Origin of the sequence: Crocosphaera sp., assembly GCF_030064895.1 — a bacterium.
Classification (GTDB): Bacteria; Cyanobacteriota; Cyanobacteriia; order Cyanobacteriales; family Microcystaceae; genus Crocosphaera.
Genome location: NZ_JASJEB010000006.1, coordinates 1 through 57,671 on the forward strand (window position 1 = coordinate 1; position 57,671 = coordinate 57,671).

A 57,671-nucleotide genomic window follows, 5' to 3' on the forward strand; every position below is an offset into this window, starting at 1 on the left:
AGCCAAATTTCTGACCTGGCTTCCCCACTATTAATTTTCCTCCATTCTTAAAAACTAATAAACTTCTCATAGGTTTATTAGGGATGATTTTTTAAAAAAGTCTTTTCATTTTCTTTTTACAAACAGTCTCTAATGATATTTCATCTCATTGTAATGGAATTAGAGCTAAAGTATTGCTATAATAACCTAAATATTAAATTATTGTCCTTTTAAAATTAGAGTGTATTTTGTTATGAAAGCTTACGAATTAACCGCAACTGTAACTGATAATGGACAAATTCAATTACCTGATTTTCGTTTAGCTTCTACTTCCTCCCAACCCTCAACGGTTAAAGTAATTATCTTAGTAGATGAAATTGAAGAAAATCAGAATGAATTAGATAGTTCTGATGAAAATTTTTCCGAGGAAAGCTTTAAAAAATCTTGGCAACAAGCAATAACAGGAGATACTGTACCCTTATCTGAATTATGGGAGGAGACAGATATTGTTTGAAGTAATAGCAACTCGTGAATTTCAAAAATTTGCCATGAGTATGAAATTGTTGCCAAGAAAACTCAGGTAAATGGACTAAAAATAGTTGATCTTCTTCTGACCATTGAATGACCATACTATAATGATATTTCATGATTCACCTTTCATTTTTGCTTGTTTGTCTAGTGCGGTAACTAAGACATATTATAGAAGACAAGATATAATGTTTATAACTGGTCACTGATAACTGATATGACAGACGAAGAATTATTACAGGTTATTGAAGAAGCAGCAAGGGATAAAATAGAATCCTTGGATCTTTGGAATGAGAACTTAAATTCTTTACCCCCTGAAATTGGTCAATTAACTAATCTCACTTCACTTTCTCTGTCGAATAACCAACTAACAAACCTTCCCTCTGAAATTTGTAAACTAACTAATCTCACTTCACTTTCTCTGTGGAATAACCAACTAACAAACCTTCCCTCTGAAATTTGTAAACTAACTAATCTCACTTCACTTTCTCTGTGGAATAACCAACTAACAAATATTCCTGCTGAAATTGGTCAACTAACTAATCTCACTTCACTTTCTCTGTCGAATAACCAACTAACAAATATTCCTGCTGAAATTGGTCAACTAACTAATCTCACTTCACTTTATCTGTCGAATAACCAACTAACAAATATTCCTGCTGAAATTGGTCAACTGACTAATTTACAAGTTCTTTCTTTGTTAAATAATCAATTAATAAATCTTCCTCCTGAAATTAGTAGATTAACTAATCTATATAGATTATCTGTAGGTTTATCTCAATCAAATAGTTTATCCAGTGATCTTAATATAATAATTGACCTAACTAATACAAATAAAATTGATAGACTTTCTATATCATTTAAAAAACTCATTAATATTCCTTATGATATTTTCAAAATAACTCAATTAACTGCACTTGATTTATCTAACAACCAACTAAATACTATTCCCTCTGAAATTGGTCAACTATCTAATTTAGAAATTCTCGATCTTAGCAAAAATAAATTAAATACATTACCAAAAGAAATTAGTAAATTATATAACTTAAGAAATTTAGCATTACGAGATAATCAATTTACAAAGCTTCCTGCTGAAATTGGACTATTGGCATTACAAAGATTAACCTATGGAAATAATCCCTTACAATCTCCTCCAACTTCAATTAGAAAAAAAGGGGTTGCAGCAATAAGAAACTATTTAAAACAACAATTAGAACAAAAAATTGAGCATCTTTATGAAGCAAAATTATTAATTGTTGGAGAACCAGGTGCAGGAAAAACTACCTTAGCGCAAAAAATAAAAAATAATAATTATCAACTCAAAACCTATGAAGAATCTACGGAAGGAATAGATGTCATTCAATGGTCTTTTCCCCTAGATAACGGGAAAAACTTTAGAGTTAATATTTGGGACTTTGGGGGACAAGAAATTTATAAAGAAACCCATCAATTTTTTCTCACCGAAAGATCACTTTATACATTAGTTGCTGATACTCGTAAAGAAAACACAGACTTTTATTACTGGTTAAACGTGGTTGAATTATTGAGTAATAGTAGTCCTATTTTAGTCATTAAAAATGAAAAGCAAGAACGCAAAAGAGACATTAACGAACGACAATTAAGAGGAGAATTTACTAATTTTAAAGAAACTTTAGCCACTAACTTCGCAACTAATAGAGGTTTACCTGAAATTTTAAATAAGATTCAACACTATATCAGTAACTTACCTCATATTGGTGAAGAATTACCGGCATATTGGGTCAAAGTTCGAGAAGTTTTAGAACAAGATACCCGTGATTATATTACTTTTGAAGAATATTTAAACATCTGTAAAGACAAAGGATTTAAAGAGTTAGAAGATATGTTAGTTTTAAGCGGTTATTTTCATGACTTAGGGGTATTTCTACACTTTCAAAATGATGATCTTTTACAGAAAACTATTATTCTTAATACTGCTTGGGGAACTGATGCAGTTTATAAAGTCTTAGATAATGAAAATGTTAGGGCAAATTTAGGTAAATTTAATAAAAATGATTTAAACAATATCTGGAATGAGGAAAAATATATTACCATGCGTAGCGAACTTTTAAAGTTAATGATGAACTTTAAACTATGTTATGAAATACCTAGTCAACCAGGAAATTATATTACACCTCAATTATTAAATGCAGAACAACCAGAGTATGATTGGTATGAAGAAAATAACCTACTTTTGCGCTATGAATATGAATTTATGCCTAAAGGAATTTTAACCCGTTTTATTGTAGAAACCCATGCTATCATTGAGAATGAAACTTGTGTTTGGAAAGAAGGAGTGGTCTTAACTAAAGATGGTGCAAGAGCAGAAATTATTGAACGTTATCGCTATCATAAAGGAGAAATTCGTATACGAGTCTCAGGAACCCGTAAACGAGATTTATTAACCACTATTAGATATGAATTAGACAAAATTCATAATTCTTATGAACGTCTTAAATATAAAACATTAGTCCCCTGTAACTGTTCAAAATGTAAAGGTAGTCAGTCACCCCATTTTTATCCTTGGGATGTGCTTAATAAATTTATTGATGATAAACAACCTACAATTCAATGTCCAATTAGTTATGATATGGTGAATGTACAGGGTTTAGTCAATGATATTATTTCACCCGACCGAACTCCATCTATAAATAACGAGGAAAGTGAAATATCAAACCAATATATAAATAACACAATTAATGTAAATGGTTCCGCTCAAATTCATCAACAAAATCAAGGTGAAGGACAATTCAATATCGATCCTTCTTAATCGACTTTATTAAAAAATAACGAGGAAAATGAAATGTCAAATAAAACCATAAATAATACTTTTCATATTAACGGTTCTACTCAAATTCATCAACAAAACGAAGGTGAAGCAAACTTTAATAACTATGCTTCCCATGCGTCTATCAACAATGCAATAGATGAAATTAAAAATATCCTAAATAAATTAAATAATAAATATTCCAATGTTAGCGAAACAACAGCAACAGAAATTATTAATGCAGAGTTTACACATATTCAAAATAACCAACCCGAAAAATGGGCAATTATCAAACATATATTTGATGGAAAACGCTGGTTAAATGGAGGGAAAACAGCATTTATAAAAGTCGGTGAACATTACAGCGAAAATAACGTATTTTGTAAAGCAGTAGTGGGTTTTGGTGAAGGGTTTAGCGACAGTTAATTATTAATATCCCACATTTGTAGAGACGTTTCATGAAACATCTCTACAGGAAATCAGTTTATTTATTGTATAATTAGGTTAAAGACAAATTAATAACAATGGCTTCAATTTCCACAGATTATAAACACATTCACCTGAATGAACAAGGTACAGCAATAATTATAGGTTCAACCCTCAAAGTCATTGATCTTGTAATAGCAAAAATGGCTTATGGTTGGACACCTGAAGAAATACAGGTTAATCATCGTCATTTAACCATGAGTCAAATTCATTCCGCATTCGCTTATTATTGGGAATATAAAGAACAATTAGATCAAGAAATTCAACAAGAGGTTGAATACGTTAAAAAGTTGCGTTCCCAAGCAGGAGACTCTCCCTTTGTAACCCGACTCAAAGCTGAAGGAGTTCTCTAATTGACTTTACCCCTTTATATGGATGAAAATGTACATGGTGCAATTACCATAGGCTTACGTTTGCGAGAAATCGATGTTTTAACTGTTCAAGAAGATGGTTATTCTGGTGTAGATGATATCATAATTTTAGACCGTGCAACTACCCTAAAAAGACTTATTTTTAGTCAAGATAAAGACTTTTTAATAGAAGCGAATAATCGTCAAGTACAAGGTATGGAATTTGTCGGAGTTATTTATGGTCATCAACTAATGATATCTATCGGTGATTGTATTCGAGATTTAGAGTTAATTGCCAAGTTAGGAAAGTTAGAAGAATTTGCCAATAAAGTACAATATTTACCTCTTTAATTGTCAAATATCATTCGTATTGTACAATCTTTGACGAATAAGAAAATTAAAGTAAGGTGGGCATTGCCCACCCTACAATGTGTTAGTCTTCTTTATAAGCGTCCATTCCGTCGCAAGGACAAATTGAAGGAGTGAAGTTTCTGTCACCATAAGCGTTATCAATACGTCCTACGGTTGGCCAGAACTTATGTTCTTTACTCCAAGAAGCCGGATAAGCTGCCTTTTCACGGGAATAAGGACGATCCCACTCTTGACAAATTACCGTTTCTGCGGTATGGGGCGCATTTTTCAAAGGATTGTTTTTAGGATCAATTGTACCATCTGCGATCGCTTGAGCCTCTTGGTGGATAGTTATCATCGCATCACAGAAACGATCTAACTCCGCTAAGTCTTCGCTTTCCGTGGGTTCAACCATCATGGTCCCACCAACAGGCCAAGATACGGTAGGTGCATGGAAACCAAAGTCCATCAACCGTTTAGCAATATCATCCACCCCTACCTCTGCTTGGTTTTTCAGGGGACGCAGATCAATGATACATTCATGAGCGACACAACCGGATGCACCTTTGAACAAGATGGGATAATAGTCAGCTAAACGAGAGGCCATATAGTTGGCGTTGAGGATAGCCACTTTTGTCGCCTCAGTCAGCCCTTTTTCCCCCATCATAGCGATGTACATCCAAGAAATGACCAGGATACTAGCACTACCCCAAGGGGCTGCGGAAATGGCTCCTATGGATGTGTCTACTTTACCATTACTGTTGGGGTTGGTGAATTTATCCAGGTTGGTTGTGGGTAAGAAGGGGATCAAATGTTCTTTAACACCGATGGGACCCATTCCCGGACCACCACCACCGTGAGGGATACAGAAGGTTTTGTGCAGGTTGAGGTGACAAACATCGGCCCCAAAGTCAGCGGGACGACATACCCCTACTTGGGCGTTCATATTAGCCCCATCCATATATACTTGTCCACCGTGACGATGAACGATATCACAGATGTTAATAATTTCTTCTTCAAATACACCGTGAGTGGAAGGATATGTTACCATTAACGCTCCTAAATTTTCGGAGTGTTTTTCGACTTTTGTCTGCAAGTCTGCAATGTCAATGTTACCCTCTTTATCACATTTCACGGGAACCACTTTCATCCCACACATGACTGCACTAGCAGGGTTTGTGCCGTGTGCAGATGTGGGAATTAAGCAGATATTTCGGTTAGTTTCGCCACGATTTTCATGATATTGACGAATTACTTGTAAACCTGCATATTCACCTTGAGAACCAGCGTTAGGTTGTAAAGAAATACCATCAAATCCTGTTATCTCGCCTAACCATACTTCTAACTGTTGGAAAAGAATTTGATAACCTTCGGTTTGGGATAAGGGGGCAAAAGGATGGAGTTTACCAAACTCTGGCCAAGTTACTGGCATCATTTCGGCTGATGCGTTCAATTTCATAGTACATGATCCCAAGGGAATCATGGAAGTATTCAAAGCTAAGTCTTTGCTTTCTAACTGGTGTAAATAACGCAGTAATTTACTTTCAGAATGATACTGATTGAAAACAGGATAAGTTAAATATTCTGAAGTACGTTTAAAAAAGATAGGGAATTCAAAATTAACTTGTTCTGCTATCTCTTCAACGGTGAAAGGTAAATCATCTTTAGCTGCAAAAATTTGCCACAACTCAACCACATCATGAACTGTAGTAGTTTCATCTAAGCTAATACATAAGACACCTTCTTCGTATAACCTGATATTAATTTTCCGTTCTGCTGCTGCTGCAATCACAGCTTTTACACTGGCATCACCTACCCCAACTTTAACCGTGTCAAAGAAGGGTTCCTCATTAACTGTGTAGCTTAAAGTTTGTAATCCTTTAGCTAAAATTACCGTTAATTGATGTATTCTCTGAGCAATATTTTTAATACCCTCTGGACCATGATACACACCATACATTCCGGCAATAACTGCTAGTAATACCTGCGCTGTACAGATGTTACTGGTAGCTTTGTCTCTACGGATATGTTGTTCTCTGGTTTGCAGTGCTAATCTTAAAGCAGGGTTTCCTTGTGCATCCTTAGATACTCCCACAATACGGCCTGGAATCTTCCGTTGATAGGCTTCTCGGGTGGCGAAATAGGCTGCATGAGGTCCACCATACCCCAAGGGTACACCAAAGCGTTGAGTGCTGCCTACGGCGATATCTGCGCCAAATTCTCCGGGGGGTGTTAATAGTGCTAAGCTCAAGGGGTCAGCCGCAACGGTAACTAATGCACCCTTACTATGTGCGCTTTCGATAAAGGTGCGATAGTCGTAGATAGTGCCATCGGTAGCAGGATATTGTAATAATGCGCCAAAAATTTCTTTATCAAACTCAAAGAAGCGATGATCGGCAATAATTAACTCAATACCTAATGGATACGCCCTTGTTTTAATGACTTCAATGGTTTGGGGGTGACAATGGGAGTCCACAAAGAAAGCATTAGCATTTTTATTCTTACATAAACCATAACTCATGCTCATGGCTTCTGCTGCTGCTGTACCTTCATCAAGTAAGGAAGAGTTAGCAATTTCGAGTCCAGTTAACTCTACTATCATAGTTTGATAGTTTAACAGTGCTTCTAGTCTTCCTTGAGCAATTTCTGCCTGATATGGGGTGTAAGCAGTATACCAACCTGGATTTTCTAGGATGTTGCGTTGAATGACTGGGGGAGTGATACAGTCATGATAACCCATGCCGATATAGGAGCGAAATATCTCATTTTTGGAAGCAATAGACTTTAATTGAGCTAATGCACCGTATTCGCTCTGTGCTTCGGGTAAATTCAGTGGTTTACTGAGGCGGATGGCTTGGGGTACTGTAGCATCAATGAGTTGATCTAGGGTGGAAAATCCTAGCACCTTGAGCATTTTATCAACTTCTTGGCTATTGGGCCCAATGTGTCGATTGATAAAGCTATCAGTAGGAGCAAGCTTATTTTCAAGATTATAAGTTTTATTGTCGTTTGTTTTGGTTTGATTAGCAGTAATATCCAGGTTAGGCATATCAATGATGATGGTTTTCTTATGTTAGAGTGTCACAAATGAGCGTCCTGGATACTTATTGTAATCTTTTGTAACATTAATCTGCAATGTTTATTCAATATTTTGATTAAGATTATTTTTTTGTCTATAAAAAATAGAAGGTTAGCAAGATAAAAATGAGCAAATAATTATTAATATTGATGCTCCTTTGCCCACCTCAAAAATATCATACTTTTTATTGTTATTAGCTAGTCAAGTTATTGATTTTCTGCCATAATTTGAACAATCCCATCTAACATTTGACCAACAGTAAAACTATATATTTCCGTCTGTTGGCCATATAAACTTATAACGCCTCTTCTATCAAAAAAATCATCTGGAACTTCAATATTAAAATGTTCTTCGATTTCCATTATAAGCTCAACCGAATCCAAAGAATCTGCTCCTAAATCTTCAATATTACTGTCTATGGTAATTTTATCCAATTCAATTTCTAATTGCTCACTAACTATATACTGAACTTGAGAAAAAATATAGGCTACATTTTCACTTCGTTCTGATTAGTTTAATTTTTTTGATAAATCACTTAATCGTGATTCATCAATCTGTTTTATGAGAGATTTTTTAGCAGCATATTTGGTTTTTTCTTCATAGATTTTTCTTTTTTTTCAGCGTTAATCTTAGCAAAATGTCTATTTAAAGTTTCAATTCGTTCATTGATGACATTACAAATAATTGATAATTCAATTTTATATCCACTTTCAGTATAAATTTTTGATGCTATTTTATAAACTAGATCATCACATTGATCAACAAGCATATTTAACCCTATTTCATTGTTAGGTATATTGTCATCTAAATAAGATGAGATAACTTTTTTGATAATCTTTAAAGTGTATGCTTGATCATCAGTCATTTTTATAGATACTCCTAAATAAGTCTAGTTATAATATTCCCAAAATTGACAATTAAGTGATCATCTATCATTGATCTTTTTTTAATCTAGACTAAGCAATATATTACAAGTTTGGGCATAATAATATTATGCCCCTACGAATACATTATTGTAGGGGTTTAACAGTGTTAAACCCAGAAAGCTAATTTTCTAATAACCGAAACCTGATTATTATCTAATTTAACCATGAAGAATGTTTTATTATCTAATCCCCATGCAGGTGAAATTTTGAAATATGAATTTCTAGATGAATTAAATATGAGTAACGATGACTTAGCAAAAGTTATTCATGTTTCTAATTTAATCATCAACAAAATTATTAATGCTGAAACTCCTGTTACTGCTGAAATTGACTTACGGTTATGTCGCTATTTTAATTTATCAGACGGTTATTTTTTAAGACTCCAGAATGATTATGAAATCATGGAAGCAAAAAGAACATTAGGAGAAACTTTAAACAACATTATTCCTCTCAATCAATAATTTGGGCATAATAGTATTATGCCCCTACAATATATAATAAATGTAGAGGTTTACTTGAGGTTACTTATGAATCAAGTTGTATCAATTACTAAATCAATCAATAGTTATGAAGATGTTCATCAAAAGTTCAATCTGAAAAGAACTGAAAAAGAACAATTTTTTTTAGAATGGTTTGAAAATATACCAGAATTAACCGAGTATGAAAAATCAACTTTAGACAAAATCAGACAGAGATATATTAATCATAGGGAAAAAGGACTACTAACAGAATCAACTGTAATTATTTTAGTGATTGCACCTCTATTAGAATTAGCTGGTTTTTATGATCCACCCTTTATGATTAAAGCAGAGGAATCTCTAGAAATTGAATTACAAAACCAAGAAGAAATTTTAAGAGGGTGTATCGATGTTTTAGTAATTAAAGATAAGTTATGGATATTAATAGTTGAAGCAAAAAATACACAATTAACTGCTGAATTAGCTATTCCTCAATGTTTAGCTTATATGATGGGTCATTCTAATATTGAAAAACCTATTTTTGGATTAGTTAGCAATGGAGGAGAATTTATATTATTAAAACTGAGTAAACAAGAAACAGCAGAATATGATATTTCTAGAATCTTCTCTTTATTACCTCGTCAAAATTAATTGTATAATGTTTTTAGTTTTCTGAAACAGATTAAAAATTAACTTAAAAATACCTATGATAGCAGTACAATTACAACAAATTTCTATTCCCCCAGGACAACATATTGTCTTAAAAAATATCAATTGGCAAAAATTTGAGAACATTCTTCTAGAATTAGGAGAAAGTCGATCATCTCGAATATATTATTATCAAGAAACTTTAGAACTTATGACACCATTACCAGAACATGAACGAATAAAAGTTATTTTATCAGACTTAATTAAAGTCTTATTAGATGAATTAAACATGAACTGGGAATCACTGGGATCAACAACTTTTAAACGAGAAGATATGCAAGCAGGAGTTGAACCTGATGACTGTTTTTATATTCAAAATTATGAACAAGTAATCGGTAAAAATAGAATTGATTTAACTATTGATTCACCTCCAGATTTAGTATTAGAAATTGATCTAACATCCAAAACTCAAATTAACGCTTATCAATCTCTAAAAGTTCCTGAGATTTGGATATATGACGAAAGTAAACTTGAAATTTATTGTTTACAAAATGAACAATATATACTTTCTCAAAATAGTATAATTTTTCCTGATTTTCCTATACAAGAAGCTATGATAAGGTTTTTAAAAATGAGTCAAAGCATAGGAACAACCCAAACTTTAAAACAGTTTCGTAACTGGATAAGATCAGCTATTAATTAAAAACCAATAATTGATAACTGATAACTGATAACTGTTCACTGTTCACTAAAAATATGTTAAGCTATAAAAAAAATTATTTTAAAACATCATGGTTTATCATATTATTTACGACGGAAACTGCAATCTTTGTGTAACATTTACCCAACTTTTAGCACAGTTTGATCAAGGAAATATTTTTGATTATATTCCCATGCAAGATCAAACAACATTACAACAGTTTAATATCACTCCAAAAGATTGCGAAATGGGGATGATTTTAATAGATGATAATAACACAAAAAAACGTTGGCAAGGGAGTAATGCAGCAGAAGAAATCGTTAATTTATTGCCATTAGGACAAGCATTTATCCTCGCTTATCGTGCTTTACCAGGAATGAAATGGTTAGGGGATAAAACCTATGAACAAGTGAGAGATAACCGTTATAATTGGTTTGGAAAAAGAGACAATACTTATCAGTCTCCTTATCCCTTTGGTTGTCATGAAAACGATAATTGTTCTGTTTCTAATTAATTAAAACATCAACGAAATAGCCTTAATTAATTGTTCAATTTCATCTGGTAAAGTAAAGTAATGAACACAAGCACGGATACTGTCAGGATCACGCAGTTTTCTTAATAAAAATCCTTGCTTTTCTAACTTCTGAACAATAGTTTGATGACTCATATTACTATCAACCGTAAACGAAACCAAGCCAGATTCTGGAGGAGAATTTTTTAAACAGTTAATAGCAGAAATATTGGATAAACCTTGCCATAGATATTCACTCAATCGACAAATTTGTTGATAACGTTGTTCTGAATTTCCCCAATTATTATGAACAGAAATAGCCGCCCTTAAACCTTCATATTGAGGATATGATGATGTAGCAACCTCAAACTTTTCTCCATTACTTTTAAAATCAATAGGTTGACCTTTTTCATCAATATTAATGCTTCGCCAACCAATAAAAGTAGGACTAACTAAATCAAAAATTTCTGGACGGATATAAAGTCCCCCAACACCAGCCGGTCCACAGAACCATTTATGACCAGTAAAAGCATAAAAATCAACCTCAGTTTCTGCTAATTTTAAAGGTAAAGAACCAGCAGATTGCGCAGCATCAGCTAAAACTAAAATAGGGCGATCGCTCCCCGAATAATTATGACAAAGAGAGCTAATTTCTTTCAATGGCAAAATCTGTCCAGTATTCCATAATAAATGACTAAAAACCAACAGTTTTGTTTGTGGTTTTAAGTATTGTTTAATAACCTCAACTGGATCACCTTCATTTAAAGTATTTAAAATAGGACAAACATCAATTTCTACCCCAAACCTTTTAGATATTTCTTGCGCTGTAGCAATGATTCCATGATGTTCACAATCAGTCATTAAAATGCGATCACCCTGCTGCCAATCAAGTCCCCAAAGAGCAATATTACAGCCATAAGTAACATTTTCTGTTAAAGTAATTGTTGAAGGTTCAACACTTAACTCTTGAGCGATCGCTGCTCGTAATAATTCCGTTTTTTGTGTAATCCAATCATAAACTTTTAAAGAAAAAGGACCCTGTTGTTGTAGAAAATTATGAGCATCAATAATCGCTTCTAAACCGGCACGAGGTAAAGTACCTTGTCCCCCAAAATTAAAATAAACTTTATTATTTAGTCCAGGAAACTCTTGTCTTTGTTGTTGGACTTCAGAAAGAAAAGCTTGGGGATAAATCATACAGTAAGTAATCGAAATTAGCTAAAAAATAAGTAGAGGATAAAAATTATCCTTATTTTAGTCTATGAGCGATCCCTAATTTTAGCAATAGAACTTATATTACTTTTCGGTTGAGTGAGTGTGGGGAGTTTGGGAGGGGTGGGGAGGGGTGGGAAGTGTGGGGACTATTGAGATTTTAATGTTTAATCTATGCAAATGAAAGCAATTGACGCTCTCCTGGCTGAAGCGCAGGAGATTCATAACGAATCCCTGTCGGGATGGTTATTTTCTTGATTGAATAGACTTAATTGAAAAGCATATTCTTTCAAGTTCCCAGGCTCATTACGTTTGCCATTGCTGGCGTAATGATATTTCCTTTTACCCGTTGTTAGTTCAACGGTGGGCGTTTGAAACAAATTTAATTGTTTCGGTTCCGGCAAGTCCCTCCGTACCTTTTGGCTAAACTTTTTAACTATGTTTAAGCTATAGTGATTAATTGCCTTATTCTTGATATTAATACTCGCTTGAAAATTGGCATCATCAACATGACCACAGTTAGTACAAAGGAATTTTTCTCCTTCTCTATTATCGGGATCTATATGATGACAAACCGAACATTCTTGCGAAGTATGGCGGGGATTAACCCTTAAAACAATCTTTCCTGACTTAGCAGCCATGTACTCAATTTTTTGGGTCAATGAATACCACGAAGCATCAGCAATTAATCTGTTTAAAGCCCTTTTAGCACTTTGTCCATTTTTCAGAAACCTTCCTGTGTTTTGATCATATTTAGGTTTGCACCTCTTAATCATGTTAGAAATCTGCAAATCCTCTACCGCTATGCCATCAGATTTTGAGACAATTTTTTTAGCTGTTTGCCATTGATAAGATTCTCGCTTAACAGCAATTCGATGTTGAAACCGAGAAAGTCTTCTCCCCACTTTTTGCCTATTATTAGATCGTTTCTTTTTGCGACTAACTCTCCTTTGACGAATTTTATGTAATCTTTTAGTTGTCTTATTTGTGGCAAATCTAGGATTGTCAATAGCTGAATAGTCTGAACAATAAATCAACTTACCTAAACCCATATCTAACCCCGTTACTGTTGTAATCTCTTCTAGGTTTTTTACAGGGAAAGTAGGGACTGATTTATCTTCTATTCTGACTGAAATGTAATAACCGTTACTCTTTTTTCTAACTGTAACTGACTTAATCTTAAACCCATCAGGCATAGGACGAGAATTGTAAAATTTTACCCATCCCAATTTAGGTAAATAGATTTTATTTCCCTTTATTTTTACTCCAGTGGCATAAGTAAAAGAACGATATTTACTCTTGTTCTTAAATTTAGGAAATCCTTTTTTCTGCTGAAAAAAGTTGTTATAGGCTTTATCTAACCGTCTGAGATTTTGTTGTAGGACAGTAGAATCTATTTCGTCATACCAAGGTCTTGCTTGTTTTAGATTAGGTAGTTCGGTTATTTGTATATTAACTGGGCTTCTTTTCTTACCTTTGTTAGACCAAGGATTCCCCGTTGCCCCTCCTAATAAACAAGTTAAAGGAGTAATAATGACTTTTGTTCTTAAATCGCAATAGTCTCCACAAATATATCTTTGATAATAGGTATCTATGCGATCTGCTAAAGACCAATTATAGTTAGCTCTAAGCATATCTATCCATCGGTCAATCTTGTCTGACTGACTTATATTTGGACGCAGCTTATAGCAATACCCTAAAATCAATGTAGTTAGCTGAATTGTGGACTATACTATACTTATCTACATCATTCTAACATTATATTTTCTAGATGTCACAACAAGCGGTGCGACCCCGGCGATTCGTAATCGCCTAGGGAACGCGCACCAAGACAACAGAAAAACTTCACATACTGTTTCACTGATTAATTATCATTTTGTCTGGATACCTAAACGGAGGAAAAAAGTCTTAGTTGGTGACGTGGAGAAAAGATTACGTCAGATTATTTGGGAAGTTTGCCAAGAGAATGATTGGATTATTATAGCTTTAGAAATCATGCCAGACCATGTACACTTATTGGTTAATGTTTTACCAACTATTCCTCCTCATAAAATCGTCAAAGCTATTAAGGGAAGAAGTTCTCCATATCTACGCCAAGAATTTCCCCATTTGATGAAAATTCCTAGTCTTTGGACACATTCTTATTTCGTCTCAACTGCTGGTAATGTTTCCTCTGAAACTATTCGTAGATATATCGAAGAACAACGACATCATGATACCACTTAATGCTTTTCCATAAGTCGATGTTCACGGCTAATAAATTAGCCGAGTCGTGCTTCATCTCCTACTTAAAAGATAGGAGTTTTTGCACTCCCGTGTTTTGTTATAAAATTTGGCGACCTGTTAAGATACCTCTAACTTCTAACATAGCGGAGTAGGTGGGGACAATGTGTAAAGTTTCTTCTTCTTTTGTCAGGTTTAAGGCTGTTTCTATGGCTTCTTTTAAATCTTCTTTCACCACCAGTTTAACACAACTATTTTTTTCTGGTTGGGTCTCCTGACTATATTTGAGACGTAAGGCCATGTCATAAGTGCGATCACCACTAACTACTAAGTTCCCACCTAATTTGACTAAAGGTTCTGTATCTACATCCCAGATCCAAGAAACATCTGTTCCATCGGGAATTCTATCATTTAATACTAATAATGTAGTAGAAGATTTACCTGTTTTTTTAATATCATTAACCGCCCTAATAGTTTCATTCATCCCCACTGGGTTTTTAGATAATAAAATACGAACGTGTTTACCATTAATTGTTAATTCTTCTGCTCTACCAAAGGCGGCTTTAAAGTTCTTAACTGTCTGAAAAATTGCAGGTTTTTCAATGTTTAATTCTTGCGCAATCAACCCAGCAGCTAAAGTGTTATATTTATTATAAACTCCGATCAAAATTTGTGGCCAGTCTTGACTATCTAAGGCGAGTTTACTTTTTTTGAATCCACATTTTTCGCAATTATAATCCCCTAAATGAGATAAATAAACCCCTTGATAGGTTAAAGGATGACCACAACTAGGACAGTAAATTGAATCAACAGCATGGGGAATTTCTTCTAAATACAAATTCGGTTCAGAAAGGCCAAAATAACTAATTTTTTGGTTTAACTGTTGTCCTAAATAAGAAAGAGTGGGATCATCAGCATTTAAAATAATAACCGTATTAGGAGAAAGAGGCGCTATAGCTTTTTGCCAGCGTTGACTAATAGCATCAACTTCACCGTAACGATCTAATTGATCTCTAAATAGATTCAGTCCTAAAATAACTCTAGGTTGACAGTCCTTTAATAGAAGCGGCACAATGTTTTCGTCCACTTCCAAAATAGCATAATCTGCCGTTAATGTACCAACTAAGTTAGTATTTCCTAATAAAGCTGTGACCAAGCCATTAATTAAGTTAGCACCGGTTTCATTATGGGCAACTTTATAATTTTGGTCTTCTAAAATACTTCTTAATAGTAGAGAAGTGGTAGTTTTCCCATTGGTTCCTACTACTAAGATAACCCCTTGTTTCACTTGTTCACAGAGTAAGGATAAGAGTCTAGGATGAAAACGACGAGAAATAGCCCCAGGCAACACACTAGCAGCCCCTAAACCAAAGAAACGAACCGTAGCAGTGACAGTTTTTGCTACAACTACAGCTAACCCTAAACGAACACGATCAACTACATTCATAGTTTAGATAGTTTATCCTAGATAACCTTTAAATTATTTAGAATAACACGATTAACTTATTTTTGTTAACTTCCATAACCGAAAAAACTGTCACTGATGACTGTCCAGAAATAACAATTAACATATATCATCTTTTTTTTACCATAAATTAACTCAGACCAAATGAGGTGTAGCAAAAATTTATAAACAGCTTGTAGTAGCTTTTAAGCTTCAACTAAAGGGTAATTATTTTAGGATACCAATGTTCAATTAAATAACTTGTTGTTCCTTAAAAAAATAATTTATTAGGCATTTTTTTCTTGATTATAATAACGAATCATGGCTTGAGTTCCCTGTTCTTTTCCCTCACCATTATCCAGATTAGCTACTACTTTTAAAAAGTTTTCTGCTAAGGTAACTCCTGGTAATTTACCATCTGATTGTGCCATGATTTCTTGAACTAATCGTAAATCTTTTAATAGATGTTTAATAGCAAAACCTGGTTCTAAATCTGAGTCTATAATTTTGGGGCCCAAGTTAGCTAAAGCCCAGGAACCAGCAGCCCCTGTACGACAAACTTCTATCATTAAATTGGGATCAATATCTTGTTTTTCTGCCATTTTTAGTGCTTCACACAAGGCAATCATGTGAACCGCACATAAGGCTTGATTACACATTTTAACAGCTTGTCCATTGCCTGTAGAACCGCAATATATAATATTTTTTCCCATCGCTTCAAAATAGGGCAAACATTGCTCAAAATCTTTTTTTTCTCCCCCAACCATGATAGTTAGAGTTCCTTGTTTAGCACCAATATCTCCCCCAGAAATTGGGGCATCTAAAAAACGAAAATTTTGCGCTTTTAATTGATTACCAATATCACGGGCAGCTTGGGTACCAATGGTGCTAAAATCAACAATTAGTGAGCCAGGTTTAGCATAGTTAATAATACCATTTTCTTGAAAGATAATATCATTAACATCAGGCACATCTCCGACACAAGTAAAAATAACTTCAGCCTCTCTAACAGCCGCTTCAATGGAAGGGCAAATAGTCGCACCTGCTTCCTGTGCTATGGTAATGCCAGGACGGTTCGGGGTACGATTCCAAGCGTTGACAGCAAACCCTTTTTTGGCTAAATTTGCTACCATAAACCCTCCCATTAAACCAAGTCCAATAAATGCTAGTTTTTTTGTCATGAGTAATTCAATAAATTGTTTTTTGTAATGGTTAATACTATTTTATAATAAAGAGAAATTATAATAAAAATTTTAGTGAAACTTAACGATTGACGATTCAAGAATTAAGATGTTTGTTAGAAAGGAATTAAGCAAATACAACAGTGCGATTTCCATAGACTAACACTCTATGTTGTAAGTGTAAACGAACTGCTCTCGCTAAGACAACTCTTTCTAAATCTTTTCCTTTACGAATTAAGTCAGCAATTTCTATATTCTAACTAAAATTTCTCAAAAACTCTATTAACTGTTCAGTGAAAATCAATCTTTGATAATTTCTCAGTGAACATTAATCTAAATTATCTCTTTGTGAAGCTAGATATTAGGTTTAATTTTGTTTAATTTATTAATATTTTGAATTCTTTAATAAGATTTCTTGAATTTTTAATAAAACTAAAAAAAGTATTAATTTTGATTGTTGATTCAAGGTTTCAACTTTAGAATATTATATGCGAATCTAAGGGTAAATTTTAATGATTATCAAGACTCGAACAATAAGGTCTCTTTTTTTAACAATGCTTTTAACCTTGCTTTGTTTAGTGAGTCTTCATTTTTGGATGCCAAGTATCGCACATATTCAAGCAATTAGCTGGTCAGAAATCAGTAATCAAAAACAATTACCATCTCAATATATTTTAGCTCAAGAAAAAGAGCAAGAAAATAATAAATATAATGGAGATAATCAAGAATCTTCTTCTGATAATTTAGACAAAAAAAATTATCCTCATCCAGTTACATTAGATGGAGAAATAATATTTGAATATAAGCTCCAAGTAGAAAAACTACAAAATAAACAACGAGCAGAAGAAGCCAGCGAAAGAGTTAAAGACATTGCTAATGATCGTTCAATTTCTGTAGAAGATTTTTCTATAAGAGATTTAAAAGCTTTAGAATTGGAAGGTTTGCGCTTAATTTTTGCTGATAATAAAATGATCTTAGCTATCACTCAAGCTGATGCTGATGTTGAGAATCAATCTCTAGATGAACTAGCTGAATCTTATTTACAAGAAGTTAAGAAGGCTATCATCAAATATCGAGAGGAAAGAAAATTACAGAACTTTATATTGAGAGGAATAGGTATTATATTATCTACTATTGTTCTGATTTTTATCTTCCGATTTTTAAACTGGTTTTTTCCTTGGCTAGGTCGTCAAATTACTAGAGATCAAGGTTTTATTTTTAGAAATATAAACATTCAAAACTGGAATATTCTTACTGTTAAACAAGAAAAAAGGATTGCTCTGTTTATTTTAAAACTAATTCGCTGGTTTATTACCCTAACTTTTCTCTATTTTTATATACCTTTTCTATTAAGTTTATTTCCTCAGACAGAACGGTTAGCAAACAGTATTTTTAGTTCATTTTTTGGAGTATTGGCAAAAGTTTGGGCTGAATTTATTGCTTATGTACCTAATTTATTTTTAATTGTTGTTACGCTTATCATAACACATTATTTAATCCGTTTATGTGACCCATTTTTTAAAGCTATAGAAGACGAAAGAATTATCATTTCTGGATTTTATCCTGACTGGGCGCAACCAACCTATAAATTAACTGTTATTTTAATTTGTGGTTTAGCAGCAGCCATAATTTTTCCCTATTTACCAGGGTTTAATTCTCCTGCATTTCAAGGAATTTCTATCCTTGCTGGTGCCTTAGTCACGTTTGGAGGAGCGAGTACCATTGCTAATTTAATTGCAGGATTTGTGGTTATTTACACCCGCGCTTTTCAACTAGGCGATCGCATAAAAGTTAGTGAATATCGAGGGGTTGTAATTGACAAAACGATCCTATCAACTCGTATTTGTAACGGTAATAATGAAATTATTACCATCCCTAATTCTATTTTAATCGCCAGTTCAATTATTAATTATAGTGCGACAATAAGGGATTTAAAAGAACCTTTAGTCATTGATACTACTATCACATTAGGCTACGATGTTCCTTGGCGTTTAGTCTATGAAACCTTAATTAATTGTGCTTTAGAAACCACTGATATTTTAGAATATCCTGAACCTTATGTATGGCAAACAAGTTTAGATGATTTTTATATTAGTTATCAACTTCGGGTTTACACAAATAAGACAAAATCCGTTGCTATTGGTAATATTTATAGTGAATTACATCAAAATATTCAAGATAAATGTGCGGAAGTTGGCATTGAAATTATGTCTCCTCATTATGCTGCGGTTAGAGATGGCCATCAAAACACGATTCCTGAAGATTATTTACCTAAAGATTATGAAACTCCAGGGTTTCGTTTGCAGCCATTAAAATCATTTTTTAAACAAAATATTGAGAAAGATAATTAGATAACTAAGGTTAATTTCCACGATGAATTTTAGTTAAATCAGAGATGCCAAAATAACAAAGAAGTCCACCCAAACCGGCTACAATAAAAGAAACTATATTTTTGCCTCCGATCGCATAAAATATAGTAACAATCTCGTTAACTTGCTCAGTGGTGTCTCTTGATTGCTCAAAATAGCTCAAATATCCGTACAATACAGCCGAGAGAATAAAAGCAGAAATTCCCCCATAAATACGTTGTTGTGCCTTCCTTTTGAGGCGTTTACGATGAGAACTAGGAGAAGTTACAATGGGTGTCTTATGTACATTGGAAACATCAGTCTCCGTGTTTAATTGACCGGAACTGCTATAGTTATGTGCTGATTCTGGGGTACTATTAGCCTCTTCTGCTATTTTTTCGCGTTCTCCTTCTTTTTCAAGTTTAATCGATTGGATTTTATCGATAAGATCCGAATTATTGGGATTTAGTTGTAAAGAAGTTTGATACATACACAAGGCAGACATTAAGTCTCCCATCTCTTCCAAAACATTTCCCTGTCCTTCTAACGCGATCGCATAATCTTTTGGGGTAATATAAGGATCGATACCCTCGATGCTTTGATAAGCTTCTAAGGCTTTCTCAGATTGTCCCATTAATTGCCAAATATGGGCTTTTTCGATGGTATAACGAGGACTATTCGGTTCTAAGTCTGCGCCAGTTTCCAGATAATTAAGAGCTTGTTCATAATTTTTGGACTTAATTTCCAAAAGTGCCAAATAAAAATAGGCTTTAGGATAAGCACAGGGATAAAAAGAGATTTTCTGCTTATTTTTGTCTGGATGATCACAGTTTAGATAATGTTCATGGTCAGAGGGATGCCAAAATTTTATATATAAGTTACCTTGTTTATCTTTAAATTGTGTCTGATAATCTAGGGGACAATGTTTGATAACTGATAATAACAAGGATTGAGCTTTGCTGTACTCTTGTTTGGAGAAAGCTTTAATGGCTAAATCGACTAATTTGGCATCTTTAGTTTCTCTGTTGTCTATTGTAGAGGTAACTTTATAGTTTGGCATGATTCTTAATTAAATAGGTAGCGGGAATGTAGGATGATATGTAGACCATCGGTTAATTTAGGAAGAGGAAACACTTATTTAAAAGCAAACTCAGAATTCCTATTTTCTGTTTATTTTTACCCATATAGAGATAAGTCTTTACATAGCTTAACCATAGCAACCTACTCATACAAATTTAGATAGATAGGATCTCTATAAATATAGTTTTCCCGTTTTCTCATCAAAAATAATCTTTTCTGAAAAATTGACACTAAAAAAGGTAGTATTCCATTATTTTACAAAAATCATCCTTCGAGTTTGACGGGGAGACGAGGAGTATAGGAGAAGTCAGAAGTCAGAACTCAGAAGTATAATTGATAAATGATAAATTCTGTGGACATTGTGTGGATAGTTAGGTTAAAGAAAAAAAGATGATTAATTCTATTATTGCAGATCGCTATAAAATTTGCGATCGCTTAGGAGAAGGAGGAACTGCTATTACTTACAAAGCGGTTGATTTAAACACTTCTCAAGAGGTTGCTATTAAGGTGTTATCTTTGGATAATGTTGATTGGAAACAAGCTGATCTTTTTGAAAAACGAGAAGTTAAGACATTAAGACAACTAAACCATCCTAGAATACCTCGATATATTGATTATTTTGTTAGTGATCATGAAGATAATTTTTATTGTCCTATGATATCTCAAAAGTCATTACAAGATTTTGTGGAAGCAGGAATTTTACTTCAAAAATTCTATTTAGTACAGGAATTAGTTAAGGGTAAAAACTTAGTTGAATGGCGAGATAATATTAATAAAGTTAATCAAAAAGAAATAGAAAATATTGCTATACAAGTTTTAGATATATTAACTTATTTACAAACTTTAATACCTCCAGTTGTTCATAGGGATATTAAACCACAAAATCTAATTTATACGGAGAATAAAGAGATATTTTTGGTTGATTTTGGAGCCGTTCCTGATCAAGTTGGTAAGACAAGTTATGGTACTACTTTTGTGGGAACACAAGGATATATGGCACCAGAACAAGGAAGCGGTGGTAAAGTGTCTTTAGCTACTGATTTATATGGGTTAGGAGCAACTTTAATCTATCTTTTATCGGGTAGAAATCCCTCAGACTTACCTCTTAAAAGATTGAAAATAAATTTTAGACAAGAGATTAAACTATCTTCTAAGTTTGCTCAATGGTTAGATGTGTTATTGGAGTTTGAGCCTGAAAATCGTTTTCAGAATGCTCAAATAGCATTAAATGTGTTAGAAGGTCAAGGTAACATAAAAGACTATATTAAAAAGAATCTAGGCCGACCTAAATATAGTTCAATTAGTTTAACTAAGACGAAGCAAGAATTAATGATTAAAATTCCTTGTGCATTAAACCGTAAACGTTGGAATTATGCTTTAGGTATCCTAGGAATTAGTTTTTATATTATTGCTTTTTTAATTCTTTTAATTATCACAATTTCTACTTATAATATTTTTTGGCGAATTCCTATTTTTATTTATGCTTTCTTATTAGTGCTTCAACCTTTTAAAAAGTTTAAAGATGTAAAAATAGTTAAGTTGGTAATTTTAGTAGGAAGCATATTACCTTTTATTTTAAATGTAAATTATTCCATAATAGCTTCATTCTTAATATTGATTATAGAAACTTTTTCTGGTGATTTGATATCTAAGATTGTCAGGGATTTATTGTTTGACACTCAAATTAAAATTAAGAAAAATACTGGGATATTTTTACAAGAAAAATTTAGTTTTCTTGTAAAGCAAAATAGAAAATTATTGTTTAAAGAAACATCACTGAGTAAAATATCAAAATTGTTAACTAGAAGAGAAAAACAATGGTTAAATGATGAAATCAAACGCTTTTTAAAAGATTAATGTATCAGTAGGGGTTTAATACCATTAAACCCATTCAAACCAATACTAGAATGTTAAAGAGATTCCTCGTACCTCGGAATGAAACAGAAAGAGACATAGAAATGGCCATTAAATATACAACTGTTTACTGTTCACTGTTCACTGTTAAAATTTTTGCTACAATAAAGAACATATTATAATCAGGAAACTATTATGATACCATCCTATCGAAAAGACTCCCTAGAAGAAAACTATAAAAAACTACATGAACTCGGTAAGGGAGGAATGGGAACAACTTATGCAGCAGAAGATGTAAATACAGGCAAAAAAGTTGCTCTCAAAGTTATTTCTTTACAAAATCAAACCGATGTTAAAAGTCTTGAATTATTAGAAAGGGAAGTTACAGTATTAAAAAAGCTAAATCATCCTAATATTCCTAAATATATTGATTATTTTCAACTAGAAGACGACAATAAATTATATCTAGTACAAGAATTAGTTGCAGGAAAAAACTTAAATCAAAAAATAGAAGAAGGACTAAGATTAACAGAAAAAGAAGTTAAAAATATTACTGTTCAAATTCTCTCTATTCTTGACTACTTGCATAATTTTGATCCGCGCATTATTCACCGAGATATTAAACCCCATAACTTGATTCTTTCTGATGATGGACAAATATTTTTAGTAGATTTTGGTGCGGTACATAATGCTTATTATAATACGATGATGGGGGAAACAGTCGGTATTGGAACCATTGGTTATATGTCCCCTGAACAACAAATAGGTAAACCGGTTCCTGCATCTGATTTATATAGTTTAGGAAGAACATTACTTTATTTATTAACTCGTCGTCCCCCTGATAATTTATTGCCACATAAAGCAACGGTGAATCTTGAGATTATTGGTGATTATATTCAACTATCTGATGAGTTTATCGAGTGGTTAGAAAAAATCTTAGATCCTGATGTTGATGAGCGTTTTTCTTCTGCAAAAAAAGCATTAAAAGCGTTAAAAAATCCTAAGTTATTTAAGCAAGAAAAATTAAGTAAAATAAGATGGTTTGCTTGGTTAGGTTTAGGGTTTGCTTGCGTTGAAATAGCGACTTTTTCTTATAATCATAGATGGAAAATTTTTAATACTTTAAGTTTTCCAACACCTTTAGAAATTTGTAACAAACCTAATATTAAGACAATACATGAATACTTTAATAGTGGTGGGAAATTAACAAAAAGTGATGCTCAGAAATGTAGAATTTTCTGGCATACCCAATTAAGGGAAGACACTAAAGAGATATTAAAAGTCTTAATTAATCATGGTGCTGATGTTAATGCTAAAAATGAATATGGAGAGACTCCACTTCATACTGCGGTATTAAGTGAAAATAAAGAGATAGTAGAATTATTAATTAATCATGGTGCTGATGTTAATGCTAAAAATGAATATGATGGAAAGACTCCACTTTATAGTGCAGTATTGACTAAAAATAAAGAGATAGTAGAATTATTAATTAATCATGGTGCCGATGTTAATCTTCAAAATGAAAAGGTATTTACTCCACTTGATATTGCAGGAAAGGCAAACAATAAAAAGATTGCAGAGTTATTAATTAATTATGGTGTTGATGTTAACACCAGAGATAAATCTGGAAACACTCCACTTTATAGTGCAGTAGAGAACAACAATAAAAAGAGAGTAGAATTATTAATTAATAATGGTGCTGATGTTAATGCTAGAGATAAACATGGATTTACTCCACTTCATAATGCAGTATGGAAAGAGAATAAAGAAATAGTAGAATTATTAATTAATAATGGTGCTGATGTTAACACTAGAAATAATTATGGATTTACCCCACTTAATAGTGCAATATGGAAAGAAAACAAAAAAATAGTAGAATTATTAATTAATAATGCTGCCGATGTTAATGCTAAAGATAAACATGAATTGACTGCATTTGATTATGCAAAAGAACGTGGCAATGGAGTGATAATGAATTTACTGAGAAAACACGGTGCAAGATAAAATTCTATGACTATTTCTAATGAACACAAACGAGCAGATATTATCCAAAAAATACAACTAGCACAATCTCAAGGTAGAGAATTATTAGCTAGTATGAAGCAAAGACAACAACAAGGTTGGGAAGTTGCTAAAAATAGTGCAGAAATTCTTAAAAAACAATTTGGGGTTAAACGAGTTGTTTTATTTGGTTCAATGCTTAATCTTGAAGACTTATCCCCTCACTCAGATATTGACTTAGCTGTATGGGGACTCCCTCCCAATGCTATATTTAAAGCAGGAGCAGCTATTGAAAAAGGCCATGAATTTACTATTGATTTAGTTGAAGCAGAAAAAGCTAAACCTTATATTCGCCAAGCTATTGTAATGGGTGTTGAACTTTGAAAGAAGAAAAAATTAAAGAATGAATACATATTTAAAATGGTGGGTTACGGCTTAGATAAAAGTTGATGATCTTTTCATTACAATTAATCCCACGCCTAACCCACCCTACCATTGCCACGATCGCATCTACCATGATCATAACCATAGCAGAGCCAAAACATTGAAAAATTCGGCATAATATAATAGGAGCAGCTTGAATAAGATCCATGTTTGATCTTACAATTGCAGCAATTCAACCCCTTTGGTCATTTCATTTATCATTTAACATTTATCATTTATCATTCGTTTGGAAGTAGGCTTGAAACCTCTCCCAAACTTCTTTCTCACTAAAGGGAGAGGCTTGAAACCAAAATGAAAGATGTTCAATGTTCAATGTTTGGTCAGTTCCTATCGAGTTACATAAGATATATGTCTGCTTCTGAAGTACAACCTCCTCAATCCTACCGCAAAGAGGAAGTTCAAGAAATTTTACATTTGGCCATTGCTCGCAAAACCGAGGTTGAAGAATTATCTCGTAGTCAACTTTGGGAAATTGCGGCAGAATTAGATATTGATTCCGATGTTTTACAAGTGGCCGAAAAAGATTGGCTATTGCAAAAACAACGTCAGGAAAAAAAGGATGAATTTAATCAATATCGTCAAGGACAACTCAAACGAAAAGTTATCCGCTACGCTATTATTAATTCCTTCGCTATGTTGCTCAATTTCTTGGCAGCAGGGAACCTATCTTGGTCATTATACATCTTACTTTTTCTAGGACTTCCCCTAACCTTAGATACCTTTAAAACCTTCCAAACAGAAGGAGAAGAATACGAAAAATCCTTTCAACAATGGTATTTAAAAAAGGAAATAAAAGCCTCAATTTCCAGTGTCTGGAATCGTATTAAAACTGCTTGGCTTTCCTGAAAAATGCCTGATGATTACTGCAACACAAGCAGGATGCTTGTAATAGCTTAGAAAACTGCCAGTTGATTGAAAAATACCCCCAAAAAGAGTACAATCAAAACAAAGAAATTTAGGGCAATTTTGAGGGGAAATGATGAGAGTTAAGGTAAAAAAACCCATTCTGGTGGCAGGGTTAGGAATTTCTTTCTTATTATGGTTAGGAGAATCTCTCCATGAACAAGCGATCGCAATGGGAGAATGGGGTGTTTTGAGTCTGATGGCCGTGGGTACGGGTGTTTGGTGGTGGCAAAAAAAACAACCACAAAAACCAGCTTATAAAACCCTTTCACCTTTAACAATAACAGAAGTTAATCAGGCAATTTCTGAGGGAAAAAAAATATTAAAAATAGTTAAACAAGAAGACTCAAACTATAACCTAGTAGAATTAGAAACTCAGTGGAAAAATTTACCACAAAAACTCAATAATCAATCTGTTTCTTGGGGAATAATCAGCAACTCTAACACAGATAAAAATAGTTTAAAACAACTCTTAGAAAAAGAAAAAATTGCCGATAATTTCAACTATTTAGAATCAGAAGATGATGAAAATGTCAAGCAAAAACTAGATTTAATTGTTTTTTTGATCAACACAGATTTAACTGAAAGTCAATGGCAAATGATACAAAAATGCCATCAAAATCATCAACGGGTTTTAATTAGTTTAAATCAAAGCGAACAATATAACACAGAAGAACAAGAAATTATCTTACAAGAAATAAAACAACGGGTTAAAACTATTATTCAATCTGATGACGTAATAGGCATTAATTCAAAACAAAAAATAATAAAAGTTCGTCAATATAAAGAAGATAAATCCTATCAAGAATGGAATGAAACTCAACCTCCTAATATTCTAGCTTTAATAACTAAATTAGACTCTATTTTAAGCCAAGAAAGAGAAAAATTAATATTAGGAAAAGTATGGAGAGAGGCACAAAAAATAAAACAACAAGCTAAAGTAATTTTAAATAAAATAAGACGCGATCGCGCCGTTCCCATGATGGAAAAATATCAATGGATAGCAGCAGCAGCAGCCTTTGCCAACCCCGTTTCCTCCTTAGATTTGTTAGCAACAGCAGCAATTAATGCGCAAATGATAGTCGATTTAAGCAGCATTTATCAACAGAAATTCACCCTATCTCAAGGACAAACCATAGCAGCAACTATCGGTAAATTAATGATAAAATTAGGCTTAGTTGAACTATCAACCCATGCCATTAGTAGCCTACTAAAAAGTAACGCTATTACTTATGTAGCCGGAGGCGCAACCCAAGGTATTAGTGCAGCCTATTTAACCCGTGTAGCTGGTTTAAGTTTAGTGGAATATTTCCAGGAACAAGAAATTAACCCAAACCAAAATCAAAGCCTAGATATAGAAAAACTTTCCACAAAAATAAAACAAGTATTTGAGCAAACAAAACGAACAGAAATATTGCAAGGCTTTGTGAAACAAACCATTCCTCAACTATCATAAGTAAGGCTGCTTAATCAACTATTGCCCATTGCTTAGTGTAGCTAGAAAAAAAATCATAAATCCCAACTCCTAACTCAGGTTAGTTTGCTTTTTTGCGAGTAAAAAAAATTAAATCTAAATTATGACTGTTTCTGATTCTGAAACCACCCCAACTCCCACTGATAAAACCCTAGATACTACCAACCAGGAGGAATCTATGGCCCGTTCTAATAGCTCCAAAAAGCCCCCCCGTGAAGGGTTTGCTGCGGTGTTAGAAAATCCTCAATTTTTAATTCTCTGGATAGGACAAATCTTTTCTCAACTAGCAGATAAAGTTTATTTAGTGTTGATGATCTCCTTTATTGCTGGCCATTTTCAAGGAGAAAATCAACCTATTAGTGGTTGGGTATCAGCGATCATGATCGCCTTTACTATTCCGGCGGTTTTCTGTGGTTCCTTGGCCGGGGTATATGTGGATCGCTGGCCAAAAAAAGGGGTTTTAGTAATCTCTAACTTCGTTCGTGCAGCCTTTGTATTTATTATTCCTCCCTTACTCTGGTTATCTCAAGGAGACAATATCAGCATTAACCTAACTTGGTTACCTCACTGGTTAAGAAGTTGGCAAAATCAAACCCAAGAAGCCTTTTTATTACCCTTAGGCTTTGCCATCCTCTTAACATTAACCCTCATAGACTCTACCATCACCCAATTTTTTGCCCCGGCCGAACAAGTGACTATCCCACTCTTAGTCAAACGTCGTGATTTATTATCCGCTAATTCTCTGTTCACCACCACTATGATGGCCATGACCATCGTAGGGTTTGCCATTGGGGACCCTTTATTAGACGTGGCCTCTCATTTTGCCGAAAATTTCGGTTTTTCTTGGGAAGAAGGAAAAGCATTTTTGGTGGGAGCGTCTTATTTTATAGCTGGTTTAGTCCTCCTATTCTTGAAAACAGGGGAAAAACGCTACCTACAGGAAAAAGAACAGCCCCATGTCTTAGAAGATATTAAAGACGGTATTCGTTACCTCAAGGATAATCATCGGGTTCGTAACGCCTTAGTTCAATTAGTAATTTTATTTTGTATTTTTGCCGCCTTATCCGTTTTAGCTGTACGCATGGCAGAAACCATCCCAGGGATGAAAGCGGAACAATTTGGCTTTTTATTGGCTACTGGTGGCTTAGGAATGGGCTGTGGGGCTGCTGTTTTAGGGGGTTGGGGACAACAATTTCAGAATAATAAGTTAGGTTTGTGGGGTGCCATCGGTATGGCTGTTTCTTTGGTGGGTTTATCCCTATCTACTCACAGTTTATGGTCAACCCTACTGATGATCACATTTTTAGGAGTATTCGCTGCTTTTGTCGGGGTTCCTATGCAAACCATTATCCAAGCTGAAACCCCTGTGGAGATGCGAGGGAAGGTTTTTGGCTTACAAAATAATGCTGTTAACATTGCTTTGTCTTTACCCTTGGCTTTAGCTGGTATTGCCGAAACCTTATTTGGGTTACAACCAGTTTTATTGAGTTTGGGTGTAATGGCTGTTTTAGGGGGTATTTTAACGGGGTTGATGGGTATGAAAGAATAAGCAAATTCACGTAAAGCGAATGCGCCCTTCATCCATTTCTGACATCAACAACTCTAACGCCTCGTAGTCCACATCAGAAATATAACCAGTACGGGTTAACTCACGGTTAATAGCAATCTCAATTTCTGGGGTTAAACGTTTAAGATATAAAGCTTTTTCGACTAATTGGCGAATTAAGGGAGGCCGGTTCACAGATGTTTCTCCGCTCTTGACAACAGGGAATTTTCAGCTAAGTTGGTAGATGTGGAGAAACATCTTACTTCCACGATGAGCAATGACTGACAACCTTTAGGATGTTTTAACAACGGTTATCAAATCCAGTAAACCATTGATTGGGTTGTGACTTTTGTAGCTTGCTTAACTTTTTTTAACAAAAAAACTGATACAATGCTAAACTGTCATTCATTACTCCAAAAAGTAAGAGAATGTTCGGACTAAATTATGTCAATTTTGGGTAAAGTCTAGAATATAATGGACGAAAACTCGGATTTGACTAAAATACACAAAAAGTATGATTCAGTTATAAAAGTTAACTTATTATTAATCTAAGGTTAATTTCTTAGAGAAACATATTAAAAGAGTTAAGACTGAGTCAATTAACAAAAAAGTGATTATAATTTGGTCATACCATAAGTAAACTAATTTTCAAATTGAGGATAGATGCTGATGATGGGGAGTCTTTTGACTAATTTAGGAGTGGCTGTTTTTGAACCCAGTGGTTATCTTACTGCAGCCAATGTGGATAGTTTTCAACAAGAATTAACAAATTTTGTTACTCAAAACTCTTATAGAGAATTTTTGGTGGATATGCGCCAAGTGGAATTTATTGATAGTGCGGGACTCATGGCTATTGTGTCAGCGTTTCGTTTAGCTCAGCGTTTAAATAAAAAGTTAAGCGTTTGTTGCCTATCGCCATCGGTAAGGATTATTTTTGAATTAACCCAGTTAGATAGAGCTTTAGAAATTTATGAAAGCCGTCAAACCTATAAAGTCTCATTGAATGAGACAATGGCTGCTTGAGATAAGAAAGCTATTAATAATCTCAAAAATTGGCCTACTCCTCCACACTTCCGATATATTAGAAAAGCATGAGAAAATAAGGGAAGTGCCGGAGGTTTGCTTTTGACTATGAAGATTGAAAAATTACTGACCCCAGAGATTAATAAACCTGCCCGTTATTTGGGCAACGAATTAGGAGCTAAACATAAACCTTGGGAACAAGCAACGGTACGCTGGGTGTTAACCTATCCAGAGGTTTACGAGTTAGGGGCATCCAATTTAGGCCATATCATTCTCTACAATATTCTCAATACCCAACCCCGTCAACTCTGCGATCGCACTTACTTACCTGCACCAGACTTAGCCGAGAAATTACGATCCACAAAAACCCCCTTATTTGCCCTAGAATCTCGTCGCACTCTGACAGATTTTGATATTTTAGGCTTTAACCTCAGTTACGAGCTAGGAGCGACCAATATCCTAGAAATGCTGGATTTAGCTCAAATTCCCTTAACCTGGAAGGAAAGAGAATCAGATAATTATCCTTTAATTTTTGCCGGGGGACAAACCGCCACTTCTAACCCCGAACCCTTTGCAGAATTTTTCGATTTCATGGCACTAGGAGATGGAGAAGAAATATTACCGGAAATAGGTTTAATTATTGAACAAGGAAAAGCAAATAAACTCGATAAAGAAGCATTATTATTAGATTTAGCGCAAATTCCAGGGGTTTATGTGCCTCGCTTTTATGACGTAACCGAAGCAGGGGAAGTGATTCCCAACCGGCCCGATGTCCCTGCTAGAATTTTACGCCGTGTTTCCCCTCCTATGCCAGCTTATGCCATAGGTTTAGTGCCGTATATTGAAACCATACACGATCGCTTAGTAGTGGAAATAAGACGAGGTTGCACCAGAGGTTGTCGTTTTTGTCAACCAGGAATGTTAACCCGTCCGGCAAGAGATGTACAACCAGACGATATTATCGAAACCATCGAACGAGGTATTAGAGAAACAGGCCATAATGAATTTTCTTTATTATCCTTGAGTTGTTCCGACTATTTAGCCCTTCCGGCGGTGGGAACAGAGATTAAAAACCGTCTTAAAGGTGAAAATATTACCCTTTCTTTACCCAGTCAACGGGTAGATAGGTTTGATAAAAATATTGCCAATATTGTCGGGGGAAACCGCCAGTCAGGGCTAACTTTTGCCCCAGAAGCAGGAACCCAAAGAATGCGCGATGTGATCAATAAAGGGTTAACCAATGAAGAGTTATTGCGAGGGGTGAAAACCGCCGTTGAAGAGGGTTGGGATAAGGTTAAACTCTATTTTATGATCGGTTTACCAGGAGAAACGGATCTCGATGTTCTGGGTATTATGGAGACAGTGCGCTGGTTACGGCAAGAATGTCGTATAAAAGGTCGTAAACCCCTACAATTTACCATTACAGTATCTAATTTTACCCCGAAACCCCATACGCCGTTTCAGTGGCATTCTGTCTCTACTTCAGAGTTTAAACGGAAGCAGGAGTTATTACGGGAGGCATTTCGTGGCCTAAGAGGGGTTAAAGCTAATTATACCGATGTCAGAATTTCTGGCATGGAGGACTTTATCGGACGAGGCAATCGCCGTTTAGCCCCGGTCATCCGTCGCGCCTGGGAATTAGGGGCCGGGATGGACTCTTGGTGGGAAAATGCTCAACAAGCTTATGAAGCTTGGGAACAGGCCATCGATGAGGCCGGGTTGAGTTGGAAATATCGTCAGGTAGAAGCAGGAGAATGGAACGTTTTTGAAGGCAATACTGACCTATACAACGCCCCTTTACCTTGGGATCATATCAATACAGGCATTGAGAAAAAATGGTTACAAAAGGACTTACAACAGGCCCTAGAAGCAGCAACGGTTCCCGACTGTTCTTTTGACAGTTGTTACCATTGTGGTGTTTGTGGGTTAGATTTTGGTCATAACGTGGTGGTGCAACCCCCACCAATTCCTGAGTTTAGCGGTCATTTCCAGCCAAACCAAGAGCGTTTACAGAGGTTTAGGGTTTATTTTGGCAAAATTGGGGAAATGGCTTTAGTTAGCCACCTTGATCTGGTGCGGTTATTTGATCGCTCGGTACGTCGTGCAGCTTTACCGATCTCTTTTACGGGGGGATATCATCCGGGCCCGAGAATTTCTATTGCTAATGCGTTAACTTTGGGTGTTACCAGTAGTGGTGAAATTGTGGATTTTGAGTTAACAAAGGTGATGAATATTGATGAGTTTCGTCACGCTTTAGAGAAGGAGTTACCTTCGGATATTCCTATTTTAAGGGTGGAAGAAGTCCCAGTTAATTCTACTGCAGCGACTCGCTTATTAGAGGAAGCAGAATATTTAATTACGGTGGAAACTGAGGAGATATTTTCTGAGGAAACTTGGAAAAATTGGGTTACATCTGTCTTAGAAAGTTCGGAGATTAACTGGGAGAAAACTACTAAGTCAGGTAAAAAGAAAACGGTTAATTTACGCGATCGCTTATCTCATTTATCGTTAGAATCTTATCAAAATAATAGTGTTGTTTTGCGCTATCTTGGCAGTTGTCGTAATGATGGAACAATGTTACAACCTCAACAGGTTACTTTGATGTTAGAAAATATATCTGGGATGGAATTACAGTTAGTTAAAGTTCATCGTCAACGATTGATTTTAAGTGATTCTTAACTCTAATTTTGTCGTAATGATTGAACTTTTAAGTAAACTTTGCGACATTCATCTACTATCTTAGTTTGTTCTATTTTCATGGATTTTGTAATGTCTTCTAAAGACTTGTTTTCCTGTCAATAAGTAATAATTATCTTTTGTTTAGGGGTTAACTCGTTCCAAAATGTTTCCCACTGTTTAGAGGTTAACCCTAAATTATTGTCTTTTTCTTCAGTTGTATAATAATTTATTATCTTATAATATAATATATATAAAGATGATAGTCGACAGCATTGTGAGAAGCTTCATGAGCAGCTCCATGACCAACCCCATGACTCACTAAATTATCTCTACCTTTTTCATTAAAGTCTATAAGGAAAATCGATTTTCTCTGAACAAAACTCTTATTTAATTGGGTTTGATTATTACTAACTATATTATCTTCTTTCTCTTGATCATCAAATCTTTTAATTTCACTCCAATCAACAAAACTGATACCTAAACCAACAGTTAAAGCAACAATAAATCCTTGTGGATTACCTCCCGTTAATAATAACATAATGATAAATCCAACCAAAACTTGAGAGGTTTGTTTAACCAGAGAACTCAAACTAGATTTTGCTTGTTGATAAAGACTAATATGATTATGATTCAGGGGAGTCATTGTCATTTCCTCTATTATTATTCGACCAAAGACTTCTAAACTCTATGATAAAACGACCTAAAATACGACCAGCTAAAACAACCCACAATAAAAAGTCCTCCATAAAGATCCTAACAATTTTTGACCAATTAAGTCTAAAGGTTCCCAAATATGCTCTAAAATTTTCTCAGTTTGTTGACCCCAAGAAGTTTGTAGTGACATTCTATTGAAATAAAAACATTAAACAAAGTTTTTGGTCAAGAATCATCTTTAGTAGTTAAGTTTAGCAGAAAATGCTATATAATAACAATGAGAGATTATTCCAGATGAAAAATTTTAACTATTGATAGTGGAGGAATAGATGGAACTTAGTATCAGTGATGAAAAGACTAAGGAACTTTTAACCGAAGTTATGATTGAATTAATCAAAACAAGACGAGATATATTTCATGAAATTATTATAGAAGCATTAGAAGAAGTTGGTTTAGCTAATGCCATCATCGAAGGGAGAAAAAATGATTATGTTCCCGAAGAAAGAATATTTGCTCTACTTGATGACGAACAAAAATGAAAGTAAAATTTGAATCTAGTTTTGAAAAGGATTTAAAGTTGATAAAAGATGCAAAATTATTACAGAAACTAAAGTCAGTAATAATTGAGTGCAAAAACTCAGATAAGTTGCTCGATATCAAAAACCTGCAAAAATTAAAAGGCTATAATACTTTTTATCGTATCCGAATAGGTAACTATAGGCTAGGAATTGAAGTTGAAAAAGATACACTCATTTTTACTAGATTTCTACACAGAAAAGATATTTATAAGTTCTTTCCTTAAAGATGCGATCGCTACAAAATCGAGGTATTTTTTGAGCGCATACTGAATTCTTATATAATTAAATATTAGTCTGATCAACAAAAACTTTAACCATGAATATTCGCATCGGTAACGGTTATGATATCCATCGTTTAGTCCCTGATAGAGACTTAATTTTAGGAGGTGTCAACATTCCCCATTCTTTAGGATTATTAGGACATAGCGACGCTGATGCGCTTACCCATGCCATTATGGATGCTATGTTAGGAGCATTAAGTTTAGGGGATATTGGTCACTATTTTCCCCCCTCCGATGCCAAATGGTCGGGGGCCAACAGTTTATCATTATTACAACAAGTAGACCAGCTAATAAAAGCCCGAGGTTGGCACGTTGGTAATATTGATTCTGTGATTGTTGCTGAACAACCCAAAATGAAACCCCACCTACCGGCCATGCAGGAAAAAATTGCTAGTACCCTACAAATTAATCGTGATCAAGTGGGGATCAAAGCAACTACTAATGAAAAATTAGGACCTGTGGGACGACAAGAAGGGATTGCAGTTTATGCAGCAGTCTTGCTATTTAGGGGTTGAAATGCTTGGTTAATAACTCCTCAACTTCACGGGGTTTAACTTGGGAATAACGAGCTTTATGGGGCATAATCACCACGTTTGGCCCTTTTTTACACTGTTTTAAACATCCTGTTAACTTAATCTTAATGCGATCGCTTAGTCCCTGTTCTTCTAACTCTTGTTCTAAGCGTTGACAAAGACTCTCTCCCCCTCGTTTCCAACAACTGGATTTTTGACAAACCAGAATTTTTCCCACAGAACTTGACTCCGGTTCTGAGACTACCACTGCACAAGGAATGTCAGGGTTTGGTAACAATTTGATTTGACTGGCCTCTAGTTCAAAAAAGCCCTTTTTCTTCTTAAATTCCCGATTTCCTGTGATTTCTAACCAGGTTCCAGTCATCATAGTTAGATCGATTTCTGGACGTAATTTTTTGGGAATTTTCAGCCAATATTCCTTTTCTTCTACTTTCATGCGTAGATATTTGACTTTGTCACCTTTCTTAATGACAAAGCTTTCTAGTTGACCGACGAGACGGAATTGTGACGTTGTGGTAGTTTTTGACATTATTTTTTATTTAAAATTTTTTTAACTGATAATTTAACGCTTGTTAAGATTCCAACAACTTTTAAGCCAGTCAATCAACTCCTGACGAGAGGCTGAATATTGTTTGGTGACACTCCACAGTTGAATCATGGCTGTGGGGCTAGATGCCTCGGCCTGTAAGGGTTTTTGAGTCTCACAGCAGCAAGGAATATCTAGTTCTTGAAGGCGATGATAGACGAGCCAGCGATCGCACCAGTCAACTTCGACAACTTGCCTGGGTTCAACAGGGAGGTTAGTTGCATTCATAGACTCAAGCAAATGAAGATAATTGTCATTGTTTCTTTACCTACTGTACCAAATAAATGCAAGTATTTGTCAACTATTTTCAAAAAAAATTTTCAGCTTAACCCAGACCAAAAGGGAGGGAAGACTTTACCTAGTTGGGGTTGACCAAAGTTAAAATTTTCTAGATGGTTTTCTATAGTTTTGATAAACTGTTGATAAAATGAGTTATTTTAATGATAGAAGTGTCGTTACAAAAAGGGAATTACAGACATGGCAACTGTTCAAGGCTTACTCCAATCTTTTGGGGATGTAAAAGAAAACCCAGTTTTATTAGATAAGAGTGTTACTGTTCCTGTTTGCGAAGGGTTAAACATTCTCATTGCTAGTTTCCAAGGGTTGTTCTTACAGTACGAAAAACACCATTTTGTGGTTGAAGGTTCAGAATTCCTCTCTTTACACGAATATTTTAACGAAAGCTACGAAAAGGTTCGCGGTCATGTTCATGATTTAGCAGAACGTTTAAATGGACTCGGTGGTATTCCTGTGGCCAGTTTCAGTAAACTAGCTGAACTCTGCGTATTTGAACCTGAAGCAGATGGTATGTACGACTGTCGTTCTATGGTTGAGCATGACTTGGCAGCAGAACAAGCCATTATTCAAGTTTTACGCAGACAAGCTGCTCAAGCCGAAAGCTTAGGAGACAGAGGAACTCGTTATCTACTCGAACAGATTATACTGGAAACCGAAGAACGTGCTTATCACTTAGACCACTTCTTGACTCCTGATAGCTTAACCTCTGCATTTGTTGGCAACAATAACTAGATTTTTGATTATCTGAATATAACTTAAGTTTAGCTAGTGACTGCTGTGAGTCACTAGCTGTTTTATTTAAACCACGTAGTTAACCAGGGGGCATTGTTAAATTTTTCTTAATTTAATACTTTGATTTTAACAGGAATTCTCCCTGATTTTAGGGAACCAATAGCTCTAAAGGCACTTTGAGATAAATCGAGACTACAACGACAGCGATCTACAATACGAACTATAACACTTTTTCCAGTTCTGCGATTGGTCACTTTAACTTTTGTGCCAAAGGGCAAACTGCGATGGGCCGCCATCATAGCATTATTATTGAAGCGTACCCCTGATGCTGTTTTCTGCCCTTGATAATGAGAAGCATAATAAGTGGCTGTTTGTGCCTGTGCAGGTACGGAGGCTAAGGCTATCATCAAGATAGATAATGATAATTTTTTCACGGTCTACTATTCCTCACCACAGGATATATGTCTAAGCTAATATACCTAGTTATTTTCAATCTGTCGAGTTGACAAAAAGTAGTTTTTATGCTTAGCAATGAAGTTGGGATAAGTGTCAATCAAATACCTTTTTAATAAACATAATTTAGTTCAATGTTTAATTTTATGCGCAGCGTTGCCATATTTTCGCTATTTCCTGTGACTAACACTTTCAAAAACAAGAATTCTTTATTTTACTTATGTTCATTGTTGCTTATCAGTTTAACAATTGGTTGTGGTGCATCTTCTTCGGTTCCCATTGAAACCTCTGTATTGACGGTGGATAATGGGGAAATGGTGCAGCAAGGGATTGAAAAAAGCCGTCAGGGAAATTATAAAGGAGCTTTAAGGGATTTTAATCAAGTTATTGCCGAAAATCCCCAAGATATTCACGCTTATTTTAATCGGGGTTTTGCTCACAGTAGTTTAGGCCAGTTTCAGCAAGCGTTAGCTGATTTTACGGAAGCGTTGAAATTAGATCCCCAGATGGTTGAAGCTTATGTTAACCGGGGCAATGTTTATCTACAATTGGGAGAAGATAAAAAGGCGATCGCAGATTATGAAAAGGCTTTAAAAATCAATCCTCAGGATGCTTTTGCGCAAAATAACTTAGGATTAGCTCATCTTAACTCAGGAAGCCCAGAATTGGCAAAAATTGACTTTACTGAAGCGGTGACCATTGATCCTTTGTATGGGGAAGCTTATTATAATCGAGGGTTAGCGTTGATTGATCTCGGGGAAGCAGAAAAAGCGATCGCAGATTTCCAAAAAGCTGCTGATATTTGGCAAGAAATGGGGGAAAATATAGCTGCTGAGGCTGCTTTAGCAGAGATTGATGCTTTAAAAAAAGCGAGTCAATAACTGTCAGTTAAAACAAATTTTTTGTTAAAAAATCGTAGTTTAAGCAGTTTAAAAACTATAATTAAATAGTCAAATTATATTCAATTAATTGATTATGACTATTACTTTAAAAGTTCCTAGTATTGCCTGTGGTGGTTGCGCTGATACTATTACTAAAGCCATTACAGGACAAAAACCAGAAGCAAAGGTTTCTGTTGATGTTGAGGGGAAAATGGTAACTGTGGATAGTGATGCTTCTGTAGAAATTATTAAAGAAATTATCACAGAAGCTGGTCATACAGTGGATAATTAATTATTATTTCTTCGATCAAATAAGAGTAATTAATCAATGATCTGGAAATGAATAACATATTTCGAAAAGCTTAGTACAAGCCTTACTTGCTAGAAAAATAGCCAGAAATGCTTGTGCTGAGTATTTTTGCTGTTGCAGAATCAAAAATGATAACAGTTAATTTTAATTTAATATTTTTCCCCCGTATATTATTATACAATCTTTACATTTAAAGTAACCTTAAAATAAACATTATCAACAATCTAAAAACTTTGTTCATATTCCAAGAATTTTGCAAAATAATCTTACGATATGAGTAATTAATCTTCCTTCAATGGGATAAACAAACAGCATTATTTTTTTCCCTTCAAGTTGAAAAATTGTTCATTTTTAAGGAGTTTCTCTCATGGCAAAAATCAGAGTTGGCATTAATGGGTTTGGCCGTATCGGTAGATTAGTCTTTCGTGCAGGTATCAATAACCCTGATTTTGAATTTGTAGGCATTAATGATCTTGTTCCTGCTAAGAATATCGCCTATTTACTCAAATATGATTCCACTCACGGACGTTTTGATGGCACAGTGGAAGCAACCGATGAGGGTATTGTGGTCAATGGTAAACTTATTCCTTGTTTTGCTATTCGCAACCCCGAAGAATTACCTTGGGGACAACTTGACGTAGATTATGTAGTAGAGTCAACTGGTTTATTCACCACCCACGAAACCGCTAGTAAACACCTCAAAGCAGGTGCAAAACGGGTGGTTATTTCTGCCCCTACCAAAGATCCCGAAAAAGTTAACACTTTTGTGGTTGGGGTTAACGATGATCAATATGATCCCACCAAAGATTATATTGTTTCCAATGCTAGTTGTACTACCAACTGTTTAGCCCCCATTGCGAAAGTCATCAACGATAACTTTGGCTTAGCAGAAGGGTTAATGACTACAATACACGCCATGACAGCCACTCAGCCCACCGTAGATGGGCCTAGCAAGAAAGATTTACGGGGTGGACGGGGTGCAGCCCAAAACATCATCCCTGCGTCCACAGGAGCGGCTAAAGCGGTTACTCTAGTGATCCCTGAATTAAAGGGTAAGTTAACTGGGATGGCCTTACGGGTTCCCACTCCTGATGTTTCTGTAGTTGATCTTACTTTTAAAACCGAAAAAGCTACCAGTTACGAAGCTATTTGTGCAGCGATGAAAGCAGCAGCAAACGGTGAGTTAAAAGGGGTGTTAGCTTACACAGATGAAGACGTGGTTTCTATGGACTTTAATGGAGATCCTAACTCTAGTATTTTTGATGCTAAAGCAGGTATGGAATTAAATTCTAACTTCTTTAAAGTTATTTCTTGGTATGACAATGAATGGGGTTATTCTAACCGTATGTTAGATTTAATGAAGGTGATGCAAGCTAAAGAAGCAGCAGTTATGGCAACTGTTTAATCAAGTTTTCTCTTGTAGAGACGTTTTTCGCAACGTCTCTACAGGGAGCATCCTATTTTTGTAAAAGCTGAACCCAAAGTAATCATAAACCAAGGATTTCAGCACCTCTTGAAAGAGCTACTCTGCAAAATTGAGATGCTCCGTCTCTACATTTTGTGAAGGTTCAGGAATATTATCTATAGACTATCAACACCTAGATATATTATGATAGTAATGAGGTTTAACTATAATAAATAAGTTATTCAATTACCATGATAATATAACCAATCTTGAATTTCTTTTGCTAACCAAGCACATTCTTCTTCTTTAAGATTTTCTCCTATAATATAACTTCTTTTTCTCGTTCTAATTTTCACTGAATGATTTTTATATCCTTCATATAAGAAAACACCGAGAATATCATCAATTGAACCATTAATAGACTGATAAGTTAACCCCAATATACTTCTTTTAATTTTAAATGAATTCTCTAATAAAAGAACTTTCATGTCCTTACAATATTGATGAACAAATAATAAAACCAATAGAGAAAATGGGAAAAATGCCAAGATAATTATAGCAAGAATAAAAATTGTGATAAATAAACTGGTACTTCCCATTTTATACATTGCAGATGGGGGTAAATGAAAAGATAGTTTATTCTCTGTTTTATCAACAACAAAACGACTATATTTAGGTTGATAAAATTTATTGCGAGAATCATCTAAATTAATACTTGAATCTGTAGCTTTTTTATTTTGTAAAGATATTAATGCTTCTTGTGCTGTTTGAAAACGTTTTTCTATGGAAATATTAGTTGCTTTTTTTAACCAATAAATAAAATAATTGGCAACATTAACTTTATCATAAAATTGAATTTGAGAGTCTTTATGAGGTAAGTCAACTGGGGATATTCCTGTTAATAAATGAATCAAAGTTGCCCCTAATGCGTAAATATCGGAAGCTGGTACTGCCCTACCCCAAAATTGTTCTAACGGGGCGTAACCACTACTTCCTACTACTGTAAATGTTACACCAGTCATAGCACCTTGTGCTTGTACCGCACCAAAATCAATTAAATAAATATGATTATCTTTTCCTAAAATTAAGTTACTAGGTTTAATATCTCGATGAATAACTAAAGGGTTTAGTTGATGTAAATATACCAAAATTTCTAAAATTTCTAGGGCAATATTATAGGTTTCTTTTTCAGTAAAATTTTTGCCTCTTTCTAACAATTCTTGTAACGATGTTCCGGGGATATAATCTTGTACTAAACCAAACCAAGCAACCCCACCACCCAAGTCTTTATCTATATCAAAATAGTCTCGATATTTAGGTATTCTCTGATGCTGAAGAGACTGTAAAATTTTGGCTTCTCGTTCAAATAATTTTAATTCTTCCCATTGCATTTGAGGACTAAATGCTAATAGTTTTAGGGTAATATTTTCCTGGGATAGCTTATCTATAGCTAACCAAGTTTGATGGCCTGTTGCTGTATGACCTAATCTTTGTTTGAGTTGGTATTTTTCAACCAGAATATCACCAGATTTAAACATAATTTTCCTAATTTTAATTTAACCAATCTTCAATTTCTTTAGCTAACCAGATAGCTTCTTCTTCTGTTAATTGATTTCCTAATTGATAAATCATTTTTCTAGTATTAATTGTCACGTTATATTTATGACGTAATTCATGAATATAAATTCCGATAATGTTGTTTTTTGATTCTTCTTCTTTATCATACTCGAATCCTAAGATTTTTTCTTGCATTTTTAATGTTTCTTTATCTAACGAAAAACAAGTATTGGAACTTACTTTGCTAATTACATACAAAAATAAGAAGACAAAAACAATTAAAAAACTCATTCCTCCCATTATTTCCAAAGAAGCTACTATAAACGAAGAATTTTGGAGCACAATTCCTGTAAAAGTTAACGAAAATGGAATCAAAAATAGACCAGAAACAGTCATTAAAGGAATAAATCGGCTTAACTCTAACTGGTTATTCATAAAATTGGTTTCTAATTTTAATAATTTTTGAAACAGTTTTAATTTAGATGAAGGAACTAGAAATTGCAGAGATTCATCTGTTTTAGTTAATCCTAGTTTAGTTATTAATTCCTCTTTCTTTTCTGCTTTAAGTAAATTATTATTTCTATTGCTGTTCTTGAGTTTTCCTGTTTTTAATGAGGTTAATGCTTCCCTGGCAGTTTGATAACGTTGAGATATCTTAATCTCAACTAAAGTAGTTAACCAATCTTTCAAAAAAGGATTAATTTTCCCTTGATCTTGAAACTCAATTTGATAATCTTGGTCGTGTAATTCTGTAGGAGAAATACCCGTTAAAAGATGAATTAAAGTTGCTCCTAATGCGTACAAATCAGAGGAAAAAACTGCCTTTCCCCAAAATTGTTCCAAGGGAGTATAACCACTGGTTCCCACCACAGTAAAACTAATATTGGTCACAGAATTTTGATCTTGAACTGCACCAAAATCAATTAAATAGATGTTATTATCTTCCCCTAAAATCAAATTACTAGGTTTAATATCTCGATGTAAAACAGGAGGATTTAATTCGTGTAAATAAGTCAAAATTTTGAGAACCTTTAGAGCAATTTTACGAATTTCTTTCTCAGAAAATCTTTCCCCATTTTCTAATAATTCCTGTAAAGATTTTCCTGGAATATAATCTTCCACTAACCCAAACCAAGGAACCCCATTTCCCTGTTCTTCAGACAGTTCAAAATAGTTACGATAACAGGGAATGAAAGGATGCTCTAATCCTTGTAAAACTTTAGCTTCTCGTTCAAATAGTTTAAACTGTTCCCAAGATAATTGTGGATTAAATGCTAATAATTTAACCGTAACTTTCTCATAAACTTTAGCTATAAAAACCTGATGAAAATCAAAAACCCACTTTAACAAAGGTAATTGTTTTTTTCTTGTAGCATATAAATCAATAGGGGAAAATAAATCATCCGCCAACCAAGTTTGATGGCCAATAGCTGTTTTTCCCAAAACTTTTACAAGTCGATAACGTTGACAAAGAATATCCCCAACCTGAAACATAATCTTGATAATTAATTTATAATTTATTCTCTATTTATATATTAACTACTCGCAACAAAGGAAAATAATTGATGAAAATTTATATTTTTTGCAGCCACAACCTTCCATAATAGAAAAAGATAGTTACAAGAGATATTCAAGAATGAGTAGTCATCAGACCATGAGAGTTGGTATACTAGGCTTCGGGGGACTCGGACAAGCAGCAACTAAAGTTCTCGCCCCAAAACAAGAAATGACTTGGGTTGCAGCCGCAGACCTCAAGGGTTATGCTTATTGTGAGACAGGATTAGATCCTCAAACGGCCATCGCTACTTATAGCCAACAAGGATCAATCGGTTATTTAGACCCCTACGGAACCCTTAGCAACCATAGTATCAAAGACCTCCTAGAAACCGCTAAAGTCGATGGCTATTTTTTAGCCCTTCCTAACCTTCCTAACACTTTTATGGCTGATGTTGCAAGACAGTTTATCGCTTCGGGGTGGAAAGGGGTGTTAGTGGATGCTCTAAAACGCACCAGTGCAGTCGAACAACTGCTACAATTACAAGGGGACTTACAAGCAGCCGGTATCACCTATATGAGCGGTTGTGGAGCAACTCCTGGCTTGTTAACTGCTGCGGCCGCGGTTGCTGCTCAGAGTTATCACGAGATTCACAGCGTTAAAATTACCTTCGGTGTAGGTATTGCCAACTGGGAAGCCTACCGTGCCACTATTAGGGAAGATATAGCCCATTTACCAGGGTTTAACGTGGATAGAGCTAAAGCTATGAGTGACGCTGATGTGGAAGCTTTCCTCGACCAAACCAATGGTATTCTCACCCTAGAAAATATGGAACACGCTGACGATATTATGTTAGAGTTGGCTGGTATTTGTTCCCGCGATCGCGTTACAGTTGGGGGTGTGGTAGATACCCGTAACCCGAAAAAGCCTTTAAGTACAAATGTTCAAATAACTGGTCGTACCTTTGAAGGGAAAATATCCACCCATACCTTTACTTTGGGGGATGAAACCAGTATGGCCGCTAATGTTTGTGGACCAGCTTTTGGTTATCTTAAAGCAGGTTTATCTTTACACCGTCGTGGTATTCATGGGTTATTTACTGCTGCTGAAATAATGCCTCATTTTGTTAAATAAAGAGGTAAGGGGAAGAGAAGGAATTTAGAATTAAATTGAGTTCTAAATTTTTATCCATCTTCCCATACTTACTCAACCGTAATTCTTTTAATAACCCTATTTCTAAGCAAAATACCCCGCTTAATTCCATAAGCAAAATTAGCCTAAAATAAACAGATTATTAGGAAAAAAGTAGGTAACAAATCTCCCGTAAAAATCAGGTTGAAATATTTTACCTAACCTGTTTAAGAGTTTCCACCTTCTTATTAAACAGTTCTGTAATTAAACTAAGTACCGTACGATTTTCCCGAACCTGAATGTTAGCAGTTATGGACATTCCTGATTTTAAAGAAATTTCACGGTCAGCAGTTTTTAAGTATTGATCATCCAGTGCAACTGTAGCAGGAAATCGATAAAATTGATAAATTTCATCCGGTTCTAAGGCATCCGAACCAATAGAGATAACTTCTGCTTTGATATCGCCAAACTCACTAAAAGGAAAAGAATCAATTCGCACATCAACTTTCTGCCCCACTCGAACAAAACCGATATCTTGGTTAGTAATATTAACCTCCGCAATTAAATTATCGTCAGGAACAATTCTCAGCAGAGGTTCCATTTGGTTTGGGGGAGGAACATAACCAGGTGAGGCGTTAAGATCAAACACCGTACCACCCACAGGAGCCTTTATTTCTTGATATTTGAGATTTACCTCGGTGCGACTAATTTGACTGGTTAACTCGGCAATTCTTTTATTGTTTTCTACGATAGTTTTATTGAGTTGACTATCAATATCAGCGATTCTTTCGTTATTATCAGAGACTTTATCCCTTAAATCTTTTTCCGTTACCTTAACAGTATTCAATAGTTGGGCTTTAGCTTGAGAAATAGCGATTGTTAAGCGTTTTTCCTCTTGGGTAAAACGATCAATTTCCTTGAGACGATCTTGAACCTGTTGTTTTTGGCGATCGTGTTCGATGGTACCATTAGCCCGTTGTTCTGTAATTTGTTGTCGTCGTTCAGCAATAGTTTGTCGTTGTCGTTCCACCTGCAAACGGGCCACCCCTCCCTCTTCAACTAGGGGCATAATATCTTTGAGGATATCCTCTTCAATTTCTAAAGCTCTTTCTGCTTCAACGATCGCGTTTGTATTTCTTTGATCGATTTCCGCTAAGACTTTGCGATCGTCAAGTAATTGTGTTCTCGCATCGGCTAATTCCACTTGAGCTTGTCTAAGTTGTTTTTCTAGCTGGTCCATTTCTAACCGGGCAGCTAAAGCCCGAGAATCTGATTCTGCCTGAGAAGCACGGAGTCGAGCCAGTTGTTCTGCCGTTAGAACACCCCCTGCCGTTGAATTACCCAGTTCTACTTGGTAAAGGCTATTTTCTGCGATTAAAGCCGCACGATGACGGGCCAGGGAGGCCACTTCTATGGGTAAATCTAACTGGATAATCGCTCTTTCTACGTCTGAGGGGTCAAGGGATTGATTCATCAACGTCCGATAGAAGCGGTTTTCTTGTTGTAAGCTTGCCTTAACTTTTTGTAAGGATTTTAATTCGGCGGTATTGGCTTCGGAGTCTAAGATAATAACCACATCTCCTTGTTTAACTTTATCCCCATCTTCAACTAAAACTTTTTCAACGATGGCACCACCAACAGGAGGGACATGGACTTCTTGAACCGGGTCCTGGGGTTTGAGTTGTCCTTGTGCTGCTACCACCTGTTCAATTTTGGCAATGGATGCCCAGACAAGACTAGCAGTTGTCACCCCAATGATTGTCCAAACAACACCCCTAGACCAACTGGGAGATTGACGGAGGATGACGGCGTGTTCAGAGGTAATAGGAGCAAGGGAATTGCTAGAAAAGGAATCATTATTCTGATTCGTGGTGGCTAAGGCTGATGAATTTTTTTGGGTGAGATCGTCGTTTTGTTCTTGTCTACCATTATTGTTAACCATAATTTATACCTATCAAGAAAATTCAATTGGTGTGGGAGCAAACAGTGATTACTTATCAGTTATTGCTAAAAGAAGATATAGCAGTTCTCACTTTGAGGCAGGAGTTAGGTGTACCTCACTGGTTGCGAGAAACGCTACAACTAAATCAAATTTATTGATTGCCTTCTTGTTGTTTATAGAGGTAGTAATAACGACCTTTGAGGGCCATTAATTCGTCGTGGGTTCCCTGTTCAACAACCGATCCCGAATCCATCATTAAAATGACATCTGCACTTCTGATAGTTCCTAAACGGTGGGTGATGAAGAAAACGGTGCGATCGCTAAAGGCTTTTAAGAGGTTGACACATACTTGCTGTTCCGTGGCATAGTCCAAGGCACTGGTGGCTTCATCAAGTACCAATACTTGTGGATTTTGCAACACAGAGCGAGCAATAGCGATCCGTTGTCGTTGTCCCCCAGATAGAGCAGATCCTCTTTCCCCTACATTTGTATTGTACCCATTTGGTAAGGTCATGATAAACTCATGGGCTGCAGCTACCGTGGCAGCTTCGATAATCTCTTCCGTGGTAGCATCGGGGTTAGTCAGGGCGATGTTATCCTGTACCGATCCCTCAAATAAAAGGGTTTCTTGGGGAACCACACCCACTTGACGACGCAAAGAATAGAGTTCCACTTTAGAGATATCATAGCCATCGATTAAAATGCGTCCTGCTTCTGGTTCGTACAGTCGTGAAATGAGTTTAGTTAGGGTACTTTTCCCGGCACCACTGCCTCCTACTACAGCCATAAAGGTTCCAGCTGGAAATTCAATATTGATGTTTTTTAATTGTAGGGGCCCGTGTTGTTTGAAGCGGAAGGAGACATTCTCGTATTTAACCGCTCCTTGAATGGCGGGCATAGGAATATTTTTGCGATCGCGTTCTGCTTCTTGAGGGGTATCCACAATATCAGCTAACCGTTCTAGGGATAGGGCCGTTTCTTGGAAGTTTTGCCACAGTTGGGTTAGTCGTAAAATGGGTGAAGTAACGTAACTGGCAATGATGCGGAAAGCGATTAATTGTCCTAAACTGAGTTCTTGTTGCAGGACTAAATAGGCCCCAACCCATAACACCAATAACCCGGACAGTTTATTGAGAAAGCCACTGGTAGAACTAGCTAAGGTAGAAGTAATTACTGTATTAAAGCCGGCTGAAACGTAACGGGCGTATTTTTCTTGCCATTGCCAACGAGAACGCAGTTCGATATTTTGCGCCTTAACGGTTTGTATCCCTGACATCACCTCCACTAAGTAGGACTGGGTTTGGGCATTTCTTTCTGCTTTAGTTCTCAGTTGCCGGCGAATGGTGGGGGAGAAAATTAGGGTCATGGCCACGAAAACGGGTACAATCCCTAATGCGACTAAGGTTAACAGGGGACTATAAAACACCATTACCGCAATATAAACCACAGAAAAGACGGCATCTAACACCACTGTGAGTGCGGTTCCTGTCAAAAATTGACGGATATTTTCTAATTCATTGACCCTTGTGGAAATTTCTCCCACTGGCCTCCTCTCAAAATACCGTAAGGGCAGCCGCAATAGGTGGTCAATAATTTCTGAACCTAAACTCATATCGATGCGGTTGGTGGTATCGACAAATAAATAGGTTCGCAGGGTGGTTAAAACCGCTTCAAAAACGGCGATAATTAAGAGGAATGTCCCCAATACTTGTAGGGTATCGGCACTATTCTGCACAATCACCTTATCAATGATTACCTGAATCATTAAAGGGTTAGCTAAGCCGAATAGTTGTACAAAAAACGAAGCGATAAATACTTCTACTAACACCCGACGGTATTTTCTAAGAGCCGGAACAAACCAACTCAAACCAAACCGTTGTTGAGGGGTATCTTTGGTGGGTTGTAATAATAATACTTCTCCACTCTCTCCCCACTGCTCAAGAAACTCACGGGGGTTGCGACGTAAGATCCCTAGTTCTGGTACGGCTACCACCACCTCTTTCTCACTAACATCGTACAAAATCGTCAAACTATCCTGCCACATAATTAAAGCAGGGGTTTTTAGTTGGGTGAAGGAAGAAGCAGGAATTTTGATTAATTGGGCATTTAGTCCCATTAATTCTGTAATAGCCCCACATAAGGGTAAAGATAAGGTTCCTGTTCGTTGCAGTTGTTGCGCTAGAATACGGCGAATGACATCCCGACGATAGGGCATACCAAAATACTGACTTAGCATTTGAAAACAGGCTGATCCCACTCCTAAAGGGGTTTTTCCCTTCATAAAAGGATAGGATTTCCGTTTTTTCTCTTTCGGCGATGGTTCGGGGGTGGGGGCAACTCCCACCACTTCCACATCTGCATAAGGAATTTCTTCTTCTTCGACTTTATCTAGAGAAATATCCGTTGATGCTTGGCCTAAGGGTGAGTGGGTAGGGCTTTTTCTTTTTTCGAGATCCAGCAAGGGTAAAATAATCACACGAGCCGGTTGCGGTCCTTTAACTACTACAGATGTTTGCCCATTATCTGAGCTTAAACGATTACCTACAGCAAAATTTTCGATGCTACCGCCCCCACTAACTAACCATAATTGTTGTTGATGTTCAGGGGGAAGATTATGGGTTCCTGGGGCTAAATAGTGAACTTGTGCATCTTCGAGAAGGTCTTCGGCCAGAGCTTTGATATCGATGTCTGCTTGTGCCTCTTGTGCTAAACGGGTTCCCAGGAGATCATAAAGTTCGCTCAAGGTACATTGATCTTGAAATTGGTCTTTGAGTCTGGGATACTCTTCTAATAGGTGCCAAAAGTCTTCTTGTTTTAGGGCGATGCCTACTGCTTCTGTAGAAGCGATTACGGTTTCACAGGGAACTCCACGTATCAGGTTAACATCTCCTACCACAGAACCCGGTGTTAACCGTTGTAGAGTGCTAGGCATTTGAGTACGGGGATCGTATCCTAATAACCGGCCCTGTCCTTCTAGGAGAATGGTCACATAAGATGACAGTTTCCCTCGCATCAAAATCACTTGACCCATACGATAACGCCAAATTTGGGAGTGGTTGGCTATTTGGGTAATGACTGTTTCGGAAAGTTGGTCAAAGGGGTCTATTTGATGAAGAAAGTCTTTGATGTCGCTGGTAGTATGAGTCATAATGCTCAATTCTAATTGGCAATTTTATATTAATGTTTCTCGTCTCTAGTTTTAACAGTATTTTGATTTATCAGCACTTCTCAAGATCAAACCCTTCGTTTTAAACTGATAGCTTACTAAAAAAGGTTGAGTTTTCCTGATAATGAACTCAACCACTTGTGTTTAACAAAAAAGCCTTATCACCCTTTGAGACCATCTAATCTTCATGATCTTCAAAGGGATCACTCAACTGAGCAGATGGGGGACCGAAAGCCATATAAACAGCATAACCCGTGATCGCAAGCAAAATTGAGCCAATCGAGACACTTAAAACAGTTGCAGGTTCCATAAGTTTTTTTTAACATAATTTACAGATCATCTTAATATTATAGTTAAAAATCGTAACATTATGGGGTGTAATTTCCTCACTGTTGTCACCAAATCCCAAAAATTGAACAATTTTCTAGTTATTCTGTTATTTTTGTAGAGGATAGTCCACAGTAAAATTTATGTCTTCTCTCATTGACGTTACTTTACCTCACACCAGCTACAAGATCGTTATTTCTCCTAACAGTTTAGAAGATATAGGAAGAAATTTAACTTCGCTAGATTTAGGTAAAAAAATTCTGGTTGTTTCTAATCCAGAAATTTTTAATTACTACGGAAAAACTGTTGTTAATTCTTTGAAAAAAGCAGGATTTAACGTTTTTCATCATCTGATACCAGCAGGAGAAACTTACAAAACCTTAGAGAGTATTTCTAATGTTTATGATGTTGCTTTAAAACATCGTTTAGAACGCTCATCAACCCTATTAGCATTAGGAGGTGGAGTAGTCGGAGATATGACAGGGTTTGCCGCCGCAACTTGGTTAAGAGGCATTAATTTTGTGCAAGTTCCTACTTCTTTATTGGCCATGGTGGACGCTTCCATTGGCGGAAAAACAGGGGTTAATCATCCTCAAGGAAAAAATTTAATAGGAGCATTTTATCAACCTCGTTTAGTGTATATTGATCCAACAGTATTAAAAACCTTACCTATGCGAGAATTTCGAGCAGGAATGGCAGAAGTAATTAAATATGGAGTTATATGGGATCAAGATTTATTTCGACAGTTAGAAACAGAAAAAAAACTAGATAGTTTAGATAATATAAATGTAGAAGTTATGGAAAAAATTATAACCAAATCTTGTCAAGCAAAAGTTGATGTGGTTAGCCAAGACGAAAAAGAAGCAGGAATTAGAGCTATATTAAACTACGGTCATACTATTGGTCATGCCCTAGAAAGTTTAACAGGTTATAGTAAAATTAATCATGGAGAAGCTGTGGCGGTCGGCATGGTAGCAGCAGGAAAAATAGCAGTCAAATTAGGGATGTGGTCAGCAGAAAACACCCAAAGACAAGACAATCTCATTAAAAAAGCTGCTTTACCATCAACCATTGATAATAGTTTAAAATCCCCAGAAATTTTAGATAGTTTGCAACTAGATAAAAAAGTTAAAGCAGGAAAAATTAGATTCATTTTACCCACAAATATTGGCCAGGTAGAAATCACTGAGAATATTGCCAGTGAAGTGATTACCACAGTATTAGAAGAAATAAAAAATCAATATCCCGTCGTTAACAACGGTGTTTAAAAATGTGCTAAAATATGGTCAAGCCACAGCAAAATAACCGAATCTGTTAAAAAAGCAACAAAATTCCTGAACAAGACATATAATTGAATCAGGTCGGTTAGTCGGTTATTGTCCTAGAACCGTTAGCGGTGCAATCAGACAAGGTTTGACCTTAACTACCGAAACAAATGTATTAGAAACATTTTTAACCCAATCTTCAAGGCTATGATGCAATCGCGATCGCTAGATTATACAATATTCAGTAAGCGTCCCTCAGAAATTTACGCAGCCCCTGAAAGCGTGGTGCCGATGGTGGTGGAACAGTCAGGCGTAGGGGAAAGAGCCTTTGATATTTATTCAAGACTACTACGGGAAAGAATTGTTTTTCTGGGAACCCCAGTGAATGATCAAGTAGCTGACTCCATTGTGGCTCAACTGTTGTTTTTGGATGCAGAAGACCCCGAGAAAGACATTCAACTCTACATCAACTCTCCAGGGGGTTCAGTCTATGCAGGATTAGCTATTTATGATACCATGCAGCAGATACGTCCTGACGTGGTAACCATCTGTTTTGGCTTAGCTGCCAGCATGGGAGCCTTTCTGTTATCAGGGGGAGCCAAAGGAAAGCGCATGGCCTTACCCAGTTCTCGGATTATGATCCATCAACCCCTTGGAGGCGCGCAAGGTCAGGCCGTAGAAATAGAAATTCAAGCTAAAGAAATTCTCTATATCAAAAAACGACTCAATGATATGCTGGCTGAGCATACAGGACAACCCTTCGACACCATTGCTGCTGATACAGAACGGGACTTCTTCATGTCGGCCCAAGAAGCAGTAGACTATGGTTTGATAGATAAAGTTATTGCTCGGTCAGATTTATCCGATCCCACAGTCCCTGTAACCTCACTCAACTAACTCAACCACTTCTTATGTCTAAATACGACTCCCACCTAAAATGTTCATTTTGTGGAAAATCCCAGGAGCAAGTCCGAAAGCTAATCGCCGGCCCGGGAGTCTACATCTGCGATGAATGCGTCGAGCTTTGTAACGAGATTCTAGACGAAGAACTAATGGGAACAGCAGGAGAGACAGCCTCAAATACTGCTGCTTCCCCTGCTCCCAAACGTCGTGCTGCCAAAGATGGAACTGCCCTCAAAGAACTACCGAAACCAATGGAGATCAAGGATTATCTTGACGAGTATGTGATAGGTCAAGATGAAGCCAAAAAAGTGCTTTCCGTGGCGGTTTATAACCATTATAAGCGTTTGAGTTTGGTTCAAGCAAACAAAGGTGACGGTGATGAGGATAACGATAACATTGAACTACAAAAATCAAATATCCTGCTCATGGGTCCAACTGGTTCAGGGAAAACCCTTCTCGCCCAAACCCTAGCCCAAGTTTTAGAAGTTCCCTTCGCCGTGGCCGATGCTACCACCTTAACAGAAGCAGGTTATGTGGGAGAAGACGTGGAAAATATACTACTGAGATTATTACAGGTAGCCGACCTCGACGTAGATGAGGCACAAAGAGGAATAATTTATATAGATGAGATCGATAAAATTGCCCGTAAAAGCGAAAACCCCTCCATTACTCGGGATGTTTCAGGAGAAGGTGTGCAACAAGCCCTGCTGAAAATGCTAGAAGGAACGGTTGCTAATGTACCTCCTCAAGGGGGGCGCAAACATCCCTATCAAGACTGTATTCAAATCGACACCAGCAACATTTTATTCATTTGTGGTGGTGCGTTTGTAGGTTTAGAAAGGGTGATTGAACAACGCATCGGTAAAAAATCTATGGGCTTTGTTCGTCCAGGGGAAGGGCAGTCCAAAGAAAAACGCACAGCAGACCTAATGCAGCGAGTAGAACCCGATGATTTGGTCAAATTTGGCATGATTCCAGAATTTGTGGGTAGAATTCCCGTAATGGCTGCTTTAAACCCCTTGACAGAAGAAACCTTAATTGCGATTTTAACCAAGCCCCGCAACGCCTTGGTGAAACAATATCAAAAACTGTTAAACATGGACAATGTAGAACTAGAGTTCTCCCCAGAAGCAGTTAAAGCTATCGCACAGGAAGCTTATCGACGGAAAACCGGTGCTAGAGCTTTACGGGGGATTGTAGAAGAATTAATGTTAGATGTAATGTACGAGTTACCCTCTCGCAAAGATGTTCAGAAGTGCATGATCACGGGGGAAATGGTAGAAAAACGCTCAACTTCAGAACTCTTGGTACATCCATCCTCTTTAGTCACCCCAGAGTCTGCTTAGAAGGAGGCAGGAGTTGAAAGGCAGGAGGCAGGTATAGATGGGCGTTTTAAGCCACATCTAACAGAATACCAAAAAATCGAGTTGCTACTCCAGGCGATGTGTAATCACTATTGGAAAGCGCACAGCGTACTAATAGACTCTTTGCTATAACTCAAAATCTTCCCTCCTGCCTCCTGCCCCCTGCCTTCTGCCTCGCCCGAAGCATTGTTAAATCCAATTAGGTAACATTCTTTTTGTAAACTCTTGTGAAGATAAAGGAAGTCCTAAATAAATAGGCAACCAATAAATAAAAGCAAAAGTAATTAATAACAAGAAGAAAATTCCTAAACGACGATTAAAAATAGAGGAACTAATTAAACATTGTTCAATGATTAGAGAAATTGCTAATAAAGAAAAACTATAAGCAGACATATAATGATATAAAAAAGTACAACGACTTACTAACATCCAGGGCAATAAATTAGCAAAATAATTAATCAGAATAAAACTCAAAAATGCAAAATAAGAATTGTATGTTTGTTTAACTAAAATAATTAATATAAACAGACTTAAAATAATAATTGCTCCCGTTGCCAACCACCAAAGAATAGGATTTCCCATAGCATGAACATCATGAATAATCGTTCCTGATGGTGTATTTTTTGTTTGATAAAAATAAGCAATTGGCCGAGCCATAATCAACCAACTATACCATTTAGAACAATAGGGATGAACATCGGAACTATTACCAATACTTTGATGAAAAGACCAGATTTTTTGGTGAATTTCCCAAAAACTATACTCAGAATTTAATAATAGATAAGGTAACCAAAGAATAGCATAAGTAAAAACAGGAACCAGGCAGAAATTACATAAGAGTAACCAAGGTTTGAGTAGTTTTATCTTGGCAAATATTTCTAAGTTTCGTAACTCAAATAAACCCTGAAAACCTGGAGAAATATAAACCATAAAAATAAGTAAATAAATACCTAATAAAAACCCTAAACCATTCCATTTAATCGTTGCTGAAGCTCCTAAAAATATACCACTTAGGGTTAAATAAAAATACTTTTCTTGATTGAGAAATAAGAGAAAAAATAAATGTCCTAATAAACCAAAAGTTACTAAATAAATATTATTCAAAGCATAGCGAGATTCAACTAAAAATAACCCCTCCATCCCTGCTAATAAACTAACAATTATAGCCAGAGAACGACGGTGAGTTAATTGATAAGCGATCGCTCCCAAAATTAAAGAAAAAAAAGAACCAGTTAAAGCATTTAACCAACGATAACTAATCGTTGAACGCCAAGATCCTGTTAAATTATTAGTGATGTCAGAAGAATACTGAAACCAAGAACCTAACCACATTCCCAGTGCAATTAAATATTCCGTTAAAGGAGGATGAGAATTAAAGAAAGGGGTTTGAGTTAAATAATGATTAGCAAATTTAGCATAATAAACTTCATCAAATACTAAAGTATTAAACTGTCCTAAATTCCAAAAACGTAATCCTAAAGATAGTAAAAAAATCACTACAAGTATTAATATAAATCTCAGCATTTTTAATAAAAGCAGTAACAAAATGGAATATTCTCCAGGAAGAATCTATAAAAATTTCTCTGATGGATCTCTCATAAGTTATCTCATAAAATTTCTCAGGGTTTCCTCATGAGATCCTTTATTTTGGAAGGGCAAGATATATTTATTAATACTAGCATAGTATGTACTGTAGAACCGATATTATTGCCGAAGGAGTAGAAACTCAATTACAATTAGAACAATTAGAAAGCTTGGGTTGTGAACAAGGACAAGGTTACTTTTTTGCCAAACCCCTACCCTCTTCAGAAGTAGAAAAATTGCTTAAAAACCCGCCAACTTGGAACTATTGAGATTCTCTCTAAAACAATCTATTAAAAACATTAAAATTGTGGTAATATAGTGATCAATTGGAAACTCAATAGAGTTGTTAATCTATAATCAATCATATATATAAACTTTTTATGCTATTCAATTCTATTGATTTTGCTATTTTCTTGCCTATAGTATTCATTTTATATTGGTTGTTAAAAGATAAGAGTTTAAGACTTCAAAATCTTTTAATTGTAGGAGCTAGTTACTTCTTTTATGGTCAGTGGGATTATCATTTTCTCGGATTGATTATTTTTAGTACCTTGACAGATTACTTGATTGGTTTAGGACTGGGAAAACCTCAATTAAAACCTATAAAGAGAAAAGCTTTACTATTGAGCAGTATTATAGTTAATTTAGGAATCTTAGGAATCTTCAAATATTATAACTTTTTCTTAGAAAATATTAGCGCAATTTTTTATTTTTTCGGACAAGAAATTCAACTAAGCTCTCTGAGTATTATTCTGCCTGTGGGCATAAGTTTTTATACATTTCAGACCTTAAGTTATTCCATAGATGTTTATAAAAGAAAGATACAACCAACCAAAAACTTGATAGCTTTTGCAGCATTTGTTAGTTTTTTTCCACAATTAGTTGCCGGACCAATTGAAAGAGCTTCCCATCTGTTACCCCAATTTAATCGACAAAGAAAGTTCAATTATTATCAAGGAGTAGATGGTTTAAGACAAATACTTTGGGGTTTATTCAAAAAGATGGTAATTGCCGATAATTGTGCTATTTACGCTAACGAAATTTTTAATAATTCCTCAAATTATTCAGGGAGTACCTTACTGTTAGGTGCTTTCTTTTTTACCTTTCAAATTTATGGTGACTTTTCAGGCTATTCTGATATAGCCATTGGTGTGGCCAAATTATTTGGATTTGATTTGATGCAAAATTTCGCCTTTCCCTATTTTTCAAGGGATATAGCCGAATTTTGGAGACGGTGGCATATTTCCTTATCTACTTGGTTTCGAGACTATCTTTATATCCCTTTAGGGGGTAGTCGTGGAGGAACTTGGATGAAAGTAAGGAATACATTTTTGATATTTTTAGTTAGTGGTTTTTGGCACGGTGCAAACTGGACGTTTATTATTTGGGGAGGGATTAATGCTGTCTATTTTTTACCCTTATTATTATTGAAAAGAAATCGTCAAAATCTTCAAGTTGTTGCTCAAGGAAGATACTTACCATCAGCAAAAGAAGCTCTCTCTATTGCAGTAACTTTTAGTTTGACTATGTTGGCTTGGATATTTTTTCGTGCTGAAAATTTAAACCATGCTTTGAGTTATATTAAGGGTATTTTTGATACATCTCTGTTTAGTATTCCCGATTTTCCCAACAGAAGAAATGCAGCTTTATTTTTAATATTAATTGTTTACTTTTTGTTGATTGAATGGTTGGGAAGAGAAAATAAATACGCAATAGAAAAATTATTTGTAAGAAGGAATCGTATTTTAAGATGGATTTATTATTATTCCATTATTTATATGATAGTATTTTTCGCTGGACAAGAACAGGAATTTATTTATTTTCAATTTTGAGGTGAATTATGCTTAAATATTTTTTATTAAAAACTTCAACTTTTTTATCTATTCCCTTAGCTTTAATACTCTTGGTTGGCATAACATTTCCTCCGACACCTAGATCATCAACATCTTTACTATTTGCTAAAATCGATAAAGATAAGCTCCTAAAAGAATCTCCGTCTCCTCGCTTAATTATGATTGGTGGTTCTAATTTAAGTTTTGGCATTAATAGTCAAAGAATTAAAGATACTCTAGAATTAAATCCAATCAATACAGGAATTCATGTTGCGATTGGTTTAAAATATATGATGGATGATGTATTAGAGCATATTAAACCAGGAGATATTGTGGTTATTGCCCCAGAATATCAACAATTTTATGGAGATGGAGCATACGGACGCAACGAACTTCTAAGAATTGTTATTGATATTGATCGAGAGAGTTTAAATGATTTGAATACAAAACAATGGCTAAAAATATTGCCATATTTTCCGAGATTTTCTCTTTCTAAACTTAAACCGAGTGAATATTTTTTTCAGCAAAGTAAAAAAATTGGAGTCTATGAAAGACGGGCTTTTAATCAATACGGAGATTTAGATATACATTGGAATAAACCTCGTAAAAAAGTTGAACCTACAGGTAAATTACCCAATGATTTTAATCATCAGCTCATTCGAGAAATGGTAGATTTTAGGGATAAAGTTACTAAAAAAGGAGGTAAAGTCTATGTTACTTTTCCAGGTTATCAAGAAGATTCATTTCAAAATGCTCAAGAGGGAATTGCTGAAATTGAAAAGAAGTTATTTGAAAAAGATTTTATATTATTAGGTTCTCCAGAAAGATATAAAATACCAAACGAGATGATCTATGACACCCCTTATCACCTCAGTAAAGAAGGAGTGGACTTAAGAACTCAAAGATTAATCGAAGATTTAAGCCAAGCTATCAACAAAAATGAACCATGATTATTATAGATATCCGAATTATGGGTGTATCATCAAGATAAATTAACCATCTATATTTGGCAAGAAAAAGAGTATCAAAAATACTCTATTAGTCTTAATTTTGGCGATTCATGGATTTACTATTATTAAATTATTTATATGATTGTATGTTTTGCTGGACAAGAACAGGAATTTATTTATTTTCAATTTTGAGGTGAATTATGCTTAAATATTTTTTATTAAAAACTTCAACTTTTTTGTCTATTCCCTTAGCTTTAATGCTTTTCATTGGGGCAACATTTCCCCCAACACCACGAGCATCAACATCTTTATTATTTGCTAAAATCGATAAAGATAAGCTCCTAAAAGAATCTCCGTCTCCTCGCTTAATTATGATCGGTGGTTCTAATTTAAGTTTTGGCATCAATAGTCAGATGATAAAAGATGCTTTAGACTTAAATCCAATTAATACGGGAATTCATGCTGATATTGGTTTAAAATATATGATGGATGATGTATTAGAGCATATTAAACCAGGAGATATTTTGGTAATGGCTCCAGAATATCAACACTTTTATGGAACTTATGCTTATGGACGTCACTCACTTCTAATAACTGTTGTAGATGTTGATCGAGATAGTTTAAATAATTTGAGTGCAAAGCAATGGTTAGACATACTACCATTTTTTCCTAAATTTTCTTTCTCTAAACTTAAACCGAGTGAATATTTTTTTCAGCAAAGTAAAAAAATTGGAGTTTATGAAAGAAGATCATTTAATCAATATGGAGATGTAGATATACATTGGAGTCACCCTGGTAAAAAAGTTAGACCTAACGATAAATTTAATGACAATATTAATGAAAATTTAATTCAAGAAATGGTTGAATTTAGAGAAAAAGTAAGCCAAAAAGGAGCAATACTTTATCTTACATTTCCAGGTTATCAAAAAGCTTCATTTGACAAGAATAAAGAAGAAATTTATAAAATTGAAAAAAAATTAAGTCAAAATAATTTTCTTTTGTTGGGTTATCCAGAAAGATATAAAATACCAAATAATATGATGTATAACACTCCTTATCACCTTAATAAAGAAGGAGTGGACTTAAGAACGCAAAGATTAATCGAAGATTTAAGCCAAGCTATCAATAAAAATGAACCATGATTATTATCTTCTAATTCATTCTTGCCATCTTCAATTGTAAAATCGTTTAAACCTCAAAAATCTCTCATAGATTGATTATAACAGTTGTTT

54 protein-coding genes and 2 pseudogenes are annotated in these 57,671 nt (G+C 35.3%); 34 read left to right on the forward strand and 22 right to left on the reverse strand.

All coding sequences use genetic code 11. The features are described 5' to 3' along the window. Nucleotides 1-232 precede the first annotated feature (232 nt). Nucleotides 233-493: a hypothetical protein gene (locus tag QNJ66_RS02380; protein ID WP_300502688.1), complete on the forward strand. Its 261-nt coding sequence runs from the start codon at nucleotides 233-235 to the stop codon at nucleotides 491-493. 28 nt (nucleotides 494-521) lie between these two features. Here QNJ66_RS02380 and QNJ66_RS02385 read toward each other — a convergent pair. Next, a pseudogene (locus tag QNJ66_RS02385) lies at nucleotides 522-626 on the reverse strand (type II toxin-antitoxin system HicB family antitoxin); the annotation flags it as partial. A gap of 98 nt (nucleotides 627-724) precedes the next feature. Here QNJ66_RS02385 and QNJ66_RS02390 point away from each other — a divergent pair. From QNJ66_RS02390 to QNJ66_RS02405, 4 genes are all read left to right on the forward strand, one after another. Continuing rightward, the gene (locus QNJ66_RS02390; RefSeq protein ID WP_300502690.1) at nucleotides 725-3,295 is read left to right on the forward strand and encodes a COR domain-containing protein; all 2,571 of its coding nucleotides are present in this window, start codon (nucleotides 725-727) and stop codon (nucleotides 3,293-3,295) included. 33 nt (nucleotides 3,296-3,328) lie between these two features. Further along, nucleotides 3,329-3,718, forward strand: a complete 390-nt coding sequence (locus QNJ66_RS02395) for a hypothetical protein (RefSeq protein WP_300502692.1) — start codon at nucleotides 3,329-3,331, stop codon at nucleotides 3,716-3,718. Between the two features lie 98 nt (nucleotides 3,719-3,816). Next, nucleotides 3,817-4,131 carry a DUF433 domain-containing protein gene (locus QNJ66_RS02400; protein WP_300502694.1) on the forward strand — a complete coding sequence of 105 codons (315 nt, stop codon included), beginning with the start codon at nucleotides 3,817-3,819 and terminating at the stop codon, nucleotides 4,129-4,131. Then, complete coding sequence (locus QNJ66_RS02405) at nucleotides 4,132-4,479, forward strand: DUF5615 family PIN-like protein (RefSeq protein WP_300502696.1); 348 nt, start codon at nucleotides 4,132-4,134, stop codon at nucleotides 4,477-4,479. Nucleotides 4,480-4,561: 82 nt separating this feature from the next. Here QNJ66_RS02405 and gcvP read toward each other — a convergent pair whose 3' ends face one another. From gcvP to QNJ66_RS02420, 3 genes are all read right to left on the reverse strand, one after another. Next, on the reverse strand, nucleotides 4,562-7,528 hold the full coding sequence (gene gcvP / locus QNJ66_RS02410; protein ID WP_300502698.1) for an aminomethyl-transferring glycine dehydrogenase: 2,967 nt from the start codon (nucleotides 7,526-7,528) through the stop codon (nucleotides 4,562-4,564). A 236-nt stretch (nucleotides 7,529-7,764) separates the two neighbouring features. Then, nucleotides 7,765-8,040 (reverse strand): acyl carrier protein, encoded by a 276-nt coding sequence (locus tag QNJ66_RS02415; protein WP_366146271.1) that lies wholly within the window; start codon nucleotides 8,038-8,040, stop codon nucleotides 7,765-7,767. Between the two features lie 77 nt (nucleotides 8,041-8,117). Next, complete coding sequence (locus QNJ66_RS02420) at nucleotides 8,118-8,423, reverse strand: hypothetical protein (protein WP_300502699.1); 306 nt, start codon at nucleotides 8,421-8,423, stop codon at nucleotides 8,118-8,120. A 225-nt stretch (nucleotides 8,424-8,648) separates the two neighbouring features. On the opposite strand from QNJ66_RS02420, the gene QNJ66_RS02425 reads away from it, so the two are divergent. The 4 genes from QNJ66_RS02425 to QNJ66_RS02440 all read left to right on the forward strand — a co-directional run bounded on the left by QNJ66_RS02425 (nucleotide 8,649) and on the right by QNJ66_RS02440 (nucleotide 10,804). Beyond that, the gene (locus QNJ66_RS02425; RefSeq protein WP_300502702.1) at nucleotides 8,649-8,945 is read left to right on the forward strand and encodes a HigA family addiction module antitoxin; all 297 of its coding nucleotides are present in this window, start codon (nucleotides 8,649-8,651) and stop codon (nucleotides 8,943-8,945) included. Nucleotides 8,946-9,011: 66 nt separating this feature from the next. Beyond that, nucleotides 9,012-9,593 (forward strand): type I restriction endonuclease subunit R, encoded by a 582-nt coding sequence (locus QNJ66_RS02430; protein WP_300502703.1) that lies wholly within the window; start codon nucleotides 9,012-9,014, stop codon nucleotides 9,591-9,593. Nucleotides 9,594-9,648: 55 nt separating this feature from the next. Beyond that, on the forward strand, nucleotides 9,649-10,293 hold the full coding sequence (locus QNJ66_RS02435) for a Uma2 family endonuclease (RefSeq protein ID WP_300502705.1): 645 nt from the start codon (nucleotides 9,649-9,651) through the stop codon (nucleotides 10,291-10,293). Nucleotides 10,294-10,381: 88 nt separating this feature from the next. Continuing rightward, nucleotides 10,382-10,804 carry a DCC1-like thiol-disulfide oxidoreductase family protein gene (locus tag QNJ66_RS02440; protein ID WP_300502707.1) on the forward strand — a complete coding sequence of 141 codons (423 nt, stop codon included), beginning with the start codon at nucleotides 10,382-10,384 and terminating at the stop codon, nucleotides 10,802-10,804. Here QNJ66_RS02440 and QNJ66_RS02445 read toward each other — a convergent pair whose 3' ends face one another. Both QNJ66_RS02445 and QNJ66_RS02450 read right to left on the reverse strand, forming a co-directional pair. Beyond that, on the reverse strand, nucleotides 10,805-11,998 hold the full coding sequence (locus tag QNJ66_RS02445; RefSeq protein ID WP_300502708.1) for an aminotransferase class V-fold PLP-dependent enzyme: 1,194 nt from the start codon (nucleotides 11,996-11,998) through the stop codon (nucleotides 10,805-10,807). A gap of 236 nt (nucleotides 11,999-12,234) precedes the next feature. Continuing rightward, nucleotides 12,235-13,719 (reverse strand): transposase, encoded by a 1,485-nt coding sequence (locus QNJ66_RS02450; RefSeq protein WP_300502710.1) that lies wholly within the window; start codon nucleotides 13,717-13,719, stop codon nucleotides 12,235-12,237. A gap of 94 nt (nucleotides 13,720-13,813) precedes the next feature. On the opposite strand from QNJ66_RS02450, the gene tnpA reads away from it, so the two are divergent. Further along, nucleotides 13,814-14,239 (forward strand): IS200/IS605 family transposase, encoded by a 426-nt coding sequence (gene tnpA, locus QNJ66_RS02455; RefSeq protein ID WP_300502868.1) that lies wholly within the window; start codon nucleotides 13,814-13,816, stop codon nucleotides 14,237-14,239. Between the two features lie 97 nt (nucleotides 14,240-14,336). Here the strand turns inward: tnpA and QNJ66_RS02460 are convergent, their stop codons facing one another. The 3 genes and pseudogenes from QNJ66_RS02460 to QNJ66_RS02470 all read right to left on the reverse strand — a co-directional run. After that, nucleotides 14,337-15,683 carry a Mur ligase family protein gene (locus tag QNJ66_RS02460; protein WP_300502711.1) on the reverse strand — a complete coding sequence of 449 codons (1,347 nt, stop codon included), beginning with the start codon at nucleotides 15,681-15,683 and terminating at the stop codon, nucleotides 14,337-14,339. A 284-nt stretch (nucleotides 15,684-15,967) separates the two neighbouring features. After that, the gene (locus QNJ66_RS02465; protein ID WP_300502713.1) at nucleotides 15,968-16,861 is read right to left on the reverse strand and encodes an NAD(P)-dependent oxidoreductase; all 894 of its coding nucleotides are present in this window, start codon (nucleotides 16,859-16,861) and stop codon (nucleotides 15,968-15,970) included. Nucleotides 16,862-16,988: 127 nt separating this feature from the next. Then, a pseudogene (locus QNJ66_RS02470) lies at nucleotides 16,989-17,108 on the reverse strand (formyltetrahydrofolate deformylase); the annotation flags it as partial. Nucleotides 17,109-17,457: 349 nt separating this feature from the next. Between QNJ66_RS02470 and QNJ66_RS02475 the strand changes: the two are divergent. Then, a complete protein-coding gene (locus QNJ66_RS02475; protein WP_300502715.1) occupies nucleotides 17,458-19,212 on the forward strand; it encodes a mechanosensitive ion channel family protein in 1,755 nt (584 codons plus the stop codon). A 10-nt stretch (nucleotides 19,213-19,222) separates the two neighbouring features. Here the strand turns inward: QNJ66_RS02475 and QNJ66_RS02480 are convergent, their stop codons facing one another. Then, nucleotides 19,223-20,269, reverse strand: coding sequence for a hypothetical protein (locus tag QNJ66_RS02480; RefSeq protein WP_300502717.1), 1,047 nt, complete (start codon nucleotides 20,267-20,269; stop codon nucleotides 19,223-19,225). A gap of 410 nt (nucleotides 20,270-20,679) precedes the next feature. Here QNJ66_RS02480 and QNJ66_RS02485 point away from each other — a divergent pair, with 410 nt between their 5' ends. The 3 genes from QNJ66_RS02485 to QNJ66_RS02495 all read left to right on the forward strand — a co-directional run bounded on the left by QNJ66_RS02485 (nucleotide 20,680) and on the right by QNJ66_RS02495 (nucleotide 24,528). Continuing rightward, nucleotides 20,680-22,146, forward strand: coding sequence for a serine/threonine-protein kinase (locus tag QNJ66_RS02485; protein WP_300502719.1), 1,467 nt, complete (start codon nucleotides 20,680-20,682; stop codon nucleotides 22,144-22,146). Nucleotides 22,147-22,338: 192 nt separating this feature from the next. Beyond that, on the forward strand, nucleotides 22,339-24,147 hold the full coding sequence (locus tag QNJ66_RS02490; protein ID WP_300502721.1) for an ankyrin repeat domain-containing protein: 1,809 nt from the start codon (nucleotides 22,339-22,341) through the stop codon (nucleotides 24,145-24,147). 6 nt (nucleotides 24,148-24,153) lie between these two features. Beyond that, nucleotides 24,154-24,528, forward strand: a complete 375-nt coding sequence (locus QNJ66_RS02495) for a nucleotidyltransferase domain-containing protein (RefSeq protein ID WP_300502723.1) — start codon at nucleotides 24,154-24,156, stop codon at nucleotides 24,526-24,528. A gap of 31 nt (nucleotides 24,529-24,559) precedes the next feature. Here QNJ66_RS02495 and QNJ66_RS02500 read toward each other — a convergent pair whose 3' ends face one another. Then, entirely contained in the window at nucleotides 24,560-24,736 is a 177-nt protein-coding gene (locus QNJ66_RS02500) for a hypothetical protein (protein WP_300502725.1), read from the reverse strand. A 200-nt stretch (nucleotides 24,737-24,936) separates the two neighbouring features. Between QNJ66_RS02500 and QNJ66_RS02505 the strand changes: the two genes are divergently transcribed. The 3 genes from QNJ66_RS02505 to QNJ66_RS02515 all read left to right on the forward strand — a co-directional run bounded on the left by QNJ66_RS02505 (nucleotide 24,937) and on the right by QNJ66_RS02515 (nucleotide 28,514). Next, the gene (locus QNJ66_RS02505; protein ID WP_300502727.1) at nucleotides 24,937-25,434 is read left to right on the forward strand and encodes a 2TM domain-containing protein; all 498 of its coding nucleotides are present in this window, start codon (nucleotides 24,937-24,939) and stop codon (nucleotides 25,432-25,434) included. 130 nt (nucleotides 25,435-25,564) lie between these two features. After that, nucleotides 25,565-26,947, forward strand: coding sequence for a YcjF family protein (locus tag QNJ66_RS02510; RefSeq protein WP_300502729.1), 1,383 nt, complete (start codon nucleotides 25,565-25,567; stop codon nucleotides 26,945-26,947). A 121-nt stretch (nucleotides 26,948-27,068) separates the two neighbouring features. Then, the gene (locus tag QNJ66_RS02515; RefSeq protein WP_300502730.1) at nucleotides 27,069-28,514 is read left to right on the forward strand and encodes an MFS transporter; all 1,446 of its coding nucleotides are present in this window, start codon (nucleotides 27,069-27,071) and stop codon (nucleotides 28,512-28,514) included. Between the two features lie 6 nt (nucleotides 28,515-28,520). On the opposite strand, the gene QNJ66_RS02520 is transcribed toward QNJ66_RS02515, so the two are convergent. Further along, nucleotides 28,521-28,706 carry an acetylglutamate kinase gene (locus QNJ66_RS02520; RefSeq protein WP_300502731.1) on the reverse strand — a complete coding sequence of 62 codons (186 nt, stop codon included), beginning with the start codon at nucleotides 28,704-28,706 and terminating at the stop codon, nucleotides 28,521-28,523. A 474-nt stretch (nucleotides 28,707-29,180) separates the two neighbouring features. On the opposite strand from QNJ66_RS02520, the gene QNJ66_RS02525 reads away from it, so the two are divergent. Together QNJ66_RS02525 and QNJ66_RS02530 are read left to right on the forward strand one after the other, a co-directional pair. Continuing rightward, the gene (locus QNJ66_RS02525) at nucleotides 29,181-29,534 is read left to right on the forward strand and encodes an STAS domain-containing protein (RefSeq protein WP_300502732.1); all 354 of its coding nucleotides are present in this window, start codon (nucleotides 29,181-29,183) and stop codon (nucleotides 29,532-29,534) included. A gap of 102 nt (nucleotides 29,535-29,636) precedes the next feature. Continuing rightward, nucleotides 29,637-32,213, forward strand: coding sequence for a TIGR03960 family B12-binding radical SAM protein (locus QNJ66_RS02530; protein ID WP_300502733.1), 2,577 nt, complete (start codon nucleotides 29,637-29,639; stop codon nucleotides 32,211-32,213). A 229-nt stretch (nucleotides 32,214-32,442) separates the two neighbouring features. On the opposite strand, the gene QNJ66_RS02535 is transcribed toward QNJ66_RS02530, so the two are convergent. Beyond that, complete coding sequence (locus QNJ66_RS02535; RefSeq protein ID WP_300502734.1) at nucleotides 32,443-32,856, reverse strand: hypothetical protein; 414 nt, start codon at nucleotides 32,854-32,856, stop codon at nucleotides 32,443-32,445. A 340-nt stretch (nucleotides 32,857-33,196) separates the two neighbouring features. Between QNJ66_RS02535 and QNJ66_RS02540 the strand changes: the two genes are divergently transcribed. The 3 genes from QNJ66_RS02540 (at nucleotide 33,197) to ispF (ending at nucleotide 34,241) form a co-directional block, all read left to right on the forward strand. After that, nucleotides 33,197-33,406, forward strand: a complete 210-nt coding sequence (locus QNJ66_RS02540; protein WP_300502735.1) for a hypothetical protein — start codon at nucleotides 33,197-33,199, stop codon at nucleotides 33,404-33,406. Next, a complete protein-coding gene (locus QNJ66_RS02545; RefSeq protein ID WP_300502736.1) occupies nucleotides 33,403-33,669 on the forward strand; it encodes a type II toxin-antitoxin system mRNA interferase toxin, RelE/StbE family in 267 nt (88 codons plus the stop codon). Before QNJ66_RS02540 ends, QNJ66_RS02545 begins: the two co-directional genes overlap by 4 nt. 92 nt (nucleotides 33,670-33,761) lie before the next feature. Then, nucleotides 33,762-34,241: a 2-C-methyl-D-erythritol 2,4-cyclodiphosphate synthase gene (gene ispF, locus QNJ66_RS02550; RefSeq protein WP_300502737.1), complete on the forward strand. Its 480-nt coding sequence runs from the start codon at nucleotides 33,762-33,764 to the stop codon at nucleotides 34,239-34,241. Here the strand turns inward: ispF and QNJ66_RS02555 are convergent. Together QNJ66_RS02555 and QNJ66_RS02560 are read right to left on the reverse strand one after the other, a co-directional pair. Further along, nucleotides 34,231-34,788 (reverse strand): (2Fe-2S) ferredoxin domain-containing protein, encoded by a 558-nt coding sequence (locus tag QNJ66_RS02555; RefSeq protein ID WP_300502738.1) that lies wholly within the window; start codon nucleotides 34,786-34,788, stop codon nucleotides 34,231-34,233. The two genes, ispF and QNJ66_RS02555, sit on opposite strands and share 11 nt — an antisense overlap. 33 nt (nucleotides 34,789-34,821) lie before the next feature. Then, nucleotides 34,822-35,073, reverse strand: coding sequence for an Asr1405/Asl0597 family protein (locus QNJ66_RS02560; protein ID WP_300502739.1), 252 nt, complete (start codon nucleotides 35,071-35,073; stop codon nucleotides 34,822-34,824). Between the two features lie 249 nt (nucleotides 35,074-35,322). Between QNJ66_RS02560 and QNJ66_RS02565 the strand changes: the two genes are divergently transcribed. Further along, nucleotides 35,323-35,874 carry a Dps family protein gene (locus QNJ66_RS02565; RefSeq protein ID WP_300502740.1) on the forward strand — a complete coding sequence of 184 codons (552 nt, stop codon included), beginning with the start codon at nucleotides 35,323-35,325 and terminating at the stop codon, nucleotides 35,872-35,874. A 107-nt stretch (nucleotides 35,875-35,981) separates the two neighbouring features. On the opposite strand, the gene QNJ66_RS02570 is transcribed toward QNJ66_RS02565, so the two are convergent. Then, nucleotides 35,982-36,308 carry a septal ring lytic transglycosylase RlpA family protein gene (locus tag QNJ66_RS02570; RefSeq protein WP_300502742.1) on the reverse strand — a complete coding sequence of 109 codons (327 nt, stop codon included), beginning with the start codon at nucleotides 36,306-36,308 and terminating at the stop codon, nucleotides 35,982-35,984. 246 nt (nucleotides 36,309-36,554) lie between these two features. Between QNJ66_RS02570 and QNJ66_RS02575 the strand changes: the two genes are divergently transcribed. The 3 genes from QNJ66_RS02575 (at nucleotide 36,555) to gap (ending at nucleotide 38,923) form a co-directional block, all read left to right on the forward strand. Then, a complete protein-coding gene (locus QNJ66_RS02575) occupies nucleotides 36,555-37,208 on the forward strand; it encodes a tetratricopeptide repeat protein (protein ID WP_300502744.1) in 654 nt (217 codons plus the stop codon). A 94-nt stretch (nucleotides 37,209-37,302) separates the two neighbouring features. Then, nucleotides 37,303-37,500 (forward strand): heavy-metal-associated domain-containing protein, encoded by a 198-nt coding sequence (locus tag QNJ66_RS02580; protein ID WP_300502746.1) that lies wholly within the window; start codon nucleotides 37,303-37,305, stop codon nucleotides 37,498-37,500. Between the two features lie 385 nt (nucleotides 37,501-37,885). Continuing rightward, nucleotides 37,886-38,923, forward strand: coding sequence for a type I glyceraldehyde-3-phosphate dehydrogenase (gap, locus tag QNJ66_RS02585; RefSeq protein WP_300502747.1), 1,038 nt, complete (start codon nucleotides 37,886-37,888; stop codon nucleotides 38,921-38,923). A 242-nt stretch (nucleotides 38,924-39,165) separates the two neighbouring features. Here gap and QNJ66_RS02590 read toward each other — a convergent pair whose 3' ends face one another. Together QNJ66_RS02590 and QNJ66_RS02595 are read right to left on the reverse strand one after the other, a co-directional pair. Beyond that, entirely contained in the window at nucleotides 39,166-40,461 is a 1,296-nt protein-coding gene (locus tag QNJ66_RS02590; RefSeq protein WP_300502749.1) for a serine/threonine-protein kinase, read from the reverse strand. 13 nt (nucleotides 40,462-40,474) lie between these two features. After that, nucleotides 40,475-41,974: a serine/threonine-protein kinase gene (locus QNJ66_RS02595; RefSeq protein WP_300502751.1), complete on the reverse strand. Its 1,500-nt coding sequence runs from the start codon at nucleotides 41,972-41,974 to the stop codon at nucleotides 40,475-40,477. A 142-nt stretch (nucleotides 41,975-42,116) separates the two neighbouring features. Between QNJ66_RS02595 and QNJ66_RS02600 the strand changes: the two genes are divergently transcribed. Further along, nucleotides 42,117-43,109 carry a saccharopine dehydrogenase-like oxidoreductase gene (locus QNJ66_RS02600; protein ID WP_300502753.1) on the forward strand — a complete coding sequence of 331 codons (993 nt, stop codon included), beginning with the start codon at nucleotides 42,117-42,119 and terminating at the stop codon, nucleotides 43,107-43,109. A gap of 211 nt (nucleotides 43,110-43,320) precedes the next feature. Here the strand turns inward: QNJ66_RS02600 and QNJ66_RS02605 are convergent, their stop codons facing one another. From QNJ66_RS02605 to psbN, 3 genes are all read right to left on the reverse strand, one after another. After that, a complete protein-coding gene (locus QNJ66_RS02605) occupies nucleotides 43,321-45,048 on the reverse strand; it encodes an HlyD family efflux transporter periplasmic adaptor subunit (protein WP_300502755.1) in 1,728 nt (575 codons plus the stop codon). 151 nt (nucleotides 45,049-45,199) lie between these two features. Continuing rightward, entirely contained in the window at nucleotides 45,200-48,196 is a 2,997-nt protein-coding gene (locus QNJ66_RS02610; RefSeq protein WP_300502757.1) for a peptidase domain-containing ABC transporter, read from the reverse strand. 196 nt (nucleotides 48,197-48,392) lie between these two features. Continuing rightward, a complete protein-coding gene (gene psbN / locus QNJ66_RS02615) occupies nucleotides 48,393-48,524 on the reverse strand; it encodes a photosystem II reaction center protein PsbN (RefSeq protein ID WP_300502759.1) in 132 nt (43 codons plus the stop codon). A gap of 160 nt (nucleotides 48,525-48,684) precedes the next feature. Between psbN and aroB the strand changes: the two genes are divergently transcribed. The 3 genes from aroB (at nucleotide 48,685) to clpX (ending at nucleotide 52,055) form a co-directional block, all read left to right on the forward strand. Then, complete coding sequence (gene aroB / locus QNJ66_RS02620; RefSeq protein WP_300502761.1) at nucleotides 48,685-49,809, forward strand: 3-dehydroquinate synthase; 1,125 nt, start codon at nucleotides 48,685-48,687, stop codon at nucleotides 49,807-49,809. Nucleotides 49,810-50,013: 204 nt separating this feature from the next. After that, on the forward strand, nucleotides 50,014-50,703 hold the full coding sequence (clpP, locus tag QNJ66_RS02625; protein ID WP_300502763.1) for an ATP-dependent Clp endopeptidase proteolytic subunit ClpP: 690 nt from the start codon (nucleotides 50,014-50,016) through the stop codon (nucleotides 50,701-50,703). 14 nt (nucleotides 50,704-50,717) lie between these two features. Further along, nucleotides 50,718-52,055, forward strand: coding sequence for an ATP-dependent protease ATP-binding subunit ClpX (clpX, locus tag QNJ66_RS02630; RefSeq protein WP_300502765.1), 1,338 nt, complete (start codon nucleotides 50,718-50,720; stop codon nucleotides 52,053-52,055). Nucleotides 52,056-52,262: 207 nt separating this feature from the next. Here clpX and QNJ66_RS02635 read toward each other — a convergent pair whose 3' ends face one another. Continuing rightward, nucleotides 52,263-53,597 (reverse strand): phospholipid carrier-dependent glycosyltransferase, encoded by a 1,335-nt coding sequence (locus QNJ66_RS02635; RefSeq protein ID WP_300502767.1) that lies wholly within the window; start codon nucleotides 53,595-53,597, stop codon nucleotides 52,263-52,265. 161 nt (nucleotides 53,598-53,758) lie between these two features. Here QNJ66_RS02635 and QNJ66_RS02640 point away from each other — a divergent pair, with 161 nt between their 5' ends. The 4 genes from QNJ66_RS02640 (at nucleotide 53,759) to QNJ66_RS02655 (ending at nucleotide 57,581) form a co-directional block, all read left to right on the forward strand. Continuing rightward, nucleotides 53,759-53,926 (forward strand): EAL domain-containing protein, encoded by a 168-nt coding sequence (locus QNJ66_RS02640; RefSeq protein WP_300502769.1) that lies wholly within the window; start codon nucleotides 53,759-53,761, stop codon nucleotides 53,924-53,926. Nucleotides 53,927-54,037: 111 nt separating this feature from the next. Beyond that, nucleotides 54,038-55,489, forward strand: coding sequence for an MBOAT family O-acyltransferase (locus tag QNJ66_RS02645; RefSeq protein ID WP_300502770.1), 1,452 nt, complete (start codon nucleotides 54,038-54,040; stop codon nucleotides 55,487-55,489). 8 nt (nucleotides 55,490-55,497) lie between these two features. Further along, a complete protein-coding gene (locus QNJ66_RS02650; RefSeq protein ID WP_300502772.1) occupies nucleotides 55,498-56,439 on the forward strand; it encodes a hypothetical protein in 942 nt (313 codons plus the stop codon). 200 nt (nucleotides 56,440-56,639) lie between these two features. Further along, a complete protein-coding gene (locus QNJ66_RS02655) occupies nucleotides 56,640-57,581 on the forward strand; it encodes a hypothetical protein (protein ID WP_300502774.1) in 942 nt (313 codons plus the stop codon). The last annotated feature ends 90 nt before the right edge of the window (nucleotides 57,582-57,671 follow it).

Bases quoted from the DNA above. Each gene is read 5' to 3' on its own strand.
- QNJ66_RS02380 (WP_300502688.1), top strand. From the start codon at position 233: ATGAAAGCTTACGAATTAACCGCAACTGTAACTGATAATGGACAAATT.
- QNJ66_RS02390 (WP_300502690.1), top strand. From the start codon at position 725: ATGACAGACGAAGAATTATTACAGGTTATTGAAGAAGCAGCAAGGGAT.
- QNJ66_RS02395 (WP_300502692.1), top strand. From the start codon at position 3,329: ATGTCAAATAAAACCATAAATAATACTTTTCATATTAACGGTTCTACT.
- QNJ66_RS02400 (WP_300502694.1), top strand. From the start codon at position 3,817: ATGGCTTCAATTTCCACAGATTATAAACACATTCACCTGAATGAACAA.
- gcvP (WP_300502698.1), bottom strand. From the start codon at position 7,528: ATGCCTAACCTGGATATTACTGCTAATCAAACCAAAACAAACGACAAT.
- QNJ66_RS02420 (WP_300502699.1), bottom strand. From the start codon at position 8,423: ATGACTGATGATCAAGCATACACTTTAAAGATTATCAAAAAAGTTATC.
- QNJ66_RS02425 (WP_300502702.1), top strand. From the start codon at position 8,649: ATGAAGAATGTTTTATTATCTAATCCCCATGCAGGTGAAATTTTGAAA.
- QNJ66_RS02430 (WP_300502703.1), top strand. From the start codon at position 9,012: ATGAATCAAGTTGTATCAATTACTAAATCAATCAATAGTTATGAAGAT.
- QNJ66_RS02435 (WP_300502705.1), top strand. From the start codon at position 9,649: ATGATAGCAGTACAATTACAACAAATTTCTATTCCCCCAGGACAACAT.
- QNJ66_RS02440 (WP_300502707.1), top strand. From the start codon at position 10,382: ATGGTTTATCATATTATTTACGACGGAAACTGCAATCTTTGTGTAACA.
- QNJ66_RS02445 (WP_300502708.1), bottom strand. From the start codon at position 11,998: ATGATTTATCCCCAAGCTTTTCTTTCTGAAGTCCAACAACAAAGACAA.
- QNJ66_RS02460 (WP_300502711.1), bottom strand. From the start codon at position 15,683: ATGAATGTAGTTGATCGTGTTCGTTTAGGGTTAGCTGTAGTTGTAGCA.
- QNJ66_RS02465 (WP_300502713.1), bottom strand. From the start codon at position 16,861: ATGACAAAAAAACTAGCATTTATTGGACTTGGTTTAATGGGAGGGTTT.
- QNJ66_RS02475 (WP_300502715.1), top strand. From the start codon at position 17,458: ATGCCAAGTATCGCACATATTCAAGCAATTAGCTGGTCAGAAATCAGT.
- QNJ66_RS02480 (WP_300502717.1), bottom strand. From the start codon at position 20,269: ATGCCAAACTATAAAGTTACCTCTACAATAGACAACAGAGAAACTAAA.
- QNJ66_RS02485 (WP_300502719.1), top strand. From the start codon at position 20,680: ATGATTAATTCTATTATTGCAGATCGCTATAAAATTTGCGATCGCTTA.
- QNJ66_RS02490 (WP_300502721.1), top strand. From the start codon at position 22,339: ATGATACCATCCTATCGAAAAGACTCCCTAGAAGAAAACTATAAAAAA.
- QNJ66_RS02495 (WP_300502723.1), top strand. From the start codon at position 24,154: ATGACTATTTCTAATGAACACAAACGAGCAGATATTATCCAAAAAATA.
- QNJ66_RS02500 (WP_300502725.1), bottom strand. From the start codon at position 24,736: ATGGATCTTATTCAAGCTGCTCCTATTATATTATGCCGAATTTTTCAA.
- QNJ66_RS02505 (WP_300502727.1), top strand. From the start codon at position 24,937: ATGTCTGCTTCTGAAGTACAACCTCCTCAATCCTACCGCAAAGAGGAA.
- QNJ66_RS02510 (WP_300502729.1), top strand. From the start codon at position 25,565: ATGATGAGAGTTAAGGTAAAAAAACCCATTCTGGTGGCAGGGTTAGGA.
- QNJ66_RS02515 (WP_300502730.1), top strand. From the start codon at position 27,069: ATGACTGTTTCTGATTCTGAAACCACCCCAACTCCCACTGATAAAACC.
- QNJ66_RS02525 (WP_300502732.1), top strand. From the start codon at position 29,181: ATGATGGGGAGTCTTTTGACTAATTTAGGAGTGGCTGTTTTTGAACCC.
- QNJ66_RS02535 (WP_300502734.1), bottom strand. From the start codon at position 32,856: ATGACTCCCCTGAATCATAATCATATTAGTCTTTATCAACAAGCAAAA.
- QNJ66_RS02540 (WP_300502735.1), top strand. From the start codon at position 33,197: ATGGAACTTAGTATCAGTGATGAAAAGACTAAGGAACTTTTAACCGAA.
- QNJ66_RS02545 (WP_300502736.1), top strand. From the start codon at position 33,403: ATGAAAGTAAAATTTGAATCTAGTTTTGAAAAGGATTTAAAGTTGATA.
- ispF (WP_300502737.1), top strand. From the start codon at position 33,762: ATGAATATTCGCATCGGTAACGGTTATGATATCCATCGTTTAGTCCCT.
- QNJ66_RS02555 (WP_300502738.1), bottom strand. From the start codon at position 34,788: ATGTCAAAAACTACCACAACGTCACAATTCCGTCTCGTCGGTCAACTA.
- QNJ66_RS02560 (WP_300502739.1), bottom strand. From the start codon at position 35,073: ATGAATGCAACTAACCTCCCTGTTGAACCCAGGCAAGTTGTCGAAGTT.
- QNJ66_RS02565 (WP_300502740.1), top strand. From the start codon at position 35,323: ATGGCAACTGTTCAAGGCTTACTCCAATCTTTTGGGGATGTAAAAGAA.
- QNJ66_RS02580 (WP_300502746.1), top strand. From the start codon at position 37,303: ATGACTATTACTTTAAAAGTTCCTAGTATTGCCTGTGGTGGTTGCGCT.
- gap (WP_300502747.1), top strand. From the start codon at position 37,886: ATGGCAAAAATCAGAGTTGGCATTAATGGGTTTGGCCGTATCGGTAGA.
- QNJ66_RS02590 (WP_300502749.1), bottom strand. From the start codon at position 40,461: ATGTTTAAATCTGGTGATATTCTGGTTGAAAAATACCAACTCAAACAA.
- QNJ66_RS02595 (WP_300502751.1), bottom strand. From the start codon at position 41,974: ATGTTTCAGGTTGGGGATATTCTTTGTCAACGTTATCGACTTGTAAAA.
- QNJ66_RS02600 (WP_300502753.1), top strand. From the start codon at position 42,117: ATGAGTAGTCATCAGACCATGAGAGTTGGTATACTAGGCTTCGGGGGA.
- QNJ66_RS02605 (WP_300502755.1), bottom strand. From the start codon at position 45,048: ATGGTTAACAATAATGGTAGACAAGAACAAAACGACGATCTCACCCAA.
- QNJ66_RS02610 (WP_300502757.1), bottom strand. From the start codon at position 48,196: ATGACTCATACTACCAGCGACATCAAAGACTTTCTTCATCAAATAGAC.
- psbN (WP_300502759.1), bottom strand. From the start codon at position 48,524: ATGGAACCTGCAACTGTTTTAAGTGTCTCGATTGGCTCAATTTTGCTT.
- aroB (WP_300502761.1), top strand. From the start codon at position 48,685: ATGTCTTCTCTCATTGACGTTACTTTACCTCACACCAGCTACAAGATC.
- clpP (WP_300502763.1), top strand. From the start codon at position 50,014: ATGATGCAATCGCGATCGCTAGATTATACAATATTCAGTAAGCGTCCC.
- clpX (WP_300502765.1), top strand. From the start codon at position 50,718: ATGTCTAAATACGACTCCCACCTAAAATGTTCATTTTGTGGAAAATCC.
- QNJ66_RS02635 (WP_300502767.1), bottom strand. From the start codon at position 53,597: ATGCTGAGATTTATATTAATACTTGTAGTGATTTTTTTACTATCTTTA.
- QNJ66_RS02640 (WP_300502769.1), top strand. From the start codon at position 53,759: ATGTACTGTAGAACCGATATTATTGCCGAAGGAGTAGAAACTCAATTA.
- QNJ66_RS02645 (WP_300502770.1), top strand. From the start codon at position 54,038: ATGCTATTCAATTCTATTGATTTTGCTATTTTCTTGCCTATAGTATTC.
- QNJ66_RS02650 (WP_300502772.1), top strand. From the start codon at position 55,498: ATGCTTAAATATTTTTTATTAAAAACTTCAACTTTTTTATCTATTCCC.
- QNJ66_RS02655 (WP_300502774.1), top strand. From the start codon at position 56,640: ATGCTTAAATATTTTTTATTAAAAACTTCAACTTTTTTGTCTATTCCC.